This window comes from Pseudomonas sp. GW822-FHT03F04 (genome assembly GCF_058801405.1).
The window spans coordinates 733638-787997 of sequence record NZ_JBXANF010000001.1 but is presented as its reverse complement, the minus strand read 5'-3'; the positions used below and the strand labels follow the sequence as shown (position 1 = coordinate 787997).

Annotated in this window: 60 protein-coding genes (1 of these 60 cut by a window edge); 38 read left to right on the top strand and 22 right to left on the bottom strand. The window is 61.3% G+C overall.

The window, feature by feature from the left end; all coding sequences use genetic code 11:
• The first annotated feature begins 25 nt into the window (after positions 1-25).
• From AC1RMX_RS03735 to AC1RMX_RS03710, 6 genes are all read left to right on the top strand, one after another.
• Positions 26-241 carry a DUF1127 domain-containing protein gene (locus AC1RMX_RS03735; protein WP_003220409.1) on the top strand — a complete coding sequence of 72 codons (216 nt, stop codon included), beginning with the start codon at positions 26-28 and terminating at the stop codon, positions 239-241.
• 221 nt (positions 242-462) lie between these two features.
• Entirely contained in the window at positions 463-708 is a 246-nt protein-coding gene (locus AC1RMX_RS03730; protein WP_493070467.1) for a DUF1127 domain-containing protein, read from the top strand.
• 135 nt (positions 709-843) lie between these two features.
• Entirely contained in the window at positions 844-1161 is a 318-nt protein-coding gene (locus AC1RMX_RS03725) for a DUF2388 domain-containing protein (RefSeq protein WP_085713004.1), read from the top strand.
• A gap of 107 nt (positions 1162-1268) precedes the next feature.
• Positions 1269-1577 carry a DUF2388 domain-containing protein gene (locus tag AC1RMX_RS03720; RefSeq protein WP_096822459.1) on the top strand — a complete coding sequence of 103 codons (309 nt, stop codon included), beginning with the start codon at positions 1269-1271 and terminating at the stop codon, positions 1575-1577.
• Between the two features lie 28 nt (positions 1578-1605).
• Entirely contained in the window at positions 1606-1926 is a 321-nt protein-coding gene (locus tag AC1RMX_RS03715) for a DUF2388 domain-containing protein (protein WP_065260625.1), read from the top strand.
• Positions 1923-3884: a DUF7844 domain-containing protein gene (locus AC1RMX_RS03710; RefSeq protein ID WP_493070465.1), complete on the top strand. Its 1962-nt coding sequence runs from the start codon at positions 1923-1925 to the stop codon at positions 3882-3884. Before AC1RMX_RS03715 ends, AC1RMX_RS03710 begins: the two co-directional genes overlap by 4 nt.
• A 70-nt stretch (positions 3885-3954) precedes the next feature.
• Here AC1RMX_RS03710 and AC1RMX_RS03705 read toward each other — a convergent pair whose 3' ends face one another.
• The 3 genes from AC1RMX_RS03705 to trpB form a co-directional block, all read right to left on the bottom strand.
• Positions 3955-4398, bottom strand: a complete 444-nt coding sequence (locus tag AC1RMX_RS03705) for an anti-virulence regulator CigR family protein (protein WP_102621142.1) — start codon at positions 4396-4398, stop codon at positions 3955-3957.
• A 120-nt stretch (positions 4399-4518) separates the two neighbouring features.
• On the bottom strand, positions 4519-5331 hold the full coding sequence (gene trpA / locus AC1RMX_RS03700; RefSeq protein WP_493070463.1) for a tryptophan synthase subunit alpha: 813 nt from the start codon (positions 5329-5331) through the stop codon (positions 4519-4521).
• Positions 5331-6563, bottom strand: a complete 1233-nt coding sequence (trpB, locus tag AC1RMX_RS03695) for a tryptophan synthase subunit beta (protein ID WP_085713009.1) — start codon at positions 6561-6563, stop codon at positions 5331-5333. The genes trpA and trpB overlap by 1 nt, the downstream gene beginning before the upstream one ends.
• A 112-nt stretch (positions 6564-6675) precedes the next feature.
• Here trpB and AC1RMX_RS03690 point away from each other — a divergent pair, with 112 nt between their 5' ends.
• A complete protein-coding gene (locus tag AC1RMX_RS03690) occupies positions 6676-7593 on the top strand; it encodes a LysR family transcriptional regulator (protein ID WP_273539309.1) in 918 nt (305 codons plus the stop codon).
• Here the strand turns inward: AC1RMX_RS03690 and AC1RMX_RS03685 are convergent.
• Positions 7566-7892: an ElaB/YgaM/YqjD family protein gene (locus tag AC1RMX_RS03685; RefSeq protein WP_007953918.1), complete on the bottom strand. Its 327-nt coding sequence runs from the start codon at positions 7890-7892 to the stop codon at positions 7566-7568. The two genes, AC1RMX_RS03690 and AC1RMX_RS03685, sit on opposite strands and share 28 nt — an antisense overlap.
• Positions 7893-8048: 156 nt before the next feature.
• On the opposite strand from AC1RMX_RS03685, the gene AC1RMX_RS03680 reads away from it, so the two are divergent.
• Together AC1RMX_RS03680 and AC1RMX_RS03675 are read left to right on the top strand one after the other, a co-directional pair.
• Positions 8049-8264 carry a dodecin gene (locus AC1RMX_RS03680; protein WP_096822455.1) on the top strand — a complete coding sequence of 72 codons (216 nt, stop codon included), beginning with the start codon at positions 8049-8051 and terminating at the stop codon, positions 8262-8264.
• A 128-nt stretch (positions 8265-8392) separates the two neighbouring features.
• Positions 8393-8617 (top strand): DUF1161 domain-containing protein, encoded by a 225-nt coding sequence (locus AC1RMX_RS03675; protein ID WP_096822454.1) that lies wholly within the window; start codon positions 8393-8395, stop codon positions 8615-8617.
• A gap of 79 nt (positions 8618-8696) precedes the next feature.
• Here the strand turns inward: AC1RMX_RS03675 and AC1RMX_RS03670 are convergent, their stop codons facing one another.
• Positions 8697-9698, bottom strand: a complete 1002-nt coding sequence (locus AC1RMX_RS03670; protein WP_493070460.1) for an LLM class flavin-dependent oxidoreductase — start codon at positions 9696-9698, stop codon at positions 8697-8699.
• A gap of 241 nt (positions 9699-9939) precedes the next feature.
• Between AC1RMX_RS03670 and AC1RMX_RS03665 the strand changes: the two genes are divergently transcribed.
• Together AC1RMX_RS03665 and AC1RMX_RS03660 are read left to right on the top strand one after the other, a co-directional pair.
• On the top strand, positions 9940-10371 hold the full coding sequence (locus tag AC1RMX_RS03665; protein ID WP_493070458.1) for an OsmC family protein: 432 nt from the start codon (positions 9940-9942) through the stop codon (positions 10369-10371).
• A 102-nt stretch (positions 10372-10473) separates the two neighbouring features.
• Positions 10474-10713 carry a DUF1161 domain-containing protein gene (locus AC1RMX_RS03660; protein WP_074689739.1) on the top strand — a complete coding sequence of 80 codons (240 nt, stop codon included), beginning with the start codon at positions 10474-10476 and terminating at the stop codon, positions 10711-10713.
• A 6-nt stretch (positions 10714-10719) separates the two neighbouring features.
• Here AC1RMX_RS03660 and AC1RMX_RS03655 read toward each other — a convergent pair whose 3' ends face one another.
• Positions 10720-11139: a PA0061/PA0062 family lipoprotein gene (locus tag AC1RMX_RS03655; protein ID WP_493070456.1), complete on the bottom strand. Its 420-nt coding sequence runs from the start codon at positions 11137-11139 to the stop codon at positions 10720-10722.
• Positions 11140-11179: 40 nt separating this feature from the next.
• Positions 11180-11602 carry a PA0061/PA0062 family lipoprotein gene (locus AC1RMX_RS03650; RefSeq protein WP_096822451.1) on the bottom strand — a complete coding sequence of 141 codons (423 nt, stop codon included), beginning with the start codon at positions 11600-11602 and terminating at the stop codon, positions 11180-11182.
• Positions 11603-11661: 59 nt separating this feature from the next.
• Here AC1RMX_RS03650 and AC1RMX_RS03645 point away from each other — a divergent pair, with 59 nt between their 5' ends.
• Positions 11662-12747 carry an aminopeptidase gene (locus AC1RMX_RS03645; RefSeq protein WP_493070454.1) on the top strand — a complete coding sequence of 362 codons (1086 nt, stop codon included), beginning with the start codon at positions 11662-11664 and terminating at the stop codon, positions 12745-12747.
• 3 nt (positions 12748-12750) lie between these two features.
• On the opposite strand, the gene AC1RMX_RS03640 is transcribed toward AC1RMX_RS03645, so the two are convergent.
• Together AC1RMX_RS03640 and AC1RMX_RS03635 are read right to left on the bottom strand one after the other, a co-directional pair.
• Positions 12751-13401, bottom strand: a complete 651-nt coding sequence (locus AC1RMX_RS03640) for an HAD family hydrolase (protein WP_096822449.1) — start codon at positions 13399-13401, stop codon at positions 12751-12753.
• 28 nt (positions 13402-13429) lie between these two features.
• Positions 13430-13975, bottom strand: coding sequence for a gamma carbonic anhydrase family protein (locus AC1RMX_RS03635; RefSeq protein WP_085647197.1), 546 nt, complete (start codon positions 13973-13975; stop codon positions 13430-13432).
• Between the two features lie 62 nt (positions 13976-14037).
• Here AC1RMX_RS03635 and prlC point away from each other — a divergent pair, with 62 nt between their 5' ends.
• The 3 genes from prlC (at position 14038) to AC1RMX_RS03620 (ending at position 18567) form a co-directional block, all read left to right on the top strand.
• Positions 14038-16116 carry an oligopeptidase A gene (gene prlC / locus AC1RMX_RS03630; RefSeq protein WP_170929373.1) on the top strand — a complete coding sequence of 693 codons (2079 nt, stop codon included), beginning with the start codon at positions 14038-14040 and terminating at the stop codon, positions 16114-16116.
• Positions 16113-16403: a YheV family putative zinc ribbon protein gene (locus AC1RMX_RS03625; protein ID WP_007953955.1), complete on the top strand. Its 291-nt coding sequence runs from the start codon at positions 16113-16115 to the stop codon at positions 16401-16403. Before prlC ends, AC1RMX_RS03625 begins: the two co-directional genes overlap by 4 nt.
• 112 nt (positions 16404-16515) lie before the next feature.
• Complete coding sequence (locus tag AC1RMX_RS03620; RefSeq protein ID WP_493070451.1) at positions 16516-18567, top strand: M3 family metallopeptidase; 2052 nt, start codon at positions 16516-16518, stop codon at positions 18565-18567.
• Here the strand turns inward: AC1RMX_RS03620 and AC1RMX_RS03615 are convergent.
• A complete protein-coding gene (locus AC1RMX_RS03615) occupies positions 18554-19198 on the bottom strand; it encodes a dual specificity protein phosphatase family protein (RefSeq protein WP_096822447.1) in 645 nt (214 codons plus the stop codon). The genes AC1RMX_RS03620 and AC1RMX_RS03615 overlap by 14 nt on opposite strands.
• 298 nt (positions 19199-19496) lie before the next feature.
• On the opposite strand from AC1RMX_RS03615, the gene AC1RMX_RS03610 reads away from it, so the two are divergent.
• The 6 genes from AC1RMX_RS03610 to AC1RMX_RS03585 all read left to right on the top strand — a co-directional run bounded on the left by AC1RMX_RS03610 (position 19497) and on the right by AC1RMX_RS03585 (position 27064).
• A complete protein-coding gene (locus AC1RMX_RS03610; RefSeq protein WP_096822446.1) occupies positions 19497-20243 on the top strand; it encodes a gluconate 2-dehydrogenase subunit 3 family protein in 747 nt (248 codons plus the stop codon).
• Positions 20244-20245: 2 nt separating this feature from the next.
• A complete protein-coding gene (locus AC1RMX_RS03605) occupies positions 20246-22030 on the top strand; it encodes a GMC family oxidoreductase (protein ID WP_096822445.1) in 1785 nt (594 codons plus the stop codon).
• 12 nt (positions 22031-22042) lie between these two features.
• Positions 22043-23344 carry a c-type cytochrome gene (locus AC1RMX_RS03600; protein WP_493070448.1) on the top strand — a complete coding sequence of 434 codons (1302 nt, stop codon included), beginning with the start codon at positions 22043-22045 and terminating at the stop codon, positions 23342-23344.
• 74 nt (positions 23345-23418) lie between these two features.
• Positions 23419-24477 (top strand): PA0069 family radical SAM protein, encoded by a 1059-nt coding sequence (locus AC1RMX_RS03595; RefSeq protein ID WP_096822443.1) that lies wholly within the window; start codon positions 23419-23421, stop codon positions 24475-24477.
• 238 nt (positions 24478-24715) lie between these two features.
• Positions 24716-25447: a carbonic anhydrase gene (locus AC1RMX_RS03590; protein ID WP_096822442.1), complete on the top strand. Its 732-nt coding sequence runs from the start codon at positions 24716-24718 to the stop codon at positions 25445-25447.
• A 90-nt stretch (positions 25448-25537) separates the two neighbouring features.
• A complete protein-coding gene (locus AC1RMX_RS03585; RefSeq protein ID WP_192559410.1) occupies positions 25538-27064 on the top strand; it encodes a SulP family inorganic anion transporter in 1527 nt (508 codons plus the stop codon).
• 51 nt (positions 27065-27115) lie between these two features.
• Here AC1RMX_RS03585 and AC1RMX_RS03580 read toward each other — a convergent pair whose 3' ends face one another.
• Positions 27116-27748, bottom strand: coding sequence for a hypothetical protein (locus AC1RMX_RS03580; RefSeq protein WP_096822440.1), 633 nt, complete (start codon positions 27746-27748; stop codon positions 27116-27118).
• A 369-nt stretch (positions 27749-28117) separates the two neighbouring features.
• Here AC1RMX_RS03580 and coxB point away from each other — a divergent pair, with 369 nt between their 5' ends.
• The 4 genes from coxB to AC1RMX_RS03560 all read left to right on the top strand — a co-directional run bounded on the left by coxB (position 28118) and on the right by AC1RMX_RS03560 (position 32406).
• Complete coding sequence (gene coxB, locus AC1RMX_RS03575; RefSeq protein WP_102621154.1) at positions 28118-29245, top strand: cytochrome c oxidase subunit II; 1128 nt, start codon at positions 28118-28120, stop codon at positions 29243-29245.
• Between the two features lie 82 nt (positions 29246-29327).
• On the top strand, positions 29328-30914 hold the full coding sequence (ctaD, locus tag AC1RMX_RS03570) for a cytochrome c oxidase subunit I (RefSeq protein WP_102621155.1): 1587 nt from the start codon (positions 29328-29330) through the stop codon (positions 30912-30914).
• A 27-nt stretch (positions 30915-30941) separates the two neighbouring features.
• Positions 30942-31493: a cytochrome c oxidase assembly protein gene (locus tag AC1RMX_RS03565; protein ID WP_085733843.1), complete on the top strand. Its 552-nt coding sequence runs from the start codon at positions 30942-30944 to the stop codon at positions 31491-31493.
• Between the two features lie 25 nt (positions 31494-31518).
• Positions 31519-32406, top strand: coding sequence for a cytochrome c oxidase subunit 3 (locus AC1RMX_RS03560; protein WP_085733844.1), 888 nt, complete (start codon positions 31519-31521; stop codon positions 32404-32406).
• Positions 32407-32415: 9 nt separating this feature from the next.
• Here the strand turns inward: AC1RMX_RS03560 and AC1RMX_RS03555 are convergent, their stop codons facing one another.
• Positions 32416-32619, bottom strand: a complete 204-nt coding sequence (locus AC1RMX_RS03555) for a twin transmembrane helix small protein (protein ID WP_065260656.1) — start codon at positions 32617-32619, stop codon at positions 32416-32418.
• A 71-nt stretch (positions 32620-32690) separates the two neighbouring features.
• On the opposite strand from AC1RMX_RS03555, the gene AC1RMX_RS03550 reads away from it, so the two are divergent.
• Genes AC1RMX_RS03550 through AC1RMX_RS03530 form a run of 5 tightly spaced genes read left to right on the top strand, consistent with a single transcriptional unit; the run spans position 32691 to position 36599 of the window.
• Positions 32691-33431 carry an SURF1 family protein gene (locus AC1RMX_RS03550; RefSeq protein ID WP_493070445.1) on the top strand — a complete coding sequence of 247 codons (741 nt, stop codon included), beginning with the start codon at positions 32691-32693 and terminating at the stop codon, positions 33429-33431.
• Positions 33397-33990 (top strand): PA_0111/PP_0108 family redox-active disulfide protein, encoded by a 594-nt coding sequence (locus AC1RMX_RS03545; RefSeq protein WP_192559408.1) that lies wholly within the window; start codon positions 33397-33399, stop codon positions 33988-33990. Before AC1RMX_RS03550 ends, AC1RMX_RS03545 begins: the two co-directional genes overlap by 35 nt.
• Positions 33991-34000: 10 nt before the next feature.
• Positions 34001-35080, top strand: a complete 1080-nt coding sequence (locus tag AC1RMX_RS03540) for a COX15/CtaA family protein (RefSeq protein WP_192559407.1) — start codon at positions 34001-34003, stop codon at positions 35078-35080.
• Positions 35068-35967 carry a heme o synthase gene (gene cyoE / locus AC1RMX_RS03535; protein ID WP_493070442.1) on the top strand — a complete coding sequence of 300 codons (900 nt, stop codon included), beginning with the start codon at positions 35068-35070 and terminating at the stop codon, positions 35965-35967. Before AC1RMX_RS03540 ends, cyoE begins: the two co-directional genes overlap by 13 nt.
• Positions 35964-36599, top strand: coding sequence for an SCO family protein (locus AC1RMX_RS03530; RefSeq protein WP_085733848.1), 636 nt, complete (start codon positions 35964-35966; stop codon positions 36597-36599). The genes cyoE and AC1RMX_RS03530 overlap by 4 nt, the downstream gene beginning before the upstream one ends.
• Positions 36600-36660: 61 nt before the next feature.
• Here AC1RMX_RS03530 and AC1RMX_RS03525 read toward each other — a convergent pair whose 3' ends face one another.
• From AC1RMX_RS03525 to AC1RMX_RS03515, 3 genes are all read right to left on the bottom strand, one after another.
• Positions 36661-37434 carry a MetQ/NlpA family ABC transporter substrate-binding protein gene (locus AC1RMX_RS03525; RefSeq protein ID WP_096822433.1) on the bottom strand — a complete coding sequence of 258 codons (774 nt, stop codon included), beginning with the start codon at positions 37432-37434 and terminating at the stop codon, positions 36661-36663.
• Between the two features lie 74 nt (positions 37435-37508).
• Complete coding sequence (locus AC1RMX_RS03520) at positions 37509-38183, bottom strand: methionine ABC transporter permease (RefSeq protein ID WP_096822432.1); 675 nt, start codon at positions 38181-38183, stop codon at positions 37509-37511.
• Positions 38183-39190, bottom strand: coding sequence for a methionine ABC transporter ATP-binding protein (locus AC1RMX_RS03515; RefSeq protein WP_102621158.1), 1008 nt, complete (start codon positions 39188-39190; stop codon positions 38183-38185). The genes AC1RMX_RS03520 and AC1RMX_RS03515 overlap by 1 nt, the downstream gene beginning before the upstream one ends.
• Before the next feature lie 259 nt (positions 39191-39449).
• On the opposite strand from AC1RMX_RS03515, the gene katE reads away from it, so the two are divergent.
• Positions 39450-41591 (top strand): catalase HPII, encoded by a 2142-nt coding sequence (katE, locus tag AC1RMX_RS03510; RefSeq protein ID WP_493070440.1) that lies wholly within the window; start codon positions 39450-39452, stop codon positions 41589-41591.
• Between the two features lie 37 nt (positions 41592-41628).
• Here the strand turns inward: katE and AC1RMX_RS03505 are convergent, their stop codons facing one another.
• The 4 genes from AC1RMX_RS03505 to AC1RMX_RS03490 are packed head-to-tail and all read right to left on the bottom strand — an operon-like array spanning position 41629 to position 44428.
• Entirely contained in the window at positions 41629-42342 is a 714-nt protein-coding gene (locus AC1RMX_RS03505) for a PA5502 family lipoprotein (RefSeq protein WP_102621160.1), read from the bottom strand.
• 37 nt (positions 42343-42379) lie between these two features.
• The gene (gene znuB / locus AC1RMX_RS03500) at positions 42380-43168 is read right to left on the bottom strand and encodes a zinc ABC transporter permease subunit ZnuB (protein WP_493070438.1); all 789 of its coding nucleotides are present in this window, start codon (positions 43166-43168) and stop codon (positions 42380-42382) included.
• Complete coding sequence (gene znuC / locus AC1RMX_RS03495; protein WP_096822428.1) at positions 43161-43946, bottom strand: zinc ABC transporter ATP-binding protein ZnuC; 786 nt, start codon at positions 43944-43946, stop codon at positions 43161-43163. The genes znuB and znuC overlap by 8 nt, the downstream gene beginning before the upstream one ends.
• Positions 43946-44428 (bottom strand): Fur family transcriptional regulator, encoded by a 483-nt coding sequence (locus AC1RMX_RS03490; protein ID WP_217828997.1) that lies wholly within the window; start codon positions 44426-44428, stop codon positions 43946-43948. Before AC1RMX_RS03490 ends, znuC begins: the two co-directional genes overlap by 1 nt.
• Before the next feature lie 66 nt (positions 44429-44494).
• On the opposite strand from AC1RMX_RS03490, the gene AC1RMX_RS03485 reads away from it, so the two are divergent.
• Positions 44495-45415: a zinc ABC transporter substrate-binding protein ZnuA gene (locus tag AC1RMX_RS03485; protein WP_102621161.1), complete on the top strand. Its 921-nt coding sequence runs from the start codon at positions 44495-44497 to the stop codon at positions 45413-45415.
• 42 nt (positions 45416-45457) lie between these two features.
• Here the strand turns inward: AC1RMX_RS03485 and AC1RMX_RS03480 are convergent, their stop codons facing one another.
• Positions 45458-46411 (bottom strand): homoserine kinase, encoded by a 954-nt coding sequence (locus AC1RMX_RS03480; protein ID WP_493070435.1) that lies wholly within the window; start codon positions 46409-46411, stop codon positions 45458-45460.
• 60 nt (positions 46412-46471) lie between these two features.
• A complete protein-coding gene (locus AC1RMX_RS03475; protein WP_102621163.1) occupies positions 46472-46762 on the bottom strand; it encodes a DUF2782 domain-containing protein in 291 nt (96 codons plus the stop codon).
• A gap of 74 nt (positions 46763-46836) precedes the next feature.
• Between AC1RMX_RS03475 and polA the strand changes: the two genes are divergently transcribed.
• Positions 46837-49641 (top strand): DNA polymerase I, encoded by a 2805-nt coding sequence (gene polA, locus AC1RMX_RS03470; protein ID WP_493070433.1) that lies wholly within the window; start codon positions 46837-46839, stop codon positions 49639-49641.
• Between the two features lie 412 nt (positions 49642-50053).
• On the opposite strand, the gene yihA is transcribed toward polA, so the two are convergent.
• Positions 50054-50698 (bottom strand): ribosome biogenesis GTP-binding protein YihA/YsxC, encoded by a 645-nt coding sequence (gene yihA, locus AC1RMX_RS03465; protein WP_493070431.1) that lies wholly within the window; start codon positions 50696-50698, stop codon positions 50054-50056.
• Between the two features lie 191 nt (positions 50699-50889).
• Here yihA and AC1RMX_RS03460 point away from each other — a divergent pair, with 191 nt between their 5' ends.
• The 5 genes from AC1RMX_RS03460 to AC1RMX_RS03440 form a co-directional block, all read left to right on the top strand.
• Positions 50890-51195 (top strand): c-type cytochrome, encoded by a 306-nt coding sequence (locus tag AC1RMX_RS03460; RefSeq protein WP_085713044.1) that lies wholly within the window; start codon positions 50890-50892, stop codon positions 51193-51195.
• Positions 51196-51227: 32 nt separating this feature from the next.
• Entirely contained in the window at positions 51228-51845 is a 618-nt protein-coding gene (locus AC1RMX_RS03455) for a c-type cytochrome (RefSeq protein ID WP_096822422.1), read from the top strand.
• 208 nt (positions 51846-52053) lie between these two features.
• Complete coding sequence (locus tag AC1RMX_RS03450) at positions 52054-52695, top strand: thiol:disulfide interchange protein DsbA/DsbL (protein WP_096822420.1); 642 nt, start codon at positions 52054-52056, stop codon at positions 52693-52695.
• Between the two features lie 14 nt (positions 52696-52709).
• Positions 52710-53588: an endonuclease/exonuclease/phosphatase family protein gene (locus AC1RMX_RS03445; protein ID WP_096822419.1), complete on the top strand. Its 879-nt coding sequence runs from the start codon at positions 52710-52712 to the stop codon at positions 53586-53588.
• A protein-coding gene (locus AC1RMX_RS03440; protein ID WP_493070428.1) for a diguanylate cyclase crosses the window boundary here: on the top strand, positions 53585-54360 show its 5' end (the start). The gene runs 1333 nt beyond the window's last position; 776 of the gene's 2109 nt are visible here — the first part of the coding sequence; it begins with the start codon at positions 53585-53587; its stop codon lies off the right edge, out of view. Before AC1RMX_RS03445 ends, AC1RMX_RS03440 begins: the two co-directional genes overlap by 4 nt.

Here is a 54360-nt window from a genome sequence, read left to right as displayed (position 1 = left end):
CGCCACAAGCGGAAGGATGTCAACCATGGAACGTACACTCAGTTCCGAACTGTTCTTCGAAGACAAAGCTGCAAAAACCCAGGCTTCCCTGCCTCTGCGCGTTATCGCCAACCTGATGCTGTGGCAGCGCCGCATCTCCAGCCGCCACCAACTGGCTCGTCTGGATTCGCGTCTGCTGGCTGACGCCGGGATTAGCGAAGCACAACGCTACGAAGAGCTGAGCAAGCCGTTCTGGCGCTAAGTAGCGTCGCTGGCTCTGGTCGCTAGACCCAGCGCCAGCAACCCGAATTGAACACACAAGACCCGTCGCGGGAAACCGCGACGGGTCTTGTCGTTTTGGGCCCGGAAAACATCCGGTACAGGGGCCTGTATCAATGACAGGTACAGTTTTAATTAATAAACAACTGAACCAGTACAATTTCACTGTGGTGTATCTACCGTGCTCATTGCATTCGGCTCAACATGACCTTCCGCCTCCATCGGCAAAAGGAAGACGTCATGAATCACTTACAGGATGTTTCAGCAGTCGCGGTCGAACGCTCTCCTCGCTTCGGTCTCCTTCGACGGCTATTCAGGGGTTTCTGGCAAGGTCTGGAGCGCGCCAGGACGCGGCGCCTGCTGGCTCAACTCGATGGGCGGGATCTCGCCGATCTGGGTCTCAGCCACGCCGATCGGCAGAACGAACTGGAGAAACCCTTCTGGCGCTAGCATTTTGCCCTCTGTGCGAAACCTCCCACACAGGCCTAATATCCGGGCAGAACGTGGCGAATGCCGTGCGACTGGCGTCTGACTTCCCAGACACCAAGCCACCTCTCAATACGATATTTCCAGAGGAGTTACACCATGTCCCGTCTTCGCCTGCTCAGCGCTGCCGCCCTGCTGGCCGTGGCTGCCAATGCCAGCGCTACCAGCTTCATCGTGACCACCGACGCCGTTGTTGGCGCGCTGAAGTCCTCTTCGGACGCGACTTCCGACGTCAGTTCTTCGCTGCGTGACAACAAAGTCGTGATCGCTGCCCGTGACGACGCTGCCAGCTTCGTTGCCAGCGAAGGCCAGATCCGCGGCGTGAAGCTGGAGAGTGCTCTGGACCTCATCCGCCATCAGGCCCCGCAACTGAATGCGACCGACGCACAACTGGCACAAGCCATTCTGGCGATCTGAGCCGGCATTGCTGGAAGGGACACGCCCGTCGTGTCCCGATGTTTCGCCGCTGGCTCTAGACCGGGCATTGCGCTAGCCTTGGGGCTCGCTAACAGCTCCTGAGACTCATGCGTTTTCTTTCAAATCTGCTTATCCCTTCTGTTCTGGTCACTGTCTGCTGGACGACCTCGGTCGATGCCTTTGACGTCTCGACGCAAAACACCGTTGTCAGCGGTTACGCCACCAGCATGGTGTCTTCCGCGCCTTTCGACCGTAAACTGCTGCTCGCCGCCCACGACGATGCGGCGGCATTCGTTGCCAGTGACGGCCAGTTGCGAGGCGCTCAGCTGGAATCCGCGTTGCATTACCTGCGCAAATCCCGGCCAAAACTTCATGTAAGCGACCTTGAACTGGCACAGGCAATTCTCGTCCAATAGTTATTCTTGCCCCCTCCGGAGTCGTTCCATGCGTAGCCCGCTGATTGCTGCCGCCCTTGGCCTGTTGTTGTTGGCCGATATGGCCCAGGCGCACACCCTGGTAGCCACCAGTAACATCATCGTTCGTGCCTCCCAGCGCACCATCGATTTCACTTCCGATACCACCACTTCGATCCGCGATTCGAAAATCATCCGCGAAGCCCACGATGACGCCGCCAGCTTCGTCGCCAGCAACGGTGATATCCGTGGCGCGCACCTGGAAGCCGCCCTCAACACCCTGCGCACCCGCGTGCCGGAAGCCCGCGACGCCAGTGATCAGGTACTCGCCGAAGCCATCCTCGCATTGTGAAGTCTCTCAGCGCCTGGCTGCTGGCCGGGGCGCTGCTGCTGATCGGCAGCAACGCCCACGCCAGCCTGCAACTGCGGCTCAAGACCGACGGCCTGAGCCCCGCCCAACAACAGGCCAGCCAGGCGTTGCTCGATGAAGCGATGCAGAAACTGCCGCCCAGCTTCATCGAACGCCTGGATCGACGCATCGATGTCGGCTGGACCGACGACATGCCCGCCAATGCCTATGGCCAGGCGACGCTCGTCTCCGAGCTGGACCTGAACCGCAGACTGCTCGCCAGTCTCACCGACGGCAGCGCGACCACGCAAAAAACCAATCGCCCCCACGGCACTGTGCGGCAGGAACTGCTGGCCACGGTGCTGCACGAAATCACCCATATCTACGACCGTGCACGCCTGTGGCCGGCCGCCGAACGCACGCTGATCCAGCGCTGCACGCGCCGCAACAACAGTGCCGGGCTGATCGGCCTGCCGGATGAGTGTCGGGGTCAGAATGACCGGCGCTTCACCCTCAGCGATGACCCGCGCCTGCTCGATCTCGCCGGCTGGCAGCAATACGTCGGCCGCCGTGGCGAACGTGAACAGCACAACCGGCAGATCGCCCGCAGCCCGGACCTGTACGAGATCTCCAGTCCGAAGGAGTTCGTCGCGGTCAACATGGAGTACTTCCTTCTCGACCCGAGCTACGCCTGCCGCCGGCCCGCGCTGTACCGCTATTACCAGGAACACTTTGGCTGGGCGCCGCCGGAAAAAGACACCTGCGCCAAATCCTTCGCCTTCCTCAATGCCGGCAACGACTTTGCCAAACAGCCGCTGGGCCAGGTCGATCCGGAGCGGGTCTACGCCATCGACTACCTGCTGGCCGAAGCGAACCAGAACTGGGTCAGCCGCTGGGGGCACAGCATGTTGCGCCTGGTGATCTGCGCCCCGGGCCGGCCACGCGGACCGGATTGCAGACTGGATCTGGACCAGCATCTGGTGCTGTCCTACCGCGCATTCGTCGGCGATGTGCAGCTGTCGAGCTGGGACGGACTGGTCGGAAAATACCCTTCGCGTCTGTTCGTCCTGCCGTTGGCGCAGGTGATCGACGAATACACCAAGACCGAACTGCGCAGCCTCGCCTCAGTGCCGCTGAACCTGTCCCGCAGCGAGATCGAAGACGTGGTCGAACACGCCGCCGAAATGCACTGGAGCTACGACGGCAACTACTTCTTCCTGTCCAACAACTGCGCGGTGGAAAGCCTGAAACTGCTGCGCAGTGGAAGCAACAATGCACAGCTCACCGGCCTCGACAGCATCATGCCCAATGGCCTGTTGGAAGTGCTCAAGGGCCGAGGCCTGGCGGATACCAGCGTGCTCGACAATCCCAAAGAGGCGTTGCGCCTGGGTTACCGCTTCGACTCGTTCCGCGATCGCTATCAGGCAATGTTCGAGGTGCTGAAGAAGCAATTGCCGATCAAGCAGACCAGCGTCGAGGAATGGCTGTCGCTGTCTGCCGAAGAGCGGCGGCCATGGTTCGAACGCGCGGACCTGCGTACCAGCGCCGCATTGCTGCTGTTGGAGCAGGCAAGCTTCCGTCGCCAGTTGCTGCTGGCCCAGGATGAGGTCAAGCAACGCTACCTCGGTGCCCGGGAACTGGAAAACGGCGGCATGGACAAGGCCAACGCAACGTTGCAGCAGATCCTCGCCAACAGCGGCTTCCTCAGTCGCCCGGCAGAACTGCTCGACTCTCGTGGTTATGGCCTGCCACAACCCAGCGAGTTCAGCCGACTGGAAGCCGAAAGCAGTCAGCGCCAGAAACAGCTACTGGTGCTGAGCGGTGATCTGGACAAGGAAGTGCGAGCGCTGCTGGAACCGAAGCGGGCAGCGGAGATTGCCGCCAACGAGGCCAACGTGAAGCAGATCGGCGAGCATTTGCGCAAACTGCACAAAGCCTCGGGTGGCCTGGAGCTTCCCTGAAAAACCACTCCCCTGAAAAACAAAAGACCGCAGCCTGCGAAAGGCTGCGGTCTTTTTTATTGCCTGCAAATCAGTACAGAACACCATCCAACACTTCGTAGACGATCCCGGTACCGATCGCGATCAACACGATATCGCCACCGGCCCGACGCCATTCATAGCCCGGATACACCGGCAAACGTCCCAACGCCCGGGCATCCAGCCGCTCGCCGTAATAGCCGTGCGGCAACGGCCGGCCGCGTTCCAGGCGAATACCCGGCGGCGGAGGTGCACCGCGAACGAAGTAGCCGTGATTGTCACGAATCACCTGACGCACCGGCCCGAAGTCGCGCGGTGGCGGGCCACCCCGATGGCTGCTTTGCCAATCATGGTGATCGCCACCGCGATTGTCGTACTGACCCTGTTGCGGGCCGCCGTGGTCGTGATCGTCGCGTGGGTCAGCGCTGGCCAGCAGCGGCGTCGCGCTGATCATCAGCACGCCCAGACTGGCAATCAGACGTTTCGGCATTTTCATGGATTTTCCTCACTGCACTAACAGCAAAAAGGGACTCAGAACGTGGTTCTGAATCCCTCGGTCTTGCTTGATTAGTCTGTGCCGCGAGGTGCTAATTCCTCTGTATCAGGAACTTTACCTTCAGCTGACGCGGGCCTTACGCACGCCTTCGGACAGTGCCGAACACAGGCTCAGTACGCCGTCGATGGCCTGTTCCGGCGTGGTCGCATTGGCGATGTGATCGATCAGCGCCGACCCCACCACCACGCCATCGGCCAGACGCGCGATGGACGCAGCCTGCTCCGGCGTACGGATACCGAAACCGATGCTGATCGGCAGGTCGGTATGACGACGCAGACGCGCCACCGCTTCCTCGACATGTTCCAGAGTCGCCGCACCGGCACCGGTCACACCGGCGACCGACACGTAGTAAACGAACCCGGAGCTGCCGTTCAACACTTTCGGCAGACGTGCATCATCCGTGGTCGGCGTAGTCAGGCGGATGAAGTCGATGCCTGCAGCCTGGGCCGGGTGGCACAGCTCCGAGTTGTGCTCCGGCGGCATGTCGACCACGATCAGGCCGTCAACGCCGGCCTCTTTGGCTTCGGCGATGAAGCGTTCGACACCGAACTTGTGGATCGGGTTGAAGTAACCCATCAATACCAGCGGCGTATCGCTGTTGTCCTTGCGGAACTCGCGGACCATCTGCAGGGTTTTGATCAGGTTCTGTTTGGCCCCCAAGGCACGGATGTTCGCCAGCTGGATCGCCGGACCGTCGGCCATCGGGTCGGTGAACGGCATACCCAGCTCGATCACGTCGGCACCGGCTTTCGGCAGGCCCTTGAGGATCGCCAGCGAAGTGTCGTAATCCGGATCACCGGCGGTGACGAAGGTCACCAGTGCGGCGCGGTTCTGTTGCTTGAGTTCGGCAAAGCGGGTTTGCAGGCGGCTCATCAGTGTTTCTCCTGCTTGGAAGTTTCCATGTGGTGCATGACGGTCTGCATGTCTTTGTCACCGCGGCCGGACAGGTTGACCACCATCAGGTGATCCTTCGGCAGCTTCGGCGCGCGTTTGAATACTTCAGCCAGGGCATGGGCGCTTTCCAGTGCCGGAATGATCCCTTCCAGACGGCAGCACTGGTGGAATGCCGCAAGGGCTTCGTCGTCGGTCACCGAGGTGTACTGGACGCGGCCGATGTCATGCAACCACGCGTGTTCCGGGCCAATGCCCGGATAGTCGAGGCCGGCGGAAATCGAGTGGGCGTCGATGATCTGACCATCGTCGTCCTGCAGCAGGAAGGTTCGGTTGCCGTGCAACACACCCGGTACGCCGCCGTTGAGGCTGGCCGCGTGTTTGCCGGTCTCGATGCCGTAACCGGCGGCTTCGACGCCGATGATTTCCACGCTCTTGTCGTCGAGGAACGGGTGGAACAGGCCCATGGCGTTGGAACCGCCGCCGATGCACGCCACCAGGCTGTCCGGCAGGCGACCTTCCTGAGCTTGCAGCTGCTCGCGGGTTTCCTTGCCAATCACCGCCTGGAAGTCGCGAACCATAGCTGGGTAAGGATGCGGGCCGGCCACGGTGCCGATCAGGTAGAAGGTGCTGTCGACGTTGGTCACCCAGTCACGCAGTGCTTCGTTCATCGCGTCTTTCAGGGTGCCGGTACCGGCGACCACCGGGATCACCTCGGCGCCCAGCAGCTTCATGCGGAACACGTTGGCCTGCTGACGTTCGATGTCAGTGGTGCCCATGTAGATCACGCAATCCAGACCGAAACGCGCAGCCACGGTGGCGGTCGCCACGCCGTGCATGCCGGCGCCGGTCTCGGCGATGATGCGTTTCTTGCCCATGCGCCGCGCCAGCAGGATCTGGCCGATGCAGTTGTTGATCTTGTGCGCGCCGGTGTGGTTCAGCTCTTCGCGCTTGAGGTAGATCTTGGCGCCACCACAGAACTCGGTCAGGCGCTCGGCGAAGTACAGCGGGCTCGGACGTCCGACGTAGTCGCGCTGGAAGTAGGCCAATTCCTCTTTGAACGCCGGATCTTCCTTGGCCGCTTCGTACTCGCGGGCCAGGTCGAGGATCAACGGCATCAGGGTTTCGGCGACGTAACGGCCGCCGAACGAGCCAAACAGGCCGTTGGCGTCAGGGCCGTTACGCAGATCGGAGGTGTTCGAAGTCTGGGTCATGGTTCGCTCCAGCGGATTTCACGAGAAGACAATGGCGTTCACTCTACCCCTGACCTTGCAGGCTGAAAACCGATAAGATCGCCACAACCCGTCAGGAAAACTCACAGATATCATGAGCCATGACCTTCCCCCGCTGAACGCCCTGCGCGCCTTCGAAGCCACCGCCCGGCTGAACAGCGTCAGCCAGGCCGCCGAGCAGCTGCACGTCACCCACGGCGCGGTCAGCCGCCAGCTCAAGGTGCTTGAAGAGCACCTGGGCGTCAGCCTGTTCGTCAAGGACGGTCGCGGCTTGAAACTCACAGATGCCGGCATCCGTCTGCGCGATGCCAGCGGCGAGGCGTTCGACCGCTTGCGCAGTGTTTGTGCCGAACTGACCCAAAGCACCGCCGACGCTCCGTTCGTGCTCGGCTGCTCCGGCAGCCTGCTGGCGCGCTGGTTCATTCCGCGACTGGGAAGGCTCAATGCCGATCTGCCGGACTTGCGTCTGCACCTGTCGGCCGGAGAAGGCGACCTCGATCCGCGCCGCCCGGGACTCGATGCCTTGCTGCTGTTCGCCGAACCGCCATGGCCGGCGGACATGCAAGTCTACGAGCTGGCCAGCGAACGCATCGGCCCGGTCATGAGCCCGCTGTTCAGCGGCTACCAGCACCTGAAATCGGCGCCGCCCACTGCCCTGCTCGGCGAACCCTTGCTGCACACAACCTCACGCCCGCAAGCCTGGCCGAGCTGGGCGCAGCAAACCGGCCTCGACGCCAAGGCATTGAAGCTGGGCCAAGGTTTCGAGCATCTGTATTACTTGCTGGAAGCGGCCGTCGCCGGATTGGGCGTGGCGATTGCGCCGGAACCCTTGGTGGCCGAAGACTTGAAAGCCGGGCGCCTGGTCGCGCCATGGGGCTTTTGCGAAACCCCGGCGCAACTGGCGCTGTGGCTACCCAAGCGCGCCGCAGACGGACGCGCCCGGCAACTGGCGCAATGGCTCAAGAACGAGCTACGCCAGGCGGATCACTCGCCGCGCTTGAACAGCAGATAAGCGGCCAGCAGACCCAGTGCCCCGACCGCCACACCGGCAGTCGTCCACGGATGTTCCTGCGCATAATCACGGGTGGCGATCCCGGTTTCGCGGGTTTTGACTTTGACTTCTTCGTAGGCATCGCTGAGCAGGCTGCGCGAATGTTTCAGCGCACTTTCGGCGTTGCCCTTGAGCGCCTTGAGGGTCTTGCGCGACTCGTCCGAAGCGTCGTCTTTCAGGCTTTCCAGCGACTTGAGCAGACTCTCGATCTCCGCTTCCATGCTTTGCAATGAGGCTTTGCGTAACGAGGTGTTGGCCATGGTGGCTCTCCTGCATTGGTGATGAGTGGCGTGTGTTGTTTGGGACTTCGCGGGTTCTGGAAAGTGCAGAAAATCTGAACTCGCCTTTCCCGAAGCGAACGAAATCAACACTGCAAATCGCTGCTAGGCTCAATTCCACACGTCAAGGAGATCGCCATGAGTGACCATCACACCTACAAGAAAATCGAGCTGGTCGGTTCGTCCCCCAGCAGCATCGAAGACGCCATCAACAACGCGCTGGCCGAGGCCGGCAAGAGCATCAAGCATCTGGAATGGTTTGAGGTGGTCGATACCCGTGGCCACATCAAGGACAACAAGGCCGCCCACTTTCAAGTGACCCTGAAAGTCGGGTTCCGGATTGCCAGCAGCTGAGTTTGGTCTACGCTTCTGAACTTGCGCGCTGGCCGAATGCCATAGGAATGGCAAAGCGCTACAGGGTGAGCGCATCGGGTAGATCGCTCGATGCCCGCCTCTTTTAATCCGACCAGGGAGTGCGACCGATGAAGAAGTTCATGTTGGCAGTAGGTTTGTTGAGCCTTGCGGGTGGTGCGTTTGCTGCCGGCAAGCCCTGTGAAGAAGTGAAAGCCGCGATCGCGGCAAAACTGGATGCGAAACACGTCTCCGGTTATTCGCTGGAAATCGTCGATAAAGGTGCTGCCGCTGGCGGCAAGGTCGTCGGCAAATGCGAGGGCGGCACCAAGGAAATCGTCTACAAGCGTGGTTGATCGGGCCTGAAATGCAAAAGCCGACGCAATGCGTCGGCTTTTTTGTGCCCGGCTATCTTTTTTGCACAACTATCGGACCTCAGCCCTTCATCACCTGCGCCAGCAATTCGTAGGAATGCAGGCGATCGGCGTGTTCGTACAGGTCGCAGGTGAAAATCAGCTCATCCGCCTGAGTCTGTTCAATCAGCACCTCAAGTTTTGCGCGGATTTTCTGCGGGCTGCCGACCATCGCCAGACCGAGGAAATCACCCACCGCCTCACGCTCGTGAGGCAGCCACAGGCCGTCCATGGTTTTCACCGGCGGACGCTGCACCAGACTTTGCCCACGCATCAGCGCGAGAATTCGCTGGTACACCGAGGTCGCCAGGTAATCGGCCTGCTCGTCGGTGTCGGCGGCCACCAGCGGCACGCCGAGCATCACGTACGGCTTGTCGAGCACCTCCGATGGCTTGAAGTGGTTGCGGTAGACGCGAATCGCCTCGTGCATGAAGCGCGGTGCGAAATGTGAGGCAAAGGCGTAGGGCAAACCGCGCTCGCCGGCCAGTTGCGCACTGAACAGGCTGGAACCCAACAGCCAGATCGGCACATTGGTGCCGGTGCCCGGCATCGCGATCACACGCTGATCCGGCGTACGCGGGCCGAGGAAACGCGCCAGTTCGGCCACGTCTTCCGGGAAGTCGTCGGCACTGCCGGAGCGTTCACGGCGCAGGGCTCGGGCGGTCATCTGGTCGGAGCCGGGCGCGCGGCCCAGGCCGAGGTCGATCCGCCCCGGGTACAGGCTTTCAAGGGTGCCGAACTGCTCGGCAATCACCAGCGGCGCGTGATTGGGCAACATCACGCCGCCAGAGCCGACGCGGATAGTCGACGTGCCGCCGGCCAGATAGCCCAGCAGCACCGACGTCGCAGAACTGGCGATGCCGTCCATGTTGTGGTGCTCGGCGACCCAGAACCGGGTGTAGCCGAATTTTTCGACATGCTGCGCCAGATCCAGCGAGTTGCGCAGCGACTGGGCCGGGCTACCGTTCTCGCGCACCGGCACCAGATCGAGGGTGGAAAACTTTACGTCGGACAGTTGCTTCATAAACCTGCATCTCCGATTGAGGGCGCAGGTTTGTTCTTGGCGAACGCAAACCTGCCCAATTCATAAGCGTGTTCTGTGCAATAAGGGCATATACCCGAGTTTCAATAGCCGATCCGAAATTTCCTACTAAAAAAGTCAACGATTCAGATGAGCTGAACTTTGTCCCGGCGTCTATCCTCAGAAGCCTTGCAAGCAGAAACCCTGATGGCGCGGCGTTTCGCGCCGATTTGAGGAGGCACACATGGCTATCGTGAAGAAGGCATCCGCACATTGGGAAGGTGACCTGAAAACCGGCATCGGCTCGATCTCCACCGAAACCGGCGTCCTGCGGGAAGCGCCGTACGGCTTCAAGGCCCGCTTCGAAGGCGGCAAGGGCACCAACCCGGAAGAACTGATCGGCGCCGCCCATGCCGGCTGTTTCTCCATGGCGTTCTCGATGATCCTCGGCGACGCCGGGCTGAAGGCCGAAAGCATCGACACCCAGGCCGAAGTCACCCTCGATCAGGTTGAGGGCGGTTTCGCGATCACCGCCGTGAAACTGATCCTCAAGGCGAAGATTCCCGGTGCAACCCAGGCGCAATTCGAGGAGCTGAGCAACAAGGCCAAGGAAGGATGTCCGGTATCGAAGGTGCTGAACGCGAAGATCAGCCTGGATGCGTCACTGGTCGGTTGATTGACTTGCGCCGAATCAGAACCCGCCAGGCAAAAATGTGGTCGAATAAATGACAGCAGCTTTCGCGCATCTTCGTGCGCGCTGCTCCCAGGAGCTTCAACCATGAAACGTTTTGCCTTGGCGGTTATCTGTGGCGTGCTGGCGACGTCGGCCTTCGCGGCGCCAAAAGATTGCGAAGAACTCAAGCAAGAGATCGAAATCAAGATTCAGGCGAATGCCGTGCCCTCCTACACCCTGGAGATAGTCTCCAAAGAGGAAGCCGAAAAGCACGACGTCGCCATGATCGTCGGCACTTGCGACAACGGTACGAAGGCCATCATCTATCAGAAGAACGACCGCTGATTCAGGTTAGATGGCGCAATAGGTGTCGCGATCCTCGGCAACAATTTCCCGCTTGGCGTTATACAGCCGGGCACTGGGAGTAAACATCAGGGAGCGACCCTCCAGCACATAACGCTGACCCGCTTCGAAATGGTCGAAGCGGATGGTCAGGTAGCACAGGCGCTCCACGGGGTCGTTCAACAGACCGCCGCCTCCACCAGGCGCCTCGAAATCGAAACGCACCAACAACTCATGGCTGCCGGGCGTTACCTGGAAAAAACGTCCGTCAGTCAGGCGCTGCTTGTCGAGACGTTCGGCCATCAGCAATTTTCCGCCCGGGGTCGGCGTCGAGAACTCGACCCAGGCCATGTTGGGATCGATCGGAGGCATCGGCGTCTGACAACCGGCGAGTAAACCGGCAACCAGTAACAGCATCGTCTTGCGCATGATGAATGTCCGTGAATTCGGACATCCAGCATAACGCCGATCAGGTGCGCTGACAGCCTGCCGGTTTGCCCTGACCGACTACGTTGCGCTGCTGGTCATAGAGTTTGGCCCACGGCCGGAAACCGATATTGCCGGCCTGGAGCTGATAGCGTTGGCCGGCGTTGAAGTCCTTGAATGTCACGTTCAACTGGCAATCGCGCCACAGGGGCTCCGCGTCGGGGCCGATGTTGGTTGCCTCCACCGGAAACTGGTAACGCACCTTCAGTTCATGACTGCCGGGTTGTACTTCGAAGTAACGTTTGTCAACGGCAGCCTTCTTGTCGACTTCCAGCGCTTGCAGCGCCGTGTCCTGTTGCCGTGTATCCAGGTCGATCCAGGCTTGCGTGGGGTCGGGCGAAGGCATTCCGAATCCGGCACAACCGGCCAGCGTCAGCAGGCCTCCCGTCAGTATCAACATGCGCATGGCGGAGCTCCAATGGGCGGGATAGTCTTGCGATCAGACTTTCCGGGGGATTTCTTATTGTGATCAGGCCGTTTCCAAGCCTTGGGTTACTTGATCGCGTTTTGCGGGTTTTGTTTCCGAGCACATTGCTTTTGCTGCTCAACGGTTGTTCCAGCGTCAGCTATTACAGTCAGTTGGCCAGTGGTCAGCTGCAATTGCTGCGGGCTCGCGAGCCAGTGGCCGAGGTGATCGCCGACCCGAGCCGGGACGCCACACTGCGTGCCCACCTGGCCCAGTCGCAGAAGGCCCGGGACTTCGCCAGCCAACACCTGCACCTGCCGGATAACCAGAGCTATCGCCTGTACGCCGATATCCATCGCCCATACGTGGTGTGGAACGTGTTCGCCACCCCGGAGTTTTCCCTGAGCCCGCAAAACCATTGCTTCCCGATTGCCGGCTGCGTGGCCTATCGCGGCTACTACAGCCAGAGTGCGGCGCGGGGCGAGGCGGCGATTCAGCGCTTGCAAGGCATGGACGTGTCGATTGGCGGCGTCGAGGCCTATTCGACCCTGGGCTGGTTCAATGATCCGATCCTCAACTCGATGATGGGCTGGGGTGACGAACGGTTGGCCACGCTGATCTTCCATGAGCTGGGCCACCAACGTTTCTATGTGAAGGACGACACCGAGTTCAACGAGTCTTACGCGACCTTCGTCGAGCAGGAAGGCACCCGGCAGTGGCGGGCGTTTCGTGGCTTGCCGCCAGAGAACGATGCCCAGCTCAAACGACGGGATCAGTTCATTCAACTGATCCTCGACACCCGAACCCGGCTGGAGAAGCTGTACGCCCAGTCGATGCCCGTCGAACACATGCGCGAACGCAAGGCTGCCGAGTTCGAACGGTTTCGCCGGGATTATCGGGCGATGCGCGACAGCCAGTGGGCCGGAGACAAACGCTACGACGCCTGGGTCAATGCGCCGCTGAACAATGCGCGGTTGTTGCCGTTCGGGCTGTATGACCAGTGGGTGCTGGCGTTTGCAGCCTTGTTCAGGCAGGTGGGCGGGGATTGGCTGAAGTTCTATGCACAGGTGGAGAAACTGGGCGGATTGCCGGCTGACAAGCGAAAGACAGCCCTGCGTGAGCTGGCCGCCCTTCGCTCCGATTGACGATCAGCGCTGCAGAAACGCCTGATGCAACTCGGCCAGGGTTTCGAAGTGATAAGCCGGTGCCTCGGCGCTCAGCTCTTCATGGCTGCCGAAACCATACCCCACCGCCGCGGCATCCAGACCGTTGCTGCGGGCGCCGATCAGGTCGTGCTTGCGGTCACCGATCATCAGCGTATTGGCCGGGTCCAGTCCTTCTTCTGCGATCAGGTGGGCAATCAGCTCGACCTTGTTGGTACGGGTGCCATCCAGTTCGCTGCCGTAAATCACCTTGAAGTGTTTGGCGAAATCGAAGTGCCGGGCGATTTCCCGGGCGAACACCCACGGTTTTGAAGTCGCGATATACAGCTGCCGGCCTTGGCCACTCAGGGTTTCCAGCAATGGTGTGACGCCCTCGAACACCCGGTTCTCGTACAGACCGGTAACCTTGAAACGCTCGCGATAGAAATTCACCGCCTCCCACGCCTTGGCTTCATCGAAACCATAAAACTGCATGAACGCCTGCAACAGCGGCGGGCCGATGAAGTGTTCCAGTTTGGTCAGGTCCGGCTCATCGATACCGAGTTTGCTCAAGGCGAACTGGATGGAGCGGGTGATGCCCTCGCGCGGATCGGTCAGGGTGCCATCGAGGTCGAACAGTACGGTCTGGTAATGCATGAAAAATCCCGGGCAATAGAGAGAAAAGTCAGAGCTGGTCGTAGCCTTCGGCCAGATGCAGGTCCTTGAGCTTCACGTAGTTCGCCGCGCTGTAGGTGAAAAAGGCGTTTTCCTTGTCGGTCAGCGGGCGAACCTGCTTCACCGGGCTGCCCACGTACAGGAAACCGCTTTCCAGGCGCTTGCCCGGTGGCACCAGGCTGCCGGCGCCGATGATCACGTCGTCCTCGACCACCGCGCCGTCCATGACGATGCTGCCCATGCCGATCAGCACGCGGCTGCCGACGGTGCAGCCATGCAGCATGACCTTGTGGGCGATGGTCACGTCGTCACCGATCAGCAGCGGAAAGCCGTCCGGATTGAACGGGCCGGCGTGGGTGATGTGCAACACACAGCCATCCTGCACGCTGGTGCGTGCGCCGATACGGATGCGGTGCATGTCGCCGCGGATCACCGTCAACGGCCACACGGAGCTGTCTTCGCCGATTTCGACGTCGCCGATCACCACCGCGGAGCCGTCGACAAAAGCGCCTTTGCTCAAGCGTGGGGTGTGATTCTGGTACTTGCGAAGGGACACGATTAGTTCTCTCTCTGTCGCCGATAGCTGCGGTGGGTGTCGATTGTAATTAAGATGGGCGCATGTTTCTTCCAGCCAAGGTGCCAACCGTGAGCGTGAACAACCCTCTTCTGCAGTCCTACGACCTGCCGCCGTTCTCCGCGATCCGTGCCGAACACGTGCAGCCGGCCATCGAAACCATCCTGGCCGACAACCGCGCCGCCATCGCCGAGATCCTCAAGACTCAGGGCCAGAACCCGACCTGGGCCGGGCTGGTGCTGGCGATGGACGAACTCAATGATCGCCTGGGCGCTGCCTGGAGCCCGGTCAGCCACCTCAATGCCGTGTGCAACAGCGCCGAACTGCGTGAAGCCTACGAGTCGTGCCTGCCGGCCCTGAGCGCCTACTCCACCGAGATGGGCCAGAACCGCGAGCTGTTCCAGGCTTATGAAGCCCTGGCCAACAGCCCGGAAGCCGCCGGTTTCGACGTGGCGCAGAAAACTATCCTGGAACACGCCCTGCGCGATTTCCGCCTGTCGGGTATCGACCTGCCGGAAGCCGAACAGAAGCGCTACGCCGAAGTGCAGAGCAAGCTGTCCGAGCTGGGCAGCCGCTTCTCCAACCAGTTGCTCGACGCCACTCAGGCCTGGACCAAGCACCTGACCGATGAAGCCGCCCTCGCCGGCCTGACCGATTCGGCCAAGGCGCAAATGGCGGCTGCCGCACAGGCCAAAGGCCTCGACGGCTGGCTGATCACCCTGGAATTCCCGAGCTACTACGCGGTGATGACCTACGCCCAGGACCGTGCGCTGCGCGAAGAAGTCTACGCCGCCTACTGCACCCGTGCGTCGGATCAAGGCCCGAACGCCGGCCAGAACGACAACGGCCCGGTGATGGGCGAAATCCTCGACCTGCGTCAGGAGCTGGCAAAGCTGCTCGGTTTCTCCAGTTTCTCCGAGCTGAGCCTGGCGACCAAAATGGCCGAATCCAGCGACCAGGTGCTGAGCTTCCTGCGCGACCTGGCCAAGCGCAGCAAACCGTTCGCTGCCCAGGATCTGCAACAGCTCAAGGCCTACGCCGCCGAACAGGGCTGCGCCGATCTGCAAAGCTGGGACAGCGGTTTCTACGGTGAAAAACTCCGTGAACAACGCTACAGCGTCGCCCAGGAAACCCTGCGCGCCTACTTCCCGATCGACAAAGTGCTGGGCGGTCTGTTCGCTATCGTTCAACGTCTTTACGGTATCGAGATCGCCGAACTGAAAGGCTTCGATACCTGGCATCCGGACGTACGCCTGTTCGAGATCAAGGAAAACGGCCAGCACGTCGGCCGCTTCTTCTTCGACCTCTACGCCCGCGCCAACAAGCGCGGCGGTGCGTGGATGGACGGCGCCCGCGACCGTCGCCGCACCCTCGACGGCGTGCTGCAAAGCCCGGTGGCCAACCTTGTGTGCAACTTCACCCCGGCCGACAGCGGCAAGCCTGCGCTGCTGACCCACGATGAAGTGACCACCCTGTTCCACGAGTTCGGTCATGGCCTGCATCACCTGCTGACCCGCGTCGAGCATGCCGGCGTATCGGGCATCAACGGCGTGGCGTGGGATGCAGTCGAGCTGCCGAGCCAGTTCATGGAAAACTGGTGCTGGGAGCCAGAAGGCCTGGCGCTGATTTCCGGCCACTACGAAACCGGCGAGCCGTTGCCGCAGGATCTGCTGGAAAAAATGCTCGCAGCGAAGAACTTCCAGTCCGGCCTGATGATGGTGCGTCAGCTGGAGTTCTCGCTGTTCGATTTCGAACTGCACGCCACCCACGGTGACGGTCGCAGCGTCGCGCAGGTGCTGGAAGGCGTGCGCAACGAAGTCTCGGTGATGCGCCCTCCGGCCTACAACCGCTTCCCGAACAGCTTCGCGCACATCTTCGCCGGCGGTTACGCGGCGGGTTACTACAGCTACAAATGGGCGGAAGTGCTGTCGGCAGATGCCTTCTCCAAGTTCGAAGAAGACGGCGTGCTCAATGCCGACACCGGTCGCGCCTTCCGCGAGGCGATCCTGGCCCGCGGCGGCTCGCAGGAGCCGATGGTGCTGTTCGTCGACTTCCGTGGCCGTGAGCCATCGATTGACGCACTCTTGCGCCACAGCGGCCTGAGTGAGGACGCGGCAGCATGAGTGAGGCACCTGTGAAGACCAAAAAACGCTTTATCGCCGGGGCCGTCTGCCCGGCGTGCAGCGAGCCGGACAAGCTGATGATGTGGAGCGAGGACGATGTCCCGCACCGCGAATGCGTAGCGTGCGGCTATAGCGATACGCTGAACGCACAAGGGTTGTCGGTTCCAAAAGAGCTGGGCACGCGGGTCAACACCAGTGCGCTCAAGCCTGCACCGGACAAAACGGTTCAGGCAGTGCAGTTCTTCCCGAATCCGAAGCTGAAGAAAAAGCCCGACGAGCAACACTGATCCAGAACCACCTTCTGCCGAATCCCGGTGGAAGGTGGTATTGGCTTAACACCTGTCCCCTGCACTTGCTTCGTAGGCTGGCCGTTTCCGCCATGCCTCGAAGGAAGCTGCCATGCCTGACTCCAATCCCCTCCTGCAACGCTGGACCCTGCCACCCTGGCCGGATATTCGCGCCGAGCATCTGCTGCCGGCGATCAACAGCATCATTGCCGACAACCGACAAATCATTGCGCAAGTGATCGCCAGTCAGGCCGAGCACCCCGGCTGGGATGATCTGGTGCTGAGCATCGATGAAGCGGATGCCCGTCTCAATGAAGTTCGCTCGATTCTCGAAACGTTGTCGATGGTCAGGTCCGACGATGCCACGTGGCTCGTGGAAAGCGCCAAGACGCATCTGGCAATCAATCAGTATCGTTCCGAAAAATCCCGCAATCGCCCGCTGTACGAGGCCTACCAGCGTTTGGCGCGGAGCTCGATCGCGGCCAACTTCGATGAGTCACGCAAGATCGTGCTGGCGCGGATACTGCGCAAATTCAGGCAGTCGGGCATCGAGCTTCCCACTGAGCAACAGCAGGAACTGGCCCGGTTGAACCTTGAGATCGGCGGCCTGGAATCCGTGTTTTTGACCCACCTCGAACGCTGGGCCGAGACCTGGAGCAAACGTATCGACGACGTTGCACTGCTCGCGGGCCTGTCACCGGCGATGAGGGATCGCCTGGCGCGCGCCGCACGCGAGGCCGGCCATGACGGCTGGCTGATCCGTCTGGATCAGAACACCTGCAATCACATCCTCAAGTACGCCGAGAACCGTGCCTTGCGGGAGGAATGCTGTGTGGCCTACGCGACCCGCGCCTCCGATCAGGGGCCGTTGGCCGGCCGCTTCGATAACGGCCCGGTACTGACGGCGTTGCTTGCCTTGCGCCAACAGAAAGCCCGTTTACTTGGCCACGAAAACGCCGCGCAACTGACGCTGGCAAAAACCATGTCCGGGACGACAGCGTGGGTCAGTGATTTTCTCCAGCGCCAGGTTGCGCAGTTGGCGCCGGCTCTCGAGCAGGACGCCATACAACTGGCCGCCTTTGCGTTGCAACGCGGCATCGACCGGATTCAGCCATGGGATGAAGACTTTCTCGCCGAACAATGGCGCCAGCAGCAGTTTCCCGGTGCGCTGGACGACCTGCGTGATTACTTCCCGCTCGAGGGCACCCTGCGCCGGCTCTGTCTGTTCTGTGAGCGCATGTTCGGGATCCGCATCGTCGAGCAAATCAGCGGCAGGCACTGGCATGACGATGTACGGCTGCTGGAAATCAGCGAGCACAAGCAAGTCATCGGCTACATCTACCTCGACCCGTTTCACCGCGACAACGCTGCGGATTTCGCCGGCACCTCCACGCTGCGCAACCGCCGGATCAATGCCGAAGGGCGCCCGGCGCTCCCCATTGCTGTGCTCTACAGCAATTTCACTCCGGCCACTGACAGCCATCCGTGCCCTCTCGAACTCGACGACCTGCAGGTACTTTTTCATGAGTTTGGCCACTGCCTTCAGCACGTACTGACGCGTTCACCTCATCACACCCTGTCCGGCATCCTGCAACTGGGCCATGAGGCAGCGGAATTCTCCGGGCAACTGTTCGAGCAGTGGTGTCAGTCGCGAGAGTTTGTGCTGTGGCTCGGCGCGCATTTCCAGACCGGCGAGCGCCTGAGTGCTTCACGGGTCGACGCCGCCCTGACGGCCAGTCAGGCCCACGCCAGCCGACAAAAAGCCTTGCTGCTGATGGGCGCGATCATCGATTTCGAGCTGCACCTGACCCACGGCGATGGGCGCTCTGTCGAAGCGGTTTGCGCCGACGTGCAGAGGACGATGATTCACCTGCAACTACCGGACGGTCACCGGTTCGCCAATGGTTTCGATTACATGGTGACCCAGTACGACGCCTCGGTTTACGCCTATGTCTGGTCAGGGGTGCTGGCTCAAGAAGCGTTCAAACGCTTCAGTCATGACTGGGTGTTCAGGCCGCAGACCGGCCGGGCGTTCCGGGAAACGTTCTTTGCACCCGGGGCCGGGCGCCCGTTACTGGAAGCAGTGAAAGCTTTCGTCGGCCGGCCGGTCAGTGAAGACGTGGGTGCCGGCCGTTCGATCATCCGGCGGGTTACTTCAGATTGACGGTCTGGAACCAGCTCTTCATCGAGCAAGTAGCGAACGCACTGGTGCTGCAATCGCCATTGGCCAGTGCGGTACGCAGCTTCTCGACATCAGCCTGCATGACGTAGCGAACGCCGTCCTTGAAGTGACCGCTTTCACCGAAACCGCCCTGGGTCATTTCGTTCAGGGCGTCTTCCTTGCTCCAGCCTTGCACCACGATGCGATACATCGCGGCCATCAGGCCGGTGCGGTCGGAGCCGTGCTTGCAATGCATCAACACCGGGCCGTTGGCTTCGGCGGTCTGGATCGCGCGCAAGGTCTTGAGCACGTCGCTGTCATCGACATGATTGGTGCGATACGGCAGTTGCACCTGATTGATGCCAGGAGCGTTCAGCCAACTCGAATCCGCCTCTGGCAGAAAGTTGATGACCGTTGCCACTTTCAGGTTTTGCAGCAACGGCACGGCACCGGCGTCAGGCAGCGCACTGCGATAAAGCGTGGGCGACATCTGAAAGAAGTTGTATTTCACTTCGACCGGTTGCGCCCATTCCGGAGGACGAGAAACCGGCGCATCTGCGGCATGGGCCGGGATCGAGCCGAGCAGGGCAAGCAGCGAGAAACAGATCGCAGAGGAAAAACGCTTCAAGGACATGCTGAGTGGTGACCGTGTGGGATTCGTCAGTGAGGGCCGCAGCTTGAGGGTTGTCCAGTCAAATCCCTGTGAGGCGTTTGTCAAAGAAACGTGAAGCCAGGGACATCCTTCGTCGCAAATCCGGGCTTTTTTTCGGCTGAATCGATTCATCCGGTTGGTTAGGCTGCTACCATTTGTCACATCATGTTGCAGACGCGTCCCCCTTTTCCGGGTCATTTCCGGCCACGTCGCAACCGACCACTCAAAAGCCGTCCCCAGAAGCGGCTGATAACCATCAATGCCTGATGAGGTGCACCCCATGTCTGATCAAGATCGAGACAACCCGCGGCGTGAGTTTTTGCGCAAATCCCTGACCCTGATCCCGGTGGTCACCCTCGCCGGCACCGGACTCGGTAGCAGCGTGCTGCAAGCCGCCCCGGAAAGCGCACCGGCTGCGGCACCGGCAAAACCGGCCGGCGCTGACGCGGGCGTCTATCAACCGAACTACTTCACCGCCGAAGAGTGGGCGTTCATCAATGCCGCCGTTGCGCAATTGATCCCCAATGATGCCCAGGGCCCTGGCGCTCTCGAGGCTGGCGTGCCGGAATACATCGACCGCCAGATGAACACGCCGTACGCCGCCGGTGCCCTCTGGTACATGCAAGGCCCGTTCAATGCCGACGCTGCGCCCGAGATGGGCTGGCAGAGCAAACTGGTGCCAAAAGAGATCTATCGCCTCGGCATCGCCGCCACGGATCAGTGGGCAAAATCCCTCAATGGCAAAACATTTGCCGAGCAAGACAGCGCTACCCGAGACGATCTGCTCAAGCAGCTGGAAGCCGGAAAACCGCAATTCGACAGCGTTCCAGCGAAGATTTTCTTCAGTCTGCTGCTGCAAAACACCAAGGAAGGGTTCTTCTGCGACCCGATCCACGGTGGCAATAAAGGCATGGTCGGCTGGACCATGATCGGCTTCCCCGGCGCCCGCGCCGATTTCATGGATTGGGTGGAACGCAACGAGCAATACCCCTTCCCGGCAGTTTCGATTCGCGGCGAGAGGGCGTGAGCATGGCAACGGTAATGAAGAAGGTCGATGCAGTGATCGTCGGTTTCGGCTGGACAGGCGCAATCATGGCCAAGGAGCTGACCGAAGCCGGTCTCAACGTGCTGGCGCTGGAACGCGGGCCGATGCAGGACACCTACCCTGACGGCAACTATCCCCAGGTGATCGACGAACTCACCTACAGCGTGCGGAAAAAACTCTTCCAGGACATCTCCAAAGAGACCGTCACCATCCGTCACAGCGTCAACGACATCGCCCTGCCGAACCGCCAGTTGGGCGCGTTTCTGCCGGGCAATGGCGTGGGCGGCGCCGGGCTGCACTGGTCGGGCGTGCACTTTCGTGTCGACCCGATCGAGCTGCGCATGCGCAGCCACTACGAAGAGCGTTACGGCAAAAGCTTCATCCCCAAGGACATGACCATCCAGGACTTCGGCGTCAGCTATGAAGAACTGGAACCGTTCTTCGATTTCGCCGAAAAAGTCTTCGGCACCTCCGGCCAAGCCTGGACCGTGAAAGGCCAACTGGTCGGCCAGGGCAAGGGCGGCAACCCATACGCGCCGGATCGTTCGAACCCGTTTCCGCTGGAAGCGCAGAAGAACACGGTTTCCGCACAACTGTTCGGCAAAGCGGCCACAGAGGTCGGTTACAAACCCTACAACCTGCCTTCCGCAAATACTTCGGGGCCGTACACCAACCCTTACGGTGCGCAGATGGGCCCGTGCAACTTCTGCGGCTTCTGCAGCGGCTACGTTTGCTACATGTATTCCAAGGCGTCGCCGAACGTGAATATTCTGCCGGCGCTGAAACCGCTGCCGAATTTCGAACTGCGGCCCAACGCCCACGTCCTGCGGGTCAACCTCGACAGCACGAAAACCAAAGCCACCGGCGTCACCTACATCGACGGTCAGGGTCGCGAGATCGAGCAACCGGCGGATCTGGTGATCCTCGGCGCGTTCCAGTTGCACAACGTACGGCTGATGCTGCTCTCCGGCATCGGCAAACCGTACGATCCGGTCAGCGGCGAAGGCGTGGTCGGACGTAACTTCGCCTACCAGAACATGGCGACCATCAAGGCGTTCTTCGACAAGGACACCCACACCAACAACTTCATCGGCGCCGGCGGCAACGGCGTGGCGCTGGACGACTTCAACGCCGACAACTTCGACCACGGGCCACACGGTTTCGTCGGTGGCTCGCCAATGTGGGTCAACCAGGCCGGCAGCCGTCCGATTGCCGGCACCTCCAACCCACCAGGCACCCCGGCCTGGGGCAGCGACTGGAAACGCGCGACCGCCGATTACTACACCCACCAGGTGTCGATGGACGCTCACGGCGCGCATCAGTCCTACCGTGGCAACTACCTCGATCTGGACCCGGTGTACCGCGATGCCTACGGCCTGCCGCTGCTGCGGATGACCTTCGACTGGCAGGAAAACGACATCAAGATGAACCGCTTCATGGTCGAAAAAATGGGCAAGGTCGCGCAAGCCATGGGCCCGAAAGCCATTGCAGTGCTTGGCAAGAAAGTCGGTGAGCACTTCAACACTGCGTCCTACCAGACCACCCACCTCAACGGTGGCGCGATCATGGGCACCGATCCGAAGACCAGCGCGCTGAACCGCTACTTGCAGAGCTGGGACGTGCACAACGTGTTCGTCCCGGGTGCGTCGGCGTTCCCGCAAGGCCTGGGTTACAACCCGACCGGGCTGGTCGCCGCGCTGACCTACTGGTCGGCGAAAGCGATCCGCGAGCAATACCTGAAAAACCCCGGCCCGCTGGTTCAGGCTTAAGGAGCGATGACCATGAAGACTCTCGTTATCGCGACCCTGGCACTGCTCGGCAGCGCTTCCCTTTACGGCGCCGAAGTTGATCAATCCTTGATCAAAAAAGGTGAATACCTCGCCCGTGCCGGTGACTGCGTGGCTTGCCATACGGCCAAGGACGGCAAGCCGTTCGCCGGTGGCCTGCCGATGGAAACCCCGATCGGCACGATCTACTCGACCAACATCACCCCGGACAACACCGGGCTGGGCGGCTACAGCTTCGAGGAGTTCGACCAGGCTGTGCGTCATGGCGTCGCCAAAAATGGCAGTACCTTGTACCCGGCGATGCCGTATCCGTCCTACGCCCGTGTCAGCCAGGATGATATGCAGGCGCTCTACGCCTACTTCATGCACGGCGTTGCACCGGTGGCGCAGGAGAACAAGGCCAGCGACATCCCATGGCCATTGAGCATGCGCTGGCCGCTGATGGGCTGGCGCTGGCTGTTCGCGCCGAAGATCGAGGACTACAAACCCGCGTCGGACGATGCCGTCGTCAGCCGTGGGGCGTATCTGGTGGAAGGCCTCGGACATTGCGGTGCCTGCCATACGCCACGGGCCCTGACCATGCAGGAAAAATCCCTGAGCGCGGCCGAAGGCAGCAGTTTTCTGTCAGGCAGCGCGCCGCTGGAAGGCTGGATCGCCAAGAGCCTGCGCGGCGACCACAAGGACGGCCTCGGCAGCTGGAGCGAAGAGCAACTGGTGCAGTTCCTCAAGACCGGTCGCAGCGATCGCAGTGCGGTGTTCGGCGGCATGAGCGACGTGGTCACCCACAGCATGCAGTACATGACCGACGCCGACCTGACCGCGATCGCCCGTTACCTGAAATCGCTGCCGGCCAATGATCCTGCCGACCAGCCACATCAGTACGACGAGAAAGCCGCCAAGGCCTTGTGGAATGGGGATGACAGTCAGCGTGGCGCGTCGGTGTACATCGACAACTGCGCGGCGTGCCACCGCACCGATGGCCACGGCTACACCCGGGTGTTCCCGGCGCTGGCGGGCAACCCGGTGTTGCAATCGGAAGACCCGACGTCGCTGATCCACATCGTGCTCAAGGGCGGCACGCTGCCTGCGACGCACACCACGCCGTCGACCTTCACCATGCCCGGCTTCGCCTGGCGTCTGTCGGATCAGGAAGTGGCGGATGTGGTGAGCTTCATCCGAGGCAGTTGGGGCAACAAGGGCGCGCCGGTCAAAGCAGCTGATGTTGCGGAGTTACGCAAGGAAGACTTGAAGCACACCTCGACCGATGACCTCGGCCAGGTGACACAGCACAACTGACCGTTCGCCCAACGGCACTAGTCAGATCGACAGCGCCTCGATACTGTATATGCACACAGTATCGAGGCGCTGCCATGTCTACCCCTCTTCCCCCGCGCGGTCGCGGCACCGCCACCAATCCGCACAACCGCTTCGCGCCCAGTCGTTCGGTGGCCGAGGACGATGGCTGGTATCAGGAAGTGCCACTGACCCAGGGCACCGAAGTCAGTTTCGAGACGGCGAAAACCATCATCACCCGCAACACCTCACCGGACTTGCCCTTCGACCGCTCGATCAATCCCTATCGCGGTTGCGAGCATGGCTGCATTTATTGCTACGCGCGGCCGAGCCACGCCTATTGGGACATGTCGCCGGGGCTGGATTTCGAAACGAAGCTGATCGCCAAGACCAACGCCGCCCAGGTGCTGGAAGAGCAGCTGGGGAAAAAAGGCTACCAATGCGCGCCGATCAATCTGGGCTCCAACACCGACCCGTATCAACCGATCGAACGCGAACACAGAATCACCCGTCAGACCCTCGAAGTATTACTGCGCTACCGGCACCCGGTGACCATCGTCACCAAGGGTTCTCTGATCCTGCGTGACCTCGATCTGCTCACCGAACTGGCGCAGCAACGGCTGGTGGCGGTGATGATCAGCCTCACCACCCTGGACGATGAGCTCAAACGCATTCTCGAACCCCGGGCCGCCGCGCCCAAGGCCCGGTTGCGGGCGATCCGGGTGATGCGCGAAGCGGGTATCCCGGTCGGTGTGCTGTGCTCGCCGATGATTCCGATGATCAACGACAGCGAAATCGAAAGCCTGCTGACCGAAGCCCACGCCGCCGGAGCCCAGAGCGCCGCTTACATGATGCTGCGCCTGCCGCTGGAAGTGGCGCCGCTGTTCGAGGAATGGCTTGAAGCGCACTACCCGCAGCGTGCGGCGCATGTGTTGAGCCTGATCCGCCAGAGTCGTGGCGGCGAGCTGTACGACAGCCGTTTTGGCGCACGAATGCGCGGTGAAGGGCCGTTCGCCGACCTGCTCGCGCAACGCTTCGCCAAGGTGTTGAAACGCCTGGGACTCAATCACCGCGAAGGTTTCAATCTGGATTGCACAGCCTTTTGTCCGCCGGGTCGCCAGATGGCGCTGATTTAGGGACAATTGGCCTATGGTTGAGTGGAGGGAATTGCTTGCCCGGTTACGCTGGTCACGTTTTTTGTGACCTGGAACACACGTTCTAGAGCGCTTGATTCAGTTTGAGTTAAGTTTCGGCGGTTACCTTGTTCATCGAGTGACTGACGGGTCGGGATGACCCGGATGTTTTTAAACAGCCACTGGCTTCATACCGGAATACACGGGAACGACTCCCCGAATCCGCCAAAGAGGATGAATCATGAGTGACAAGGATAAACAGCCGTTGGCTGCGTCGGCGCAAGCCGTCCCTGGGGCGGAATCCGCCGATGCAGCGCTGCGACATATCGTTGACGGCTTTTTGCATTTTCATCATGAGGTCTTTCCGCAACAGGAAGAACTCTTCAAGAAACTCGCCACGGCCCAGTCGCCACGGGCGATGTTCATCACTTGCGCCGACTCGCGCATCGTTCCTGAACTGATCACCCAGAGTTCCCCCGGCGATCTGTTCGTGACCCGTAACGTCGGCAACGTCGTTCCACCCTACGGCCAGATGAACGGTGGCGTTTCCACCGCCATCGAATACGCGGTACTGGCGCTCGGCGTGCAACACATCATCATTTGCGGCCACTCCGATTGCGGCGCCATGCGCGCAGTGCTCAATCCGGACAGCCTGGAAAAGATGCCGACGGTCAAAGCCTGGCTGCGCCACGCCGAAGTCGCGAAAACCATGGTGCATGACAACTGCAACTGCACCGACGAAAAAGAAAGCATGCCGATCCTCACCGAGGAAAACGTCATCGCCCAACTGCAGCACTTGCGTACCCATCCTTCGGTAGCCTCGCGCATGGCGAACGGTCATCTGTTCATCCATGGCTGGGTCTACAACATCGAAACCAGCGAAATCAAAGCTTACGACGCGGATCAGGGACGCTTCCTGCCGCTCGATGGCAGCCATCCGATTCCGGTGGCGACGCCCAAAGCGCGCTTCTAAATCCTCCTAAAAATCCGTGTGGTCTGACGCCGGTCGCTGTTTCAGCGGCCAGGCTTCGCCACGCCTGAAGAAAACTTCGGGAGAGTCATCATGCGTGCGGCTCAATTGAAAGCTGTGTTGCCACGGGAGCTGCTGGCTTCGGTGGTGGTGTTTCTGGTCGCCCTGCCACTGTGCATGGGCATTGCGATTGCTTCGGGGCTGCCGCCGGCCAAAGGTTTGATCACCGGGATCATCGGTGGACTGGTGGTGGGTTGGCTGGCGGGTTCGCCGTTGCAGGTCAGCGGGCCGGCAGCGGGTCTGGCGGTGCTGGTGTTCGAGCTGGTGCGCCAGCACGGGATCGAGATGCTCGGGCCGATCCTGTTGTTGGCGGGATTGCTGCAACTGGTGGCCGGGCGCCTGAAGCTCGGTTGCTGGTTTCGGGTCACGGCGCCAGCGGTGGTCTACGGGATGCTCGCCGGGATCGGCGTGCTGATCGTGCTCTCACAAGTGCATGTGATGCTGGATGCCGCACCGAAACCCTCTGGCCTGGACAACCTGACGGCATTCCCCGGCGCAGTGGCCCAGGCCTTGCCGTCGTTTGGCTGGCAGGCCGGATTGCTCGGGCTGTCGACCATCGCCGTGATGTGGCTGTGGGAGAAATGCCGTCCGCATTCACTGCGTTTCATTCCCGGCGCGCTGCTCGGTGTAGGGCTGGCGACAGGCGCCAGTCTGTTGCTGGCGCTGCAAGTGAAGCGGGTTGAAGTACCGGCGAACCTGGCAGAAGCCATCGACTGGCTGAAACCGGCGGATCTGCTGAGCCTGGCCGATCCGACCCTGCTGATTGCCGCGTTTGCCGTGGCCTTCATCGCCAGCGCCGAAACCCTGCTGTCCGCCGCCGCGGTGGATCGCATGCACAGCGGCCCGCGCTCGGACTTCGACCGAGAACTGTCGGCGCAAGGGGTCGGCAACATGCTCTGCGGGCTGGTCGGCGCACTGCCGATGACCGGGGTGATCGTGCGCAGCTCGGCCAACGTCCAGGCCGGCGCCACCACGCGCTACTCGACGATTTTCCATGGCCTGTGGCTGCTGGCCTTCGTGTTGTTGCTGTCGAGTGTGCTGCAAAGCATTCCGGTGGCGAGCCTGGCCGGGGTGCTGGTCTACACCGGTTTCAAACTGGTGGACCTGAAGGCGTTCCGTGGTCTGGGCCGTTACGGCCGGATGCCGATGTTCACCTACGCCGCCACGGCGCTGGCGATCATCTTCACCGACCTGTTGACCGGCGTGCTGATCGGTTTCGGCCTGACCCTGGTGAAACTGGCGTTCAAGGCTTCAAGGCTGAAGATCAGCCTGATCGATCTGCCGCAGGACGGGGAAATGGAGTTGCGTCTGGTGGGCGCGGCAACGTTTCTCAAGGTGCCTGCGCTGACTCAGGTGCTGGGCAGCATTCCTGCGGGCACGACGGTGCACGTGCCGCTCAACAACCTGAGCTACATCGACCATTCGTGTCTGGAATTGCTGGAAGAGTGGGGCCGGGCCAATGCGGCCAAGGGTTCGAAGCTGTTGATCGAGTCGCGGGGATTGAAGCGACGGCTTGAAGGACGAATCCGTACCACCACCGGGATCGGTGCGGCAGGCTGAAAACATTTGGGGGAACAGAGCAATCTGTTCCCCCAATCGTTTGCGCAGAGATCAAGCCGCAGGCTGATCCAGTTCCAGGCCCACGCCCAGACGGCGACTCATGCACGGCCAGCGTTTCCACGCCGCACCGGTGTCCGGGCTGCTGAGTTTCTCGCGGTAGGCTTCCACCGACTCCAGCGCAAAGCTGTCGTCGTCGAGCATGCTGTCCACCGCGTGATGCACCACTTCATCAAGTTGATTGGCAAATTCCTCACCGAGCAACTGGTGAGCAATCAGATTGGCGACCGTCATGTCCAAGGGGATCAGTGGCTGGCCGAAATGCTTGATGTACAGGTCGTTGACCTCTTCGACAAAACGGTGCGCCAGGTAGGCTTCGTCCAGCAGACTGTCCAGGCCGACCGGCGGCTGGAGAAAGTACTGTTCGGCGATTTTCAGCACCGGTTTGATCTGTGACTCGATTCCCGCTTCCCTGGCGACTTCATTGGCTGCATCCAGCAGGTCTGGCACTTCATCGATGTAGGCGGCGACAAAACGCGTCAGCACGCCATTGGCGTCGGTTTCCGGCAACTGGATCGCCGGGTGCAGGTGTTGCAGTTGGGCTTCCAGCTGACGGGTCAGCTTTCCGGTTTCAATCTCGTGTTGTCGGGCTATGTGGATCTGCTCGCGCAATGCGGCGGTGTTCATGAAAACTCCAGGAAACAAGGCAATGAAATAGGGAAGACATAACTTAGCTGGCTTACGAAAAATGCTAAGACGCATTTGTCATAATTATTTCATCCTTGATACACCTGCGTTATATCGGTTTGCCACCACTCGTCTGCATCCTTCTCCATTCGTGCCCCGGAACGCAAGTGCCAGCTGTTTCACTCGATTGACGTCCGCGCATTGCATTTTTCAGCCGCTGTCTATACTCGCCATTGAATGGAGTTAGCTGATGACGCCCGACTGCACCCGCAGCAAGGCCCGGCGATTCAAGTTCGTAGTCTGATGCAGCCGCTCCCTTGCCGCAGGCGAAAGCCGGCGGGATAACAAGAACGATAAGGGGAACCCGCAATGATGCGACATCCACACGTCTGGATGGGCCTCCTGTTGTGGTCGATTTTCAGCCCGGTGCACGCTGCCTGGACTGTGAATATGGCGCCTGGAGCGACTGAAATCAGTCACGCAGTATTCGACCTGCACATGACCATTTTCTGGATCTGTGTGGTGATCGGGATCATCGTCTTCGGCGCCATGTTCTGGTCGATGATGGTGCACCGCCGTTCTACCGGGCAGGTCGCCGCAAAATTCCACGAAAGCACCACCGTCGAGATTCTCTGGACCGTCGTCCCGCTGCTGATCCTGGTGGCGATGGCGGTTCCGGCAACCGCCACTCTGATCCGCATGTACGACACCAGTGAGCCGGATATCGATATCCAGATCACCGGCTATCAGTGGAAGTGGCACTACAAATACCTGGGCCAGGACGTCGAGTTCTTCAGCAACCTGGCCACCCCCGCCGAACAGATTCACAACAAGGAAGCCAAGGGCGAGCATTACCTGCTCGAGGTCGACAAGCCGCTGGTGCTGCCGACCGGGGCCAAGGTGCGTTTCCTCGTCACCTCTGCCGACGTGATCCACTCCTGGTGGGTGCCGGCCTTCGCGGTCAAGCGCGATGCGATCCCCGGGTTCGTCAATGAAGCCTGGACGCGCATCGACAAGCCCGGCCTCTACCGTGGCCAGTGCGCCGAGCTGTGCGGCAAGGATCACGGCTTCATGCCGATCGTGGTCGAGGTCAAAGAGAAAGCGGACTACGAAAAATGGCTCGCCGATCGCAAGGCCGAGGCTGCGCAGCTCAAAGAGCTGACGAGCAAGGAATGGACCCTCGACGAGCTCAAGGAGCGCGGCGACAAGATCTACCACACCACCTGCGTAGCCTGTCACCAGGCCGAAGGCCAGGGCCTGCCGCCGATGTTCCCGGCGCTCAAGGGCTCGCCGATTGCCACCGGGCCGAAAGCCGATCACCTGCACCGCGTGTACTTCGGCAAACCGGGCACTGCCATGGCGGCGTTCGGCAAGCAACTCTCGGAAGTCGATATCGCAGCGGTCGTGACCTACGAACGTAACGCCTGGGGCAACAACAAGGGCGACATGGTCACGCCAAAAGAAGTGCTGGAGCTGAAACAGGCGGAAAGCAAATGAGCCGGTCTATTGCGTACTTCGTGAACCGGCCGGGGCAAGGCGCCCCGGCCTGCCAAGTCCACTCACTTGAAGGAGACCGGCCATGAGCGCTGTCATCGATGACCACGGTCATGCCGACCACGCCCACGGCCCCGCCAAAGGCCTGATGCGCTGGGTGCTGACCACCAACCACAAGGACATCGGCACGTTGTACCTGTGGTTCGCGTTCTGCATGTTCCTGCTCGGCGGCTCGTTCGCCATGGTGATCCGTGCCGAGCTGTTCCAGCCCGGTCTGCAGATCGTCGAACCGGCGTTCTTCAACCAGATGACCACCATGCACGGGCTGGTGATGGTGTTCGGTGCGGTGATGCCGGCGTTCGTCGGCCTCGCCAACTGGATGATCCCGTTGATGATCGGCGCACCGGACATGGCGCTGCCACGGATGAACAACTTCAGCTTCTGGCTGCTGCCGGCGGCCTTCCTGCTGCTGGTCTCGACCCTGTTCACCGCCGGCGGCGGGCCGAACTTCGGCTGGACCTTCTACGCGCCGCTGTCCACGACTTATGCGCCGGAAAGCGTGACCTACTTCATCTTCGCCATCCACTTGATGGGGATCAGTTCGATCATGGGCGCGATCAACGTGATCGCCACCATCCTCAACCTGCGCGCCCCCGGCATGACGCTGATGAAAATGCCGCTGTTCGTCTGGACCTGGCTGATCACCGCGTTCCTGCTGATCGCGGTGATGCCGGTACTGGCCGGGTGCGTGACGATGATGCTGATGGACATCCACTTCGGCACCAGTTTCTTCAGTGCCGCCGGTGGCGGTGACCCGGTGCTGTTCCAGCACGTGTTCTGGTTCTTCGGCCACCCCGAGGTGTACATCATGATCCTGCCGGCCTTCGGCGCCGTCAGCCAGATCATCCCGACCTTCTCGCGCAAGCCGCTGTTCGGCTACACCTCGATGGTCTACGCCACGGCGAGCATCGCGTTCCTGTCGTTCATCGTCTGGGCGCACCACATGTTCGTGGTAGGCATTCCGCTGGTGGGCGAGCTGTTCTTCATGTACGCGACGATGCTCATCGCAGTGCCGACCGGGGTGAAGGTGTTCAACTGGGCCAGCACCATGTGGCAAGGCTCGCTGACCTTCGAGACGCCGATGCTGTTTGCCGTGGCGTTCGTGATCCTGTTCTCCATCGGCGGTTTCTCCGGGCTGATGCTGGCCATCGCCCCGGCGGATTTCCAGTACCAGGACACCTACTTCGTGGTGGCGCACTTCCATTACGTGCTGGTGCCGGGAGCGATCTTCGGGATCTTCGCCTCGGCCTATTACTGGCTGCCGAAGTGGACCGGCCACATGTACGACGAGACCCTGGGCAAGCTGCACTTCTGGCTGTCCTTCGTCGGCATGAACATGACCTTCTTCCCGATGCACTTCGTGGGACTGGCGGGGATGCCACGGCGGATTCCGGACTACAACCTGCAGTTCGCCGACTTCAACATGGTCTCGTCGATCGGCGCGTTCATGTTCGGCGCCACGCAGATTTTCTTCCTGTTCATCGTGATCAAGACCATCCGTGGTGGCGAGCCGGCACCGGCCAAACCGTGGGATGGCGCCGAAGGCCTGGAGTGGAGCGTGCCGTCGCCGGCGCCGTATCACACCTTCACCACGCCGCCGGAAGTGAAATGAAACCCCTAGCCCTTGAGGGCCGCCGCCATGGCTGACTCGATATCGCTGAAGAAACTGGTGACCCGACTGCTCGGCGTGGTGGTGGCGATGTTTGTCTTCGGTTTTGCCCTGGTGCCGATCTACGACGTGATGTGCAAGGCGTTCGGCATCAATGGCAAGACCGCCGGGCAGTACGAAGGCGAGCAGGTTGTGGACAAGTCCCGGCAGGTGCGGGTGCAGTTCCTGTCGACCAACAATGTCGACATGCCTTGGGATTTCTATCCCAAGCATGACGAACTGACGGCCAACCCCGGCGCGGTCAACGAGATGATTTTCATCGCGCGCAATCCCACCGACAAACCGATGAGCGCCCAGGCCGTACCGAGCATCGCCCCGAGCGAAGCGGCGGCGTATTTCCACAAGACCGAATGTTTTTGCTTTACCCAGCAGGTGCTGCAGCCCGGTCAGCAGATCGAGATGCCGGTGCGTTTCATCGTTGACCGCGACATGCCCAAGGACGTGAAGCACCTGACGCTGTCCTACACGCTGTTCGATATCACCGCCCGACATCCTCCGGTGGCTGCAAACACTGGCGGTTAAGCGTGCCCGATAAGGAGAACAATAAATGGCAACTCATGAGCACTATTACGTCCCGGCCCAGAGCAAATGGCCGATCGTCGCGACCATCGGCATGGTCACCACGGTGTACGGCCTGGCGACCTGGTTCAACGATCTGAAGGCAGCGCGCCCGGAATCCCACGGCCCGCTGATCTTTTTCGTCGGTGGCCTGTTGCTGGCGTACATGCTGTTCGGCTGGTTCGGCACAGTGATCAAGGAAAGCCGGGCGGGGTTGTACAGCCCGCAGCTGGACCGCTCGTTCCGCTGGGGTATGAGCTGGTTCATCTTCTCCGAGGTGATGTTCTTCATCGCCTTCTTCGGCGCGCTGTTCTATGTGCGGCACATTTCCGGTCCGGCGCTGGGCGGCGAAGGCACCAAAGGCATCGCCCACATGCTCTGGCCGAACTTCCAGTTCACCTGGCCGCTGCTGCACACACCCGACCCGAAACTGTTCCCGCCGCCCAAGGAAGTCATCAGCCCGTGGGGCCTGCCGCTGATCAACACCATCCTGCTGGTGAGCTCCAGCGTGACCATCACCATCGCTCACCATGCCTTGAAGAAAGGTCATCGCGGGGCTCTGAAACTGTGGCTGTTGATCACCGTGCTGCTGGGTTGCGGCTTCCTCGCCTTGCAGGCCGAGGAGTACATGCACGCCTATCACGAACTGGGCCTGACCCTCGGTTCCGGCATCTACGGCGCGACGTTCTTCATGCTCACCGGGTTCCACGGCGCCCACGTGACCATCGGCACGATCATTCTGTTCGTGATGCTGATGCGGATCATGCGCGGCCACTTCGACAACGAGCACCAGTTCGGCTTCGAAGCGGCGAGCTGGTACTGGCACTTCGTCGATGTGGTGTGGATCGGCTTGTTCATCTTCGTTTACGTGCTCTGAAGGACAGAGCTACCAAGGCGCGTGCGACACCAGTTGGCCGCTGTAGAAACCCCAGGCAATCAAGCCGACGGTGCAAGCGGCCAATGCCACCCGAACACTCAAGGCGATGACCAGGCGATTCGAGCTGCTGTCGTCCTTGACCAGGAAAAACAGGCCGCTGAACAGGCTGATCACCGTGGCAATCAGCATCAGGACGATAGCTGCTTTGAGCATGGGAAGACTCCGGGGGTACAGGCGATGCAATCAAGTATAGCGGTCGCATTCACTGCTTTTCTGGCGCGGCCATGAAGCGCTTTCGGCCGGGCGTCGTGCCGACGCTGGTGGTCGCCTTGCTGCTGCCGCTGCTGATTTCGCTGGGCTTCTGGCAGCTGGGCCGGGGTGCGGAGAAAACCGCCCTGCTCGCCAGCTACGCCGAACGCCGCGCCGCCGAACCGATGGCCAGCACCGAGCTCGTGCACAGCACCGATCCGGCCTTTCGCCGGGTGCATCTGCACGGCCAGTTCGATGCCGCCCACAGCCTGCTGCTGGACAACCGTCAACGTGACGGCAAGGTCGGCGTCGAGCTGCTGCAACCGTTTCAGGATCAGCGCACCGGCCTGTGGCTGCTGGTCAATCGTGGCTGGCTGCCGTGGCCGGACCGGCGCGTTACCCCGCAATTCAAGACACCGGCCGATGCCGTGAATGTCGACGCCTGGGTGTATGTCGCCCCCGGCGCGACCTTCCAGTTGCACGCCGACCCGGTCAGCAGCACCTGGCCGCAAACCGTCACCGCCGTCGAACCCGCCAAATGGTGGAAAACCCTCGAGCGCGACGGCTTCGCCTATGAATTACGCGCAGAACCCGGCCCCGCCAGCTATCAGGCCGACTGGCCGGTGGTTGCCATGGGCCCGGAAAAACACCTCGGTTACGCCGTGCAGTGGTTCGCCATGGCCACCGCCCTGTTCGGTCTTTACCTCTATCTCGGCTGGCACAACGCAAAGGAGAAACACCATGGGAGCGGCCATGAATCCACCCAGCATGTCTGAAGCAAAAGCCCCGGCCAGTCGCCGCCGCGGCCGCATTCAACTGCTGCTGATCCTGCTCGGCGTGATCGGCCCGATGATCCTCGCCACCGGCATGTACAAGCTGCAATTCTGGGTGCCGGACGGTCGCAGCTATCACGGCGAACTGATCGGCAACGGCCAGAGCCGTGCCGACCTCGGCGTAGCGGCTGACGAAGAACGCTGGCAGATGCTGGTAACCGCGCCGAAGGACTGCGCGGTGGACTGCCAGCAACTGGTGTACCTGGCGCGGCAGATCCAGATCGGCCTCGGCCGCGATGCCGGTCGCGCCAGCCATGCACTCGCTGCCGCGCAACCGCTGACGGCCGACTACGAAGCCAAGCTGAGCCGCGAATATCCACAGCTGCAACGTTACCCACTGGATAGCGCCGCGTTCAGCAAAGCCACCGGCGACAAAACCACGCCACAGCTGTGGATCATCGATCCCCACGGCAATCTCGTGCTGCGCTACGACCCGAGCGTCAAGGGCAAGGATCTGCTCAACGACCTGCGCCACTTGCTGAAACTGTCGAACATCGGATAAGGGCATCGTCATGGCCAAACCTGGATTTCGCCTCGCGCTGTTTGCCACCCTGCTCGCACTGATCGTGGTGCTGCTCGGCGCCTACACCCGCCTGACTCACGCCGGACTCGGCTGCCCGGACTGGCCCGGCTGCTACGGGTTTATCAGCGTGCCGAAAAGCGAAGCCCAACTGGCCCATGCCGAACTGCATTACCCCGACTCGCCCGTGGAGGCGCACAAAGGCTGGAACGAGATGATCCACCGTTACTTCGCCGGCACCCTCGGCATGTTGATCTCGATTCTGGCCGGTCGCGCGTGGGTTAACCGCCGTCATCCGGGGCAACCGTTGAAACTGCCACTGTTTCTGCTGGCGGTGGTGTTCGCCCAGGCCGCGTTCGGCATGTGGACGGTGACGCTCAAGCTCTGGCCGCAAGTGGTGACCGGGCATTTGCTTGGAGGCTTCGCGACCTTGAGCCTGCTGTTTCTGCTGACATTGAGACTGTCCGGCGTGCTGCCGGCGCTGACCGTGCCCAAGCGTCTGCAATATTGGGCCACCGCCGGGCTGCTATTGGTAATAGGTCAGATCGCCCTCGGCGGCTGGGTCAGTTCCAACTATGCGGCGGTGGCCTGCATCGACTTCCCGACCTGCCACGGCCAATGGCTGCCGCCGGCGGACTTCGCCAACGGCTTTCACCTGACCCAACACATCGGCCCCAATTACCTCGGCGGGCAACTCGACAGCGATGCGCGCACGGCAATTCACCTGACCCACCGCATCGGCGCCCTGCTGGTGACGATTGTCCTGCTCGGTCTGGCGTGGCAACTGAAAGTCGTGGGCATGACGCGGCTGGCCGGGCTGGTGCTGATCGCCCTCGGCGTGCAGATCACCCTCGGCATCAGCAACGTGCTGTTTCACCTGCCGCTGCCGGTGGCCGTGGCGCACAACGCCGGCGGCGCAGCACTGCTGCTGACCATGGTGCTGGTCAACTATCACGCGCGAACCAGTCTGGTTCGGGTCAAGCAACCGATGCTTGCGCGCTGGCACCTGAGCCCGCGTAAACAGTCGGCGGCGCCCATCACGATAAAAGGAGAGACGCCATGGCGATTCTGATCGGCGAACGTCCCGCGCAGGCGTTGTGGCGAGATTACCTGGAGCTGACCAAACCGAAAGTCGTGGTGCTGATGCTGATCACCTCGCTGGTCGGCATGTTCCTCGCGACCCGCGCCGGCGTGCCGTGGACGGTGCTGGTGTTCGGCAACCTGGGGATCGCGCTGTGTGCCGGTGGTGCGGCGGTGGTCAATCACGTGGTGGACCGGCGCATCGACGCCGTCATGGCGCGCACCCACAAACGGCCGCTGGCCGAGGGCCGGGTCTCGCCCACGGCAGCGCTGACCTTTGCACTGGTGCTGGCGCTGCTCGGCCAGGCCTTGCTGCTGACCTTCACCAATCCGCTGACCGCGTGGCTGACCCTGGCCTCGCTGCTCGGCTACGCGGTGATCTACACCGGATTCCTCAAACGCGCGACGCCGCAGAACATCGTCATCGGCGGCCTCGCCGGCGCCGCACCGCCGCTGCTTGGCTGGACCGCCGCCACCGGCCACGTCAGCGCCGAACCGTTGCTGCTGGTGTTGATCATCTTCGCCTGGACCCCGCCGCACTTCTGGGCGCTGGCGATCCACCGCAAAGAGGAATACGCCAAGGCCGACATTCCGATGCTGCCGGTCACCCACGGCGAGCACTACACCAAGGTGCACATTCTGCTGTACACCTTCGCCCTGCTGGCGGTCAGCCTGTTGCCGTATGTGATCCACATGAGCGGCGCGCTGTACCTGATCTGCGCCCTCGGCCTGGGTGCAAGGTTTCTGCAATGGGCCGTGGTGCTGTACCGTGGCACTCGGCCGCACGCGGCGATCAACACCTTCAAGTACTCTATCTGGTACTTGTTTCTGCTGTTCATCGCCCTGCTCGTAGACCACTACTTACTGTTGAACCTATGACTCGAACCCAGAAAACCGTCTTCATCCTCGTGGCCGTGATCGCGCTGATCCTCGGCCTGACCGTCAACAAAGTGCTGAGCGGCAAGGGCCAGGGCGACCCGACTGCGCTGATCGACGCCGGCATCATCCTGCTGCCGCAAAGCCGCAACCTGCCGGACGTGACGATGACCAATCAGGACGGCCAACCGGTCACGGTCAACGAGCTCAAGGGCAAGTGGAGCCTGCTGTTCTTCGGCTACACCTTCTGCCCGGACATCTGCCCGACCACCCTCGCCCAGCTGCGCCAGATCAAGAGCGAACTGCCGAAGGACGCTGTGGACAAGTTGCAGATCGTGCTGGTCAGCGTCGACCCGAACCGCGACAACCCTGCGCAGCTGAAGCAGTACCTGGGGTACTTCGATCCTCAGTTCATCGGCCTGACGCCGAAGTCGATCGAGGAGCTGCAAAAGGTGGCGAACGCAGTGAGCATTCCTTTCATTCCGGCGGACACCAGCAAGCCGAACTACACCGTTGATCACAGCGGAAACCTTGCGGTGATCGGGCCGGACGGGACACAGCGTGGGTTTATTCGTGCGCCGTTGAATAATGCCAAGCTGGTTGCGCAGTTGCCGGTGATGTTGAACCGCAAGTAAACGCTGAACGCACAAAAAAGGGGACGCCACTGGCGTCCCCTTTTCATTGCAGCTATCTGAATCAGAACGCCGGCAACACCGCGCCTTTGTACTTCTCGGTAATGAATTTCTTCACTTCCGGGCTGTGCAACGCAGCGGCCAGTTTCTTCATGGCGTCGCTGTCCTTGTTGTCCGCACGGGACACCAGAATGTTCACGTAAGGCGAGTCGTTGCCTTCGATGATCAGCGCGTCCTTGGACGGATCCAGCTTGGCTTCGAGCGCGTAGTTGGTGTTGATCAGCGCCAGGTCGACCTGAGTCAGCACGCGCGGGATGGTCGCGGCTTCCAGTTCACGGATTTTCAGGTCTTTCGGGTTCTGGGCGATGTCCTTGACGGTCGACAGGATGTTGGTCGGATCCTTCAGGGTGATCACGCCAGCCTTGGCCAGCAGCAACAGCGCACGGCCGCCGTTGGTGGCGTCGTTCGGGATCACCACGTTGGCGCCGCTTGGCAGCTCGTCGAGCTTCTTGATCTTGCTGGAGTAAGCGCCCAGCGGCTCCAGGTGCACGCCGGTCACGGCGACCAGGCTGGTGCCCTTGGCCTTGTTGAACTCATCGAGGTACGGCTGGTGCTGGAAGAAGTTGGCGTCCAGACGCTTCTCGGCCACCTGCACGTTCGGCTGGATGTAATCGGTGAAGACCTTGACCTTCAGATCCACGCCTTCTTTGGCCAGAACCGGCTTCACGAATTCGAGGATTTCCGCGTGCGGCACCGGGGTGGCGGCAACGGTCAGGGTTTCGTCGGCGTGAGCCGAGAACGCTGCAACGGCAGCCAGGGCAACGATCAGTTTTTTCATTCAGCTAACTCCTTTTTACGGCGCCCGTCTGGCGCCTGCCAGCGAATGGCCGGCTCATGTCATTACAAAACCGGTTATTTGCGCGAAAAGTGAACGACCAGTCGGTCGCCTGCCATTTGCAGCACTTGCACCAGAATCAGCAGCAACACCACGGTGACGATCATCACGTCGGTCTGGAAACGCTGGTAGCCGAAACGAATCGCCAGGTCACCCAGGCCACCGGCGCCGACCACACCCGCCATTGCGGTGTAGGAAACCAGTGTAATCGCCGTCACCGTAATCGCCGCGAAGATGCCCGGACGGGCCTCCGGCAACAAGGCGTTCATGATGATCTGCCGGGTGGTCGCGCCCATCGACTGGGTCGCTTCGATGATGCCGCGATCGACTTCACGCAGAGCGGTTTCCACCAGCCGCGCGAAGAACGGCGTTGCACCTACCACCAACGGCGGAATCGCACCGGCCACACCCAGCGAGGTGCCGGTGATCAGCACGGTGAACGGGATCATCACGATCAACAGAATAATGAACGGCAGCGAACGCAGGATGTTCACCACCAGCGACAGCAAGGCGTACACGCCTTTGGCTTCGAGCAACTGACGCGGGCTGCACAGGAACAGCAACACGCCCAGCGGCAGGCCGAGCAACACGGTGAACAGCAGCGAACCGCCGAGCATCATCATGGTGTCGCCAGTGGCCAGCCAGATTTCGTACCAGTCGATATTGGTGAAGAAACTCATCAGGTCTGCCATTAGCGCAACACCTCCATGTGAACGTCAGCGGCGGTGAAGCGGGCGAACGCCGCGTCCATGTCGCCACCGGTGACGGCGAGGGTCAATTGCCCGTAAGGAATGTCTTTGATGCGGTCGATACGACCGGCCAGGATGCTGTAGTCCACACCGGTTTCCCGGGCGACGGTTCCGAGCAACGGCGCGTAGGTCGCTTCGCCCTGGAAAGTCAGACGCACGATGCGGCCCGGCACGTGAGCGAAGTCATCGCGCTGCTCGCTTTCGTCGATCTGCTCGTCTTCCTGGACGAAACGCTTGGTGGTCGGGTGCTTCGGATGCAGGAACACGTCGGCCACCGAGCCTTGCTCGACGATCACGCCGGCATCCATCACCGCCACCTGGTCGCAGACACGGCGGATCACATCCATCTCGTGGGTGATCAGCACGATGGTCAGTTTCAGCTCACGGTTGATCTCGGCCAGCAGTTGCAGCACCGACGCGGTGGTCTGCGGGTCGAGGGCGCTGGTGGCTTCGTCGCACAGCAGAATTTTCGGCTTGGTCGCCAGGGCACGGGCAATACCGACGCGCTGCTTCTGGCCACCGGACAACTGCGCCGGGAATTTTTTCGCGTGATCGGACAAACCGACGCGCTTGAGCAATTCGGCCACACGCTGGTCGATCTCGGCGCGGGACAGTTCACCGGCGAGGGTCAGCGGCAGCGCGACGTTGTCGGCCACGGTCTTGGACGCCAGCAGGTTGAAGTGCTGGAAGATCATCCCGACTTGCTGACGGAAACGGCGCAGGCCGTTGGCGTCCAGCGCGGTGACTTCTTCGCCGTCGACAATGATCTTGCCGCCACTGGATTCTTCCAGGCGATTGATCAGACGCAGCAGGGTACTTTTTCCCGCGCCGGAATGGCCAATCAGGCCGAACACCTGACCGTTCTCGATGGAGAGACTCGTCGGATGCAGCGCGGTGATGTCCTTACCGGCGACGCGGTAAGTCTTATGGACGTTTTGAAACTCGATCACGTAGCGAACCTTGTGGGGCGCGTTGGAAAAGGATCAGCGGTTAGCCGGGCGCGCATTTTAGCCTGTCCGTATAGAGGTTATTAGCATTTATTCCGCATTCAACCTTTCATTTGGCAATAACGCGATCAAAGGTCATAAAAAAGGAACGGCAAAAACCCTCGTCAGTCACTAGTTAAGCGACTTGAAACTCCGGGTACCGTGCCCGGGAACCACTCAAGAGCCCCGGCGCGACCGGGGTCAAACGAGGAGTTTACGTCTGATGAGTACCAAAAAGCCTGCCACCGACAAAAGCCAACTGGCCGGGACCAACACCCCGGATCGCGCCAACACCAACACCAAACTCGACAGCCTGGAAAAGTTTCGCTCCGACGCCACCGGCCAGGCCCTGCGCACCAATCAGGGTGTGAAGATCGCTGACAATCAGAACACGCTGAAGGCCGGACCCCGTGGGCCGTCGCTTCTCGAAGACTTCATCATGCGTGAGAAAATCACGCACTTTGACCATGAGCGGATTCCCGAGCGCATCGTCCATGCCCGCGGCACGGGTGCACATGGTTTCTTTCAAACCTACGAGAACCATTCGGCGCTGACCAAGGCTGGTTTCCTACGGGATCCGGGGAAGAAAACCCCGGTTTTCGTACGCTTTTCCACGGTGCAAGGGCCACGCGGCTCCGGCGATACCGTGCGCGACGTGCGTGGTTTTGCCGTGAAGTTCTTTACCGACGAAGGCAACTTCGATCTGGTCGGCAACAACATGCCGGTGTTCTTCATTCAGGACGCGATCAAGTTTCCCGACTTCGTCCACGCGGTAAAACCCGAGCCGCACAACGAAATGCCCACCGGCGGGTCGGCTCACGACACGTTCTGGGACTTCGTGTCGCTGGTGCCGGAATCGGCGCACATGGTCATCTGGGCGATGTCCGACCGGGCCATCCCGAAAAGCCTGCGCAGCATGCAGGGTTTCGGCGTGCACACTTTCCGACTGATCAACGCCGAGGGCAAATCGCGCTTCGTCAAATTCCACTGGCGCCCCACCGCCGGCACCTGTTCGCTGGTGTGGGACGAAGCGCAGAAGCTGGCCGGTAAAGACACTGACTACCATCGGCGCGACCTCTGGGAGGCCATCGAGACCGGGGACTACCCGGAATGGGAACTTGGCGTACAAGTCATCGAGGAGGAAAACGAGCACGACTTCGATTTCGACATCCTCGACCCGACCAAACTGATTCCCGAGGAAATCGTCCCGATCACGCCGCTGGGCAAGATGACCCTCAACCGCAACCCGGACAACTTCTTCGCCGAAACCGAACAGGTCGCGTTCTGCCCCGGCCATATCGTGCCGGGCATCGACTTCTCCAATGACCCGCTGCTGCAAGGTCGGCTGTTTTCCTACACCGACACACAGATCAGCCGACTCGGCGGGCCGAACTTTCATGAGCTGCCGATCAATCGCCCGGTCGCGCCCTTCCACAACGGCCAGCGCGATGCCCAGCACCGCACGGTAATCGACAAGGGCCGCGCGTCCTACGAGCCGAACTCGATTGATGGCGGCTGGCCGAAAGAAACTCCACCGGCCGCACAGGACGGCGGGTTCGAGAGCTACCCGGAACGCATCGACGCCAACAAGATCCGTCAGCGCAGCGAGTCGTTCAGCGATCACTTCTCCCAGGCGCGGCTGTTCTTCAAGAGCATGAGCAAGCACGAGCAGGAACACATCATTTCGGCCTACAGCTTCGAACTGGGCAAGGTTGAGCGGGAGCACATTCGGGCCCGGGAAGTGAACGAGATTCTGGCCAACATCGACCTGGAACTGGCCAAGCGCGTGGCGCACAACCTTGGGTTGCCAGCGCCGGCCAAAGGCACGGTCGAGGTACGCAAGACATCTTTGGATCACTCGCCGGCCCTGAGTCAGGCCAACCTGTTGCCGGAGAACATAAAGACGCGAAAAGTGGCGATTCTGGCGGCCAATGGTGTCGATGGTGCAGCGATCGATGCGATGAAGAAGGCTCTGGCGGCAGAAGGTGCGCATGCCAAATTGCTCGGCCCGACCTCGGCGCCGGTAAAGACAGCCGATGGCAAAAGCCTGGCGGTGGATGCGTCGATGGAAGGTTTGCCTTCGGTGGCGTTCGACGCGGTGTTCGTGCCGGGTGGCGCGGCGTCAGTCAAGGTGTTGAGTGGTGACGGCGTGGCGTTGCATTACCTGCTGGAGGCTTACAAACACCTGAAGGCAATTGCGCTGCAAGGCGACGCCAGGCAGTTACTGGATGTGTTGAAGCTGGAGGTGGATGCCGGGCTGATCGAGGGCAAGGATGTGAAAGCGCTGACCACGTCGTTCTTTGCGGCGATCGGGCAGCATCGGGTCTGGGATCGGGAAGCGAAGGCCAAGGCGATTCCGGCCTGAAAAAAACCGCAGCCTGCGAAATGCAGGCTGCGGTCATTCAAGGTTTGCGTGGGCTCAAGACCATCTGTGCCGGAACTGTGCGCAAGATCTGTTTCTCGATCTGCAGATCGAAATCCGGATCGAGCTTCTTCACGCGCTTGGTGATCAACGTCGCCAGCCACGGGTAATCATTGGTGCGCGGCGCCTGAATGCTCACCGCACAGTCGTAATTCACCACATCGGCGGCGATCGCGTCGAGTTGACGGCGAAGTTTGCGGCTATCGGTGATATTCAGCGCAACCGTGGTGCTTTCGGCGGTCGGATCGATCACCTTGGCTTTCGGCTTGGCTTCGGCGGCCTGAAGTGCCGCTTCGGCTTTCTCCAGTTCAGCCTTGCGGGCTTCGGTGATAGCACCGTTGACGCCACCGGTCAGCGCCGGGGCCTTGGGCATCAGCGCGCGGGCGCGGGCCAAAGCGGTTGCGGCAGCATTCACATCGCCCTTCTGCAGGACGATCTGGCTGCGGCGCAGATAGGCTTCGGCCAACTGGCGCTGGTATTGCTCAAGGGACTGATCGTTGGGCGTTTCGGCCTGCAAGGCTGCCAATTGGTCTTCGGCTGTGGCCAGTTCGCTGCTGGCCAGGCTTTGCTCCAGCTGTGCGATGGCCGTGGCCCGCGCATCGGGGGCTTCGGCCACCGGCGGCGTGCTTTGGCAGGCGCCCAGCAGCACTGAAAATGCGACAAGGAGCAGATAACGGGAGGCGAACGGCTTCATTCCTGCGACTCTCTATTTGCGCAAAAAACGAGCAAGTCTACACCCCTCGACGGGGCAGAACAAAACTCAGCAGAAACAGTGCGGCCGACGTCACAACGATTGACGGGCCGGCCGGGGTGTCCTTGAACCAGGACAACGCCAGCCCGCCACACACGGCGAGCATGCCCAGCAGGCTCGCGCCCAGTGCCATCTGCTCCGGCGAGCGGGCGTGACGTTGTGCCGCAGCTGCCGGGATGATCAACAGCGACGTAATCAGCAGCACACCGACGATTTTCATCGCCACGGCGATCACCACCGCGATCAGCAACATCAACGCCATGCGCAAACCGGCCACCGGCAGGCCTTCGACCCGGGCCAGCTCTTCGTGCACGGTGATCGCCAGCAGCGGCCGCCACAGCGTCACCAGCAGCACCAGCACCGCCGCGCTGCCACCGAGGATCCATGCAAGGTCAGTCGGACTGATCGCCAACAGATCGCCAAACAGATAGGCCATCAGGTCGATCCGCACTTCATGCATGAAGCTTAGTACCACCAGCCCGAGAGAGAGCGTGCTCGGCGCAAGAATGCCCAACAACGTGTCGGACGCCAGTGGCTGACGCTGTTGCAGGGTTACCAGCAGCACCGCCAGCAGCAGGCAGCCCACGGTGACAGCAACGGTCGGGCTGACATCCAGCAGAAAGCCCAGCGCCACGCCGAGCAGCGCGGCGTGGGACAGGGTGTCGCCGAAATAGGCCATGCGCCGCCAGACCACGAACGAGCCCAGCGGCCCCGCGACCACCGCCAGCGCCAGACCTGCAAGCAGGGCGTAGAACAGAAAATCAGCCATGCTTGCAGCTATCTCCGTGAACGTGAGGTTGGCCCGTCACAGGCCCTTTGACCACCGAACCGTGCAGGTCGTGGGCGTGGTCGTGATGGTGGTGATAGACCGCCAGGCTCGGCGCGTGATTGCCGAACAGCTCGACGAAGGCCGGGTCGCCGCTGACCTGCTCGGGATGCCCGGAGCAGCAGACGTGACGGTTGAGGCACACCACCTGGTCGGTGGTGCTCATCACCAGATGCAGGTCGTGGGAGACCATCAACACGCCGCAGCCATGACGGTCGCGCAGGCGGGTGATCAGGCTGTACAGCTCGGCTTGCCCGGCCACATCGACACCTTGCACCGGCTCGTCGAGCACCAGCAGTTCCGGCTCGCGCAACAGCGCCCGGGCCAGCAGCACGCGCTGCATTTCGCCACCGGAAACGCTTTGCACCGGGCTGTCGATGACGTGCTCGGCGCCGACTTCCTTGAGTGCCGCCAGCGCACGCGGGCGATCAACACCCGGCACCAGCCGCAGAAAGCGCAGCACTGACAGCGGCAAGGTCGGATCGACGTGCAGTTTTTGCGGCATGTAGCCGATGCGCAGTTTCGGCTTGCGCCAGACGCTGCCGCTGTCGGGCTTCAATAACCCAAGCACGGCGCGCACCAGCGTGGTCTTGCCGGCGCCGTTGGGGCCGATCAGGGTGACGATCTGCCCCGGTTCGACGCTCAGGTGAATGTTGTCCAGCACGTTCTGCCCGGCAAACCGGACAGCCACCTGCTCCAGACGGATCAACGCATCGCTCATCAAGCCCCCTGGCAACCGGAGCAGAGGCCGACCACTTCGACGGTCTGGGCCTCGACGATGAAGCCGACGTCCTTGGCGCTGTGGACGATCGCATCGCTGATGGTTTTTTGCTCAAGCTCGATGGCGGCGTGGCACTCGCGACAGATCAGGAACTGCCCCTGGTGCGAGTGTTTCGGGTGAACGCAGCCGACAAAGGCGTTCAGCGAGGAGATTCGGTGCACCAAGCCGTTTTCCAGCAGAAAATCCAGCGCGCGATACACGGTCGGCGGCGCAGCGCGGCGGCCGTCCTGCTCGCTGAGCACCGCCAGAATGTCGTAGGCACCCAGCGGCTTGTGGCTCTGCCAGACCAGTTCCAGCACCCGCCGACGCAATGCGGTCAGGCGCAGGCCTTTCTGTGCACACAAGGCATCGGCCTCGGACAGGGCGCTGTGGACGCAATGGGAGTGGTCGTGGGGACGGCTGGCAATCGGGGTAATAGGCATGAGCGGCGACGAGTTTGGTTAGAGACGTTATTATGTTACCCGTTCTCGCCTCCTTGAGTGGTCATCGTGTCCCGACTTTTTTCTGTTTTTGTGGCATTTGTCGCCAGTTTTCTGCTGATCGGTTCGGCCCAGGCCGAAGTCAGAGTCCTCACCAGCATCAAGCCGCTGCAATTGATTGCCGCTGCGGTGCAGGACGGCGTAGCGATTCCCGAAGTGCTGCTGCCACCGGGGGCTTCGCCGCATAACTATGCGTTGCGCCCGTCCGACGTGCGCAAGGTGCAATCGGTGGACCTGCTGTACTGGATCGGCCCGGACATGGAAGGTTTCCTGCCACGCGTGCTGAATGGTCGTACGCTGCCGAGCGTCGCCGTGCAGGACCTGCCAGGCATGAAGCTGCGCCGCTTCGCCGAAGACAGCCACTCCCACGCCGAAGACGCCGACGAGCATGATCATGATCACCGTCCCGGCACTCTCGATGCACATTTGTGGCTATCGCCGGTGAACGCGCGGGTGATTGCCGACAAGATGGCCGCCGACCTGAGCGCTGCCGACCCGGCCAATGCCGAGCGCTATCAAAGCAACGCCAAGGCGTTCGACGCGCGTCTCGATGCGCTGGATCAGCGTTTGAAGAAGCGCCTGGCCAGCGTTGAAGGCAAACCCTACTTCGTCTTCCACGAAGCCTTCGACTACTTCGAAGAGGCCTACGGCTTGAAACACACCGGCGTGTTCAGCGTTGCGGCGGAAGTGCAGCCAGGCGCCCAGCATGTCGCGGCGATGCGTGCGCGATTGCAGGAAGTCGGCAAGACTTGTGTGTTCAGTGAGCCGCCGTTGCGCCCACGCTTGGCCGAAACCCTTGTGGCGGGCCTGCCGGTGAAGCTGGCGGAGCTGGATGCGTTGGGCGGCTACACGCCGGCAACTGCTCAGGGTTATGAGCAAGTGCTGGAGAAGCTGGGGAATGACCTGGCAGGGTGCCTGGAGTCGCTCTAATACAAAAAAACCGCAGCCTGCACAGGCTGCGGTTTTTTTCTTTTACAGGGCAAACGGCAGCGGTGTGCTGACCTGCTGACGCTGCGCCAGACGCTGCTCGAACTCCTTCGGATCGTGAATCAGCACGTCTTGCCCGGCGAACGATTCCGCCGCAATCAACCGCGACAGCCAGAACCGCACGCACGCCACTCGCAGCATGGTCGGCCACAACTCGGCCTCGGCCGCAGTGAACGGGCGCAGTGCCGCGTAGGCACCGAGGAAGGCCCGAGCCCGAGGGCCGTCGATCAAGCCGTCATCGTCCGAACACCAATCGTTCAAGGCGATCGCTACGTCGTAGAGCATCGGCCCGGAGCAGGCGTTGTAGAAGTCGATCAGCCCGGTCAGGTGCGTGCCTTCGAACATCGCGTTGTCGCGGAACAGGTCGGCGTGGATGTTCGCCCGCGGCAGCGCGAGAATTTTGTCTTTCTGTTGCGTGATTTCGTCCAGCGCGGTTTGCAGCAGAGCGCGCGGCGCGTCGCTCAGGTGCGAAAGAAACTGCGTGCCCTCTTCCAGCATCCAGTCCAGGCCACGATCGGTCTTGCGTTTGATCATGTCGTTGCCCTGGGTTGCCAGGTGCAGGTGCGCCTGCAAGTCACCGACCTGCGCGCAATGCTGGGCGTTGGCCTGCTTGATGTGCTTGCCGGCCAGGCGCGGCTGCAACAGCGCCGGCTTGCCTTTCAGCTCGCGCAGGGCCACGCCGTCAGTGGTGCGCAGCGCGTAGGGCACCGGCAGGTCGGCTTCGTGGAGGACGTCGAGCAGGTCGATGAAGAACGGCATTTCCTGCACCGGGCCGCGCTCGACCAGGGTCAGGACGAACTCGCCCTTTTCCATGCTGATGAAGAAGTTGGTGTTTTCGCTGCCGGCGGCGATCCCCTGGAAATCGAGCAGACGGCCGAGCCCGTAAGGGGCGAGAAAGGTTTCCAGCTCGGGCCGAGCCAGGGGGGTGAACACAGACATGGTTAAAAACTGCTCAGTTCTGGCGCCGCCATCGCGTCGGCGCCGGTTGAAATTAAGAAACTACTTCCACTCGAAAATCTTCCACGCGGGGATCAGCATATCCGGCTGGTCCGAGCGGATGAAGTTTGCATCAGTACCGTCCGCGCGCACCAGAAAATAGGGCGGGAAACCCTTCTGGGTCACCTTGATCGCGTACAGGAATCCGTTCTGCCGGTACTCCTGGATGGTCTTGTCACCTTCGGTACGGATGGTGACCTCCGGTTCCGCTGACGGCGCATCATCCGCCGCGATCGCGGCCAGTGGCGTGGTTGCAATCAAACTGACCAGCAGCAAGCGATTTAACGTACGCATGATAACCTTGTCCCTTTGTCGTCAACGGTCCCGCTATTCTAGCGCCGGACCCGCCGAAAAGGTTGATCCTGCTCATGAGCCAAGCCCCCCTCGTCCTGGTGGACGGTTCGTCTTACCTGTACCGCGCCTTTCACGCGCTGCCACCGCTGACCACCTCCAAAGGCCTGCCGACCGGCGCGGTCAAGGGCGTGCTGAACATGCTCAAGAGCCTGCGCAAGCAGTATCCGGACAGCCCGTTCGCCGTGGTGTTCGACGCCAAGGGCGGGACATTTCGCGATGAGATGTACGCCGAATACAAGGCCAACCGCCCGAGCATGCCCGACGACATGCGCGTGCAGATCGAGCCGCTGCACCAGAGCGTGAAAGCCCTCGGCTTCCCGCTGCTGTGCGTCGAAGGCGTCGAGGCCGATGACGTGATCGGCACCCTGGCCCGCAGCAGCGCGGCCGCCAATCGTCCGGTAATCATCTCCACCGGCGACAAGGACATGGCGCAACTGGTCGACGGCCACATTACCTTGGTCAACACCATGTCCGGTAGTTCGATGGACGTGGAGGGCGTGAAGGAGAAATTCGGCGTCGCTCCGGAGCAGATCATCGATTATCTGGCCCTGATGGGCGACTCTTCCGACAACATCCCCGGCGTTCCCGGCATCGGGCCGAAAACCGCGTCCGGCCTGCTGGTCGGCGTCAACGGCGGCCTGACCGAACTCTACGCACAGCTCGATATCGTGCCGACCCTGCCGATCCGTGGCGCCAAGACCCTGCCGGCCAAGCTCGAAGAGCACAAGGAAATGGCCTTCCTCTCCTATCAACTGGCGACCATCAAGGTCGACGTGCCGCTGGACATTGGCCTCGACGACCTGCAAATGGGCCCGGAAGACCCGGCCCAACTGCTTGAGCTCTACACCCTGCTGGAGTTCAAGAGCTGGATCAACGATCTGGAACGCGACGCCAAGCGTCTGGAACTGAGCAGCACCGCTGCCCCTGAGCCGGCCGCCGATCTGTTCAGCGCACCTGCGGAAGAAGCGCCGGTCGCTCCGGCTGAAGCCGCGTACGAAACCATCCTCGATCAGGCCCGTTTCGACGTCTGGCTGGAAAAACTGAAGAACGCCAAGCTGTTTGCCTTCGACACCGAAACCACCGGCGTCGACGCCCAACAGGCGCAACTGGTCGGTCTGTCCTTCGCGGTGCAGGCCAACGAAGCGGCCTACATCCCGCTGACCCACTCCTACATCGGCGTGCCGGAGCAACTGGATCGTGACACCGTGTTGCGCGCACTCAAGCCGATCCTGGAAGACCCCAGCAAGCTCAAGGTCGGCCAGCACGCCAAGTTCGACATGAACATCCTGGCCAACTGCGCCATCGGTGGCGATCAGAGCCAGGGCATCACCGTGCGCGGCATTGCCTTCGACACGATGCTTGAGTCCTACGTGCTCAACTCCACCGCCACCCGTCACGACATGGACAGCCTGGCGCAGAAGTACCTGGATCACACCACCGTGAGCTTCCAGGACATCGCCGGCAAAGGCGCCAAGCAACTGACCTTCGACCAGATCGCTCTGGAACAGGCCGGCCCCTATGCCGCCGAAGATGCCGACGTGACCCTGCGCCTGCACCAGACGCTGTTCGAAAAACTCAGCGCCATCCCGAGCCTGGCCAGCGTACTGACCGACATCGAGATCCCGCTGGTGCCAGTGCTGGCTCGCATCGAGCGTCAGGGCGCATTCGTCGATGCTGCACTGCTTGGCGTTCAGAGCATCGAGCTGGGCGACAAGATGGTCGCGCTGGAGCGTGAAGCGTTCGAAATCGCCGGTGAAGAGTTCAACCTGGGCTCGCCGAAGCAACTCGGCGTGATCCTCTACGAAAAACTCGGCCTGCCGGTGCTGAAGAAAACCGCCAAGGGCCAGCCGTCCACCGCCGAAGAAGTGCTGGCGAAACTGGCCGAAGACGATCACCGCTTGCCAAAAGTGCTGATGGAACACCGTTCCATGAGCAAGCTGAAAAGCACCTACACCGATCGCCTGCCGGAGCAGATCAACCCGCGCACCGGGCGTATCCACACCTCGTATCATCAGGCTGTGGCATCGACCGGTCGCTTGTCCTCAAGCGATCCGAACCTGCAGAACATTCCGGTGCGCACCGCTGAAGGCCGACGCATCCGTCAGGCCTTCGTTGCGCCGAAAGGCTACAAACTGCTGGCGGCGGACTACTCGCAGATCGAATTGCGCATCATGGCGCACCTGTCCCGCGACGAAGGCCTGATGAACGCCTTCCGCAACAACCTGGACGTGCACACCGCCACGGCGGCCGAAGTGTTCAAGGTCGAGCTGAACGAAGTAACGTCCGACCAGCGCCGTGGCGCCAAGGCGATCAACTTCGGTCTGATCTACGGCATGGGCGCGCAGAAGCTGGGCAAGGACATCGGCGTCGACACCAAGACCGCCAAGGCCTACATCGACACCTACTTCGCGCGCTACCCGGGCGTTCGTGAATACATGGATCGCACCCGCGCACAGGCTGCAGACCAAGGCTACGTGGAAACGATCTTCGGCCGTCGTCTGTACCTGCCGGACATCAACTCCAACAAGCCGCAGGAACGCGCTGCCGCTGAACGCACGGCGATCAACGCGCCGATGCAGGGCACCGCAGCGGACATCATCAAGAAAGCCATGGTCGCGGTGGATAACTGGCTGAGCGCTTCGGGGCTGGACGCCAAAGTCATCCTGCAGGTGCACGACGAACTGGTACTGGAGGTTCGCGAGGACCTGGTCGATCAGGTTCGCGACGAAATTCGCATCCACATGAGCGAAGCGGCGAAACTGGACGTGCCGTTACTGGTGGAAGTCGGGGTTGGCAACAACTGGGACGAGGCGCACTGAGGCCTCTGGGACGGGGTTTTGCCGCGACATGACGTCGCGGCAAAGGCATCGAATGACGCTTAGTTCTGATCGCTCTTGAGCTTATTCCAAAGTTTTTTGAAAAGAATCTGAACTAATCTTGCGACAGGCCACTCAGAGTTACTGAATGGCTGGTGAAGCCCTTCGATGCTCCTATGTTGTGTTAAGTGTTGGCAGATATCTGAACCCCGCCCTAGCGGTTCGGAACTTGAACCCCGGAACTTCTCCCTCCCCATATGAAGTCCGGGGCTTTTTTTTGCCCCAAAACTGCCTGTGGCGCAGCCATGCTGCGTTAAAAGCACAACAAAAAATGCTCATTTAGGTTCCCTAAACTCCGCTTTTTTGCTGCACTTTTGCCTTGCCTGGCAGCACCACAAGCAGTTTTGAAATCCCTTTACTCTACCGCGGCCTCTGCGCCTTTATCCGCCAACTCCATCCAGCCCGCCAACACAGTGTAGGCCTCTTCCAGGCCCATGCGTTTTGGTGCGGAGAACAGCTGGATCGTCACCAGATCGCCCCACCCCTTACGAATTTCCGACTGCACCTTGAGCAGCGTGTTCTTGGCTGCGCCGTAGGTCAGTTTGTCTGCCTTGGTCAGCAGAATGTGCATCGGCATGCCGGCCGCAACGGCCCAGTCGAGCATCAGCAGGTCGAAGTCGGTCATTGGATGACGGATGTCCATCATCAGAATCAAACCCTTCAAACTCTCGCGACCACCGAGGTAAGCCTCGAGGTGACGCTGCCAGTGTTGCTTGAGCGGGATCGGTACTTTTGCATAACCGTAGCCCGGCAGGTCGACCAGACGCCGTTCATCGTCTAGCTTGAAGAAGTTCAATAGCTGTGTGCGACCCGGGGTTTTCGAGGTGCGCGCCAGGCTGGCGTGAGTCAGTGTGTTCAGCGCGCTGGATTTACCGGCGTTGGAACGACCGGCGAACGCCACTTCGAAGCCTTCGTCGTCGGGGCACTGATCGACTTTGGCGGCACTGAGCATGAACGTGGACTGTTGGCACAGGCCGAGGATGGGATTCTTGAGTTGCATGGGATTTCCGATGTGGGCGGCGCCGGGATTGGGCGCGGAACGCGGTGTCGCTTCCGTTTCAGTGACGCCAGTATATAATGCCGCAGATTTTGTGTGTGCTTTGTCCCAGCGAAGGATGAAGTTCACGAGAGCGACAGACCTTGATTGCGCATTAGAACGCAGAACGCTCTCAACCCTGAAAAGGTCGTTTTATGACGAAATGGCTGCTGGCTGCCGGAGTCTTGATGCCGCTTTACAGCGCACAGGCTACACAGGATCCGGAAGCAGTGTACAACCGTGTTTGTGGTGCCTGTCATTCCGGCCAACTCCCCATGGCGCCCAGAAGAGGCGATCAGGAAGCTTGGACGCCGAGGTTGGCGAAAGGTATGGAGACGCTGGTGCAACACGTGACCCAGGGTTTCAAGGCAATGCCGCCGCGTGGTTTGTGCATGGACTGCAGTGCCGAGGATTACCAGGCCATCATCCTCTGGATGAGCGGAAGTAAACCCGGTCCATAACTCTTAACCCTTAGCCGTAGTTGGATTAGCTGATGAACAAATTGATCGTGAGTCTGCTGTTGACCGTGGGAATCTCAGGCTTCGCCCATGCTGCCGGTGATGCCGCCGCAGGCCAGGCGAAAGCCGCCGTTTGCGGGGCCTGCCATGGCCCGGATGGCAACAGCATGGCGCCAAACTTTCCAAAACTGGCCGGACAGGGTGAACGCTACCTGACCAAGCAGTTGCACGACATCAAGTCGGGCAAGCGCACCGTTCTGGAAATGACCGGGCTACTGACCAACCTGAGCGATCAGGACCTGTCCGACATCGCCGCCTACTTCGCCAGCCAGAAAGGCAGCGTCGGCGCCGCCGATCCGAAGATCGTCGCTCGCGGTGAAGCCCTGTTCCGTGGCGGCAACCTGGAAAAAGGCCTGCCAGCCTGCACCGGTTGCCACTCGCCAAACGGCGCTGGCAACGCAGCCGCCGGTTTCCCGCATCTGGGTGGCCAACACGCTCAATACATCGCCAAGCAACTGACCGATTTCCGTAAGGAAGATCCTGCCGTCGGCCGCAGCAACGACGGTGATGCCATGACCATGCGCACCATCGCTCGCAAGCTGAGCGACGAGGACATCGCGGCGGTCTCCAGCTACATTCAAGGCCTGCACTAAGGTCACTGCGATGGTGATTCGAGCGTTGCGTGCGAAGGACAACGCCTGCCACGTTAACGCTCGATTAATCCGTTGCATGAAGTATAAAAAGGGTGGCTTTGGCCGCCCTTTTTTGTGGCCGCTGCCGTTACACTACAGAACTCATGCCCGCCAGGATCTGTCTGAAAACAGGTCGCGCGAGGCGACCCAATTTGCCCAGGAGTAAAGCATGCGTAATCTGATCATCAGCGCCGCCCTCGTCGCTGCCAGCCTGTTCGGCGTGACGGCCCAGGCCGCCGAAGCACCTGCCGCCCCGTACGTCGAACTGAGCAATCCGGTGCCGGTTGCCGTGCCTGGCAAGATCGAAGTGGTGGAACTGTTCTGGTACGGCTGCCCGCACTGCTACGCCTTCGAACCCGTGATCAATCCGTGGGTTGAAAAACTGCCTTCAGACGTCAACTTCGTACGCATTCCTGCCATGTTCGGCGGCCCGTGGGACGCTCACGGTCAAATGTTCCTGACCCTGGAAGCCATGGGCGTCGAGCACAGCGTTCACGCTGCCGTCTTCAACGCGATCCAGAAAGAACACAAGAAGCTGACCGACAAGAACGACATGGCCGACTTCCTCGCCACCCAAGGCGTAGACAAGGACAAGTTCCTGGCCACCTTCGACTCCTTCGCTATCAAGGGCCAGATCATCAAGGCTCGCGAACTGGCCAAGAAGTATGAAATCTCCGGCGTTCCAACCATGATCGTCAACGGCAAATACCGTTTCGACATCGGCTCCGCCGGTGGTGCCGAAGAAGCTCTGAAGCTGGCTGACCAACTGGTCGCCAAAGAGCGAGCGACCAACAAGGCAGCCGCCAACTAAGCGCGGCAATCGCCATGCGCCGCTGGGGAGCCGAACGTCTCGTTGGCCTGCATGATCCGCAGGTCAACGAGCATCACCTGGAGTCCACGGGCCTGCCCGCAGACAGCCGTTTGCGCCTGCTCAGCTTCAACATCCAGGTCGGCATCAGCACCGAGCGTTATCGGCACTACCTGACCCGCAGCTGGCAGCATCTGCTGCCGCACCCCGGACGCTCCGGCAATCTGCAAAAGATCGGCAATCTGCTCGGCGACTTCGACCTGGTCGCCCTGCAGGAAGCCGATGGCGGCAGCCTGCGTTCCGGCTACGTCAATCAGGTCGAACACCTGGCCCATCTCGGCGCCTTTCCCTACTGGTATCAACAACTCAATCGCAACCTCGGCCGACTGGCCCAGCACAGCAACGGTGTGCTCAGTCGTCTGCGCCCGTGGGCGATCGAAGACCACCCGCTGCCGGGGCCGAAAGGTCGCGGGGCGATTCTGGTACGTTTCGGCGAAGGTCCCGAGGCGCTGGTGGTGGTGATGATGCACCTGGCGCTCGGCGCCCGGGTACGCACGATGCAACTGGCCTACATTCGCGAGCTGATCGGCGGCTACAAGCATCAGGTCCTGATGGGTGACATGAACACCCACGCCAGCGACCTGCTCCAGCACTCGCCCTTGCGCGACCTCGGCCTGCTGGCCCCGCAACTCGAAGCGACGTTCCCCAGCTGGCGCCCGCAGCGCTGCCTGGACCATATTCTGCTCAGCCCGACCCTGACCCTGGAAAAGGTCGAAGTGCTGGCGCAACCGATTTCCGATCACCTGCCCGTCGCGGTAGAGATTCGTCTGCCGGGTTCGCTCACGGCCGATGCATTGCCCGCGTTGAGTCCTGCCCCTCGCGGAACGCCTGAATGAGCGACGAAGCCCAGCGCTGGAAAGAGAAATACCTCAAAAGCATCGAACAACAGGAAAAGCTCGAACGTCGATGGGACGCCCGGCTCGACCTGCTGCGCCGCGGCCTGGTGCGCAGCACGCTGGCGGCGGAAGGCACCGACCGCGTGGTCGATCAATGCATGAAAGAAATGCGCGACGTGGTGCGCACCGACGACATGGACGCCGGCCTCGCCGCCCTGTTGCCGCGCCTTGAAAAAGCCGTGCTCGACTCCGAGCAACGCCGTGAAACCCGGATCAATCAAGTCAGCACGGCCCTGAATTCGCTGGTGACTCAACTGCAATCGCTGCCCCTGCCCCGGGAAGTCGCCCAGCCACTGAAGAAGTTCGCCAAGCAGCTGGATGGCCGGGTCAGTCAGGCGCGGGAAATGCCGCTGCTGCTCAGTGAACTCAGCGGCTTGCAGGGCAAGGCCCTGAGCCAACTGGAGACCCCGGCGGAACCGGGACGTCCGGGGCTGTTGCAGCGCCTGTTCGGCAGCCGCGACAGCGAGGAAGCGCCCGCACCGGTGGCTCAGCCTGCCGTGGCTTCTCCAGCCGCTCAGCCGGAGCAACCACCCGCTGCACCTGAAAGCACGCCAATGCCAGAAGCGCCTGTCGCAATCGTCGAACCGGCAGCCATTGCGACCGTCATCGAAACACCGGTCACCGCACCTCTGGTCGCGCCACTGCAAGCTTCAGCACCAGCACCAGCACCAATATCAACACCCGAGCCTGTTGCAGAGCCGGAAGTGGTTGC

Bases quoted from the DNA above. Each gene is read 5' to 3' on its own strand.
- AC1RMX_RS03705 (WP_102621142.1), bottom strand. From the start codon at position 4,398: ATGAAAATGCCGAAACGTCTGATTGCCAGTCTGGGCGTGCTGATGATC.
- AC1RMX_RS03690 (WP_273539309.1), top strand. From the start codon at position 6,676: ATGAGCCATGACCTTCCCCCGCTGAACGCCCTGCGCGCCTTCGAAGCC.
- AC1RMX_RS03540 (WP_192559407.1), top strand. From the start codon at position 34,001: ATGGCCAAACCTGGATTTCGCCTCGCGCTGTTTGCCACCCTGCTCGCA.
- AC1RMX_RS03735 (WP_003220409.1), top strand. From the start codon at position 26: ATGGAACGTACACTCAGTTCCGAACTGTTCTTCGAAGACAAAGCTGCA.
- AC1RMX_RS03505 (WP_102621160.1), bottom strand. From the start codon at position 42,342: ATGAAGCCGTTCGCCTCCCGTTATCTGCTCCTTGTCGCATTTTCAGTG.
- coxB (WP_102621154.1), top strand. From the start codon at position 28,118: ATGATGCGACATCCACACGTCTGGATGGGCCTCCTGTTGTGGTCGATT.
- znuB (WP_493070438.1), bottom strand. From the start codon at position 43,168: ATGGCTGATTTTCTGTTCTACGCCCTGCTTGCAGGTCTGGCGCTGGCG.
- trpA (WP_493070463.1), bottom strand. From the start codon at position 5,331: ATGAGCCGCCTGCAAACCCGCTTTGCCGAACTCAAGCAACAGAACCGC.
- AC1RMX_RS03480 (WP_493070435.1), bottom strand. From the start codon at position 46,411: ATGTCTGTGTTCACCCCCCTGGCTCGGCCCGAGCTGGAAACCTTTCTC.
- AC1RMX_RS03580 (WP_096822440.1), bottom strand. From the start codon at position 27,748: ATGAACACCGCCGCATTGCGCGAGCAGATCCACATAGCCCGACAACAC.
- AC1RMX_RS03730 (WP_493070467.1), top strand. From the start codon at position 463: ATGACCTTCCGCCTCCATCGGCAAAAGGAAGACGTCATGAATCACTTA.
- AC1RMX_RS03720 (WP_096822459.1), top strand. From the start codon at position 1,269: ATGCGTTTTCTTTCAAATCTGCTTATCCCTTCTGTTCTGGTCACTGTC.
- AC1RMX_RS03475 (WP_102621163.1), bottom strand. From the start codon at position 46,762: ATGCGTACGTTAAATCGCTTGCTGCTGGTCAGTTTGATTGCAACCACG.
- AC1RMX_RS03615 (WP_096822447.1), bottom strand. From the start codon at position 19,198: ATGTCCTTGAAGCGTTTTTCCTCTGCGATCTGTTTCTCGCTGCTTGCC.
- AC1RMX_RS03455 (WP_096822422.1), top strand. From the start codon at position 51,228: ATGAACAAATTGATCGTGAGTCTGCTGTTGACCGTGGGAATCTCAGGC.
- trpB (WP_085713009.1), bottom strand. From the start codon at position 6,563: ATGACCCAGACTTCGAACACCTCCGATCTGCGTAACGGCCCTGACGCC.
- AC1RMX_RS03655 (WP_493070456.1), bottom strand. From the start codon at position 11,139: ATGCGCAAGACGATGCTGTTACTGGTTGCCGGTTTACTCGCCGGTTGT.
- AC1RMX_RS03530 (WP_085733848.1), top strand. From the start codon at position 35,964: ATGACTCGAACCCAGAAAACCGTCTTCATCCTCGTGGCCGTGATCGCG.
- AC1RMX_RS03670 (WP_493070460.1), bottom strand. From the start codon at position 9,698: ATGAAGCAACTGTCCGACGTAAAGTTTTCCACCCTCGATCTGGTGCCG.
- yihA (WP_493070431.1), bottom strand. From the start codon at position 50,698: ATGCAACTCAAGAATCCCATCCTCGGCCTGTGCCAACAGTCCACGTTC.
- polA (WP_493070433.1), top strand. From the start codon at position 46,837: ATGAGCCAAGCCCCCCTCGTCCTGGTGGACGGTTCGTCTTACCTGTAC.
- AC1RMX_RS03680 (WP_096822455.1), top strand. From the start codon at position 8,049: ATGAGTGACCATCACACCTACAAGAAAATCGAGCTGGTCGGTTCGTCC.
- AC1RMX_RS03640 (WP_096822449.1), bottom strand. From the start codon at position 13,401: ATGCATTACCAGACCGTACTGTTCGACCTCGATGGCACCCTGACCGAT.
- AC1RMX_RS03460 (WP_085713044.1), top strand. From the start codon at position 50,890: ATGACGAAATGGCTGCTGGCTGCCGGAGTCTTGATGCCGCTTTACAGC.
- AC1RMX_RS03685 (WP_007953918.1), bottom strand. From the start codon at position 7,892: ATGGCCAACACCTCGTTACGCAAAGCCTCATTGCAAAGCATGGAAGCG.
- AC1RMX_RS03590 (WP_096822442.1), top strand. From the start codon at position 24,716: ATGAGTGACAAGGATAAACAGCCGTTGGCTGCGTCGGCGCAAGCCGTC.
- AC1RMX_RS03595 (WP_096822443.1), top strand. From the start codon at position 23,419: ATGTCTACCCCTCTTCCCCCGCGCGGTCGCGGCACCGCCACCAATCCG.
- AC1RMX_RS03520 (WP_096822432.1), bottom strand. From the start codon at position 38,183: ATGGCAGACCTGATGAGTTTCTTCACCAATATCGACTGGTACGAAATC.
- AC1RMX_RS03660 (WP_074689739.1), top strand. From the start codon at position 10,474: ATGAAACGTTTTGCCTTGGCGGTTATCTGTGGCGTGCTGGCGACGTCG.
- AC1RMX_RS03545 (WP_192559408.1), top strand. From the start codon at position 33,397: ATGGGAGCGGCCATGAATCCACCCAGCATGTCTGAAGCAAAAGCCCCG.
- AC1RMX_RS03665 (WP_493070458.1), top strand. From the start codon at position 9,940: ATGGCTATCGTGAAGAAGGCATCCGCACATTGGGAAGGTGACCTGAAA.
- katE (WP_493070440.1), top strand. From the start codon at position 39,450: ATGAGTACCAAAAAGCCTGCCACCGACAAAAGCCAACTGGCCGGGACC.
- AC1RMX_RS03450 (WP_096822420.1), top strand. From the start codon at position 52,054: ATGCGTAATCTGATCATCAGCGCCGCCCTCGTCGCTGCCAGCCTGTTC.
- AC1RMX_RS03610 (WP_096822446.1), top strand. From the start codon at position 19,497: ATGTCTGATCAAGATCGAGACAACCCGCGGCGTGAGTTTTTGCGCAAA.
- AC1RMX_RS03620 (WP_493070451.1), top strand. From the start codon at position 16,516: ATGCCTGACTCCAATCCCCTCCTGCAACGCTGGACCCTGCCACCCTGG.
- AC1RMX_RS03675 (WP_096822454.1), top strand. From the start codon at position 8,393: ATGAAGAAGTTCATGTTGGCAGTAGGTTTGTTGAGCCTTGCGGGTGGT.
- AC1RMX_RS03650 (WP_096822451.1), bottom strand. From the start codon at position 11,602: ATGCGCATGTTGATACTGACGGGAGGCCTGCTGACGCTGGCCGGTTGT.
- AC1RMX_RS03555 (WP_065260656.1), bottom strand. From the start codon at position 32,619: ATGCTCAAAGCAGCTATCGTCCTGATGCTGATTGCCACGGTGATCAGC.
- AC1RMX_RS03445 (WP_096822419.1), top strand. From the start codon at position 52,710: ATGCGCCGCTGGGGAGCCGAACGTCTCGTTGGCCTGCATGATCCGCAG.
- AC1RMX_RS03600 (WP_493070448.1), top strand. From the start codon at position 22,043: ATGAAGACTCTCGTTATCGCGACCCTGGCACTGCTCGGCAGCGCTTCC.
- ctaD (WP_102621155.1), top strand. From the start codon at position 29,328: ATGAGCGCTGTCATCGATGACCACGGTCATGCCGACCACGCCCACGGC.
- AC1RMX_RS03565 (WP_085733843.1), top strand. From the start codon at position 30,942: ATGGCTGACTCGATATCGCTGAAGAAACTGGTGACCCGACTGCTCGGC.
- cyoE (WP_493070442.1), top strand. From the start codon at position 35,068: ATGGCGATTCTGATCGGCGAACGTCCCGCGCAGGCGTTGTGGCGAGAT.
- AC1RMX_RS03585 (WP_192559410.1), top strand. From the start codon at position 25,538: ATGCGTGCGGCTCAATTGAAAGCTGTGTTGCCACGGGAGCTGCTGGCT.
- AC1RMX_RS03560 (WP_085733844.1), top strand. From the start codon at position 31,519: ATGGCAACTCATGAGCACTATTACGTCCCGGCCCAGAGCAAATGGCCG.
- AC1RMX_RS03525 (WP_096822433.1), bottom strand. From the start codon at position 37,434: ATGAAAAAACTGATCGTTGCCCTGGCTGCCGTTGCAGCGTTCTCGGCT.
- AC1RMX_RS03625 (WP_007953955.1), top strand. From the start codon at position 16,113: ATGAGTGAGGCACCTGTGAAGACCAAAAAACGCTTTATCGCCGGGGCC.
- AC1RMX_RS03490 (WP_217828997.1), bottom strand. From the start codon at position 44,428: ATGCCTATTACCCCGATTGCCAGCCGTCCCCACGACCACTCCCATTGC.
- AC1RMX_RS03550 (WP_493070445.1), top strand. From the start codon at position 32,691: ATGAAGCGCTTTCGGCCGGGCGTCGTGCCGACGCTGGTGGTCGCCTTG.
- AC1RMX_RS03725 (WP_085713004.1), top strand. From the start codon at position 844: ATGTCCCGTCTTCGCCTGCTCAGCGCTGCCGCCCTGCTGGCCGTGGCT.
- AC1RMX_RS03605 (WP_096822445.1), top strand. From the start codon at position 20,246: ATGGCAACGGTAATGAAGAAGGTCGATGCAGTGATCGTCGGTTTCGGC.
- AC1RMX_RS03715 (WP_065260625.1), top strand. From the start codon at position 1,606: ATGCGTAGCCCGCTGATTGCTGCCGCCCTTGGCCTGTTGTTGTTGGCC.
- prlC (WP_170929373.1), top strand. From the start codon at position 14,038: ATGTTTCTTCCAGCCAAGGTGCCAACCGTGAGCGTGAACAACCCTCTT.
- znuC (WP_096822428.1), bottom strand. From the start codon at position 43,946: ATGAGCGATGCGTTGATCCGTCTGGAGCAGGTGGCTGTCCGGTTTGCC.